Source organism: Bacillus paranthracis (genome assembly GCF_001883995.1).
Taxonomy (GTDB): Bacteria; Bacillota; Bacilli; order Bacillales; family Bacillaceae_G; genus Bacillus_A; species Bacillus_A paranthracis.
In genome coordinates, this window is sequence record NZ_MACE01000018.1 from 633,464 (window position 1) to 691,134 (window position 57,671).

A 57,671-nucleotide genomic window follows, 5' to 3' on the forward strand; every position below is an offset into this window, starting at 1 on the left:
GCTGTTTCCCACCTAATGTATGGTCTTCAAATGTATAAAAATCCGTTCCATTTTTGTACATTATTTTTTCAACAGCTTTCACTTCCATCTTTTCTCCACCTCTAGCAATCGTCGCCATCATATTTGCAATCGCTAGAGGTGACATACGTACATCTTTCTGTCCAATTGCTGTTTGCGCTACCGCTTTTTTACTATTCTTATTTCCTTCACTCTCCCAAATCGTAACACTTTTCTCCTCTGGCATTTGCTCAAAATGAGTTGTATGAAATACAGAACCTCTCCATCCAACCTTCTCAGCGCCTCCTAAAGCCTCTACATAAGTTTCTAACACCATCTTATCCTTTTGTATTAGCTCATTTCCTAACTCTGAAAATGTCCTGTTACAGCTTCTAGCAAAGCTCTCTTTAAAACTAAGTGTCCCCATCCTAACTTGTGGGTGATCTTCACCATATAAATCTTTATTACAATTAAATACGCGATTAAAAACATTTTCATTTTGATCAATCGCTGCGGCCGCAATTATTGTTTTAAAAACAGAACCGGGAAAGTGTGGTGTTAACATTTGATTTTCAAGTGTAGTTTTATATAAACTCTCATCTTTCACCTGTACAGATGGTTTGCTAACCATTGCTAAAATTTCATTTTTCTTTACATCAAGTAGCACTACTCCTCCCTTCTTAATTTCACTTGCTTCAACTACTTCTTCTGCTTTTTTCTGTAACTCGTTATGTAAAGTAGTTTGAATCGTCACTGGATAAAACGGATTTCCAGGCGATGTATATTTCGCTTGTTTTCCAAAAATCGGTTCTCCTTGCCGGTCCACTTGATACAATACTTTTGCCTCTCCATCGGTCAAAAGAAATTCATCAAATGATTGCTGCAATCCTGAAATGCCAATCGGTGTTTGTTTTGAAATTTTTCTAACTTCTCCGTATCGTTTTTGAAATTCTCGTTCATTCTCACCCACATCACCAATTAAATGATTCACCACGCTAGTTTGCCGCAAACGAACTTCAGCTGCTACAATGCCTAATACATTTAATTGATTCACCTTCTCCATCTGCTCTCGTTCCAAGCGAAGTGGTTCATTTCCTCTTTGCAGGATAAATGCACTTTTCTTATGTTTCATTTGACTTTCAATCTCTTGTCTCGACATACCAATGATATGCGCAATTTTCTCCAACATGTTATTTTTTAATTGTAGAAATGGAAAAACAATTAAAACAGGATACTTTTTCTCACCTATCTCCTTACCATTACGATCTATAAAATGGCCGCGTCCATCATCTACCGTAATGGATTGCGTCCGTTGTGTAACACTTTTTTCAATTAAATTAATCTTACGATCCGTAAATGATTCCGTATCGATAATTTGTATTTGAATTAAACGACAAAGTAACATAAACATGACACATATAAAACAAATTAAAACAATTGTAATTCTCCGTTTTATTTCCATAAAAAAACACCTCGTCTAGTATAGTTTGGACGGAGTGTTTCATCTTTTATACAAATAAAAAAATCACTCGCTTTTACACGAGTGATTTTTAATTATTTTACAGAGATAATCTCTACTTGCATTTCTCCACCTGGAGTTTGGATTGCTACCTTCTCGCCAATTTGCTTACCTAATAAGCTTTTTGCGATTGGAGAATCGTTAGAAATTCTTCCTTCAAATGGATCTGCTTCTGCGCTACCTACGATTGTGTAAGCTTCTTCATCTCCATCTGGTAGTTCTTTAAATGTTACTGTTTTACCTAATGTAACAACTGTAGATTCTTCACCGTTATCTGTGATGATAACTGCGTTACGAATCATGTTTTCTAATTGTGTAATACGTCCTTCTACGAACGCTTGCTCATCTTTCGCTGCATCATACTCAGAGTTCTCAGAAAGATCTCCGAAGCTACGTGCAATCTTAATGCGCTCTACAACTTCTTTACGTTTTACCGTTTTTAAATCCTCAAGTTCGTTCTCTAGCTTTTGCTTACCCTCTTGCGTCATAGGGTATGTTTTTTCTGTTGCCATATTTTCCACTCCTTTTATATACCAATCCCCCGAAAAAAAGAGGAGTTCCATATGAAAACTCCCCCGCTTATATGTAAAGCGGAGGTTTCTAGCACGCCTGTACTAGCGGAGTTGTCACATACAACCCCGTATTCCCAATTCTTCTTTATATAAAGAAGATATGTATGGAAAGTTGATATAAATATGCCCTCACCTATATATAGATGAGGTTGCATGTTTCATTGTATTCGATAGGAAGGGAAAAAATCCCTTCCTACCGTATATCTTTTACTATGCTATTACAAATTTACTTTTTGTTCAAGAATTGTTGCAATTTTTGTAACCATAATATCAATTGCAACGTGGTTTTGTCCACCTTCAGGGATAATAATATCCGCAAATTTCTTAGAAGGCTCAATAAATTGATTGTGCATTGGACGTACAACATTTACATATTGATCAATAACTGAATCCATCGTACGACCACGTTCTTTAATATCACGTTGCATGCGGCGCAGGATACGAAGGTCAGCATCTGTATCAACGAATAACTTAATGTCCATTAACTCACAAAGACGTGGGTCTTCTAAAATAAGAATTCCTTCTAAAATGATTACATCTTTCGGCTCAACTGGAATAATTTCATCTGAACGCGTATGCAATGTATAGTCATATACAGGTTTCTCTACTTGTTTATATGCAAGCAACTGCTGCAAATGTTCAATTAACAAATCATTATCAAACGCTAATGGATGATCATAATTTGTTTTTAAACGCTCTTCCATTGGTAAATGGCTTTGATCTTTGTAATAATAATCTTGCTCTAAGATTAAAATGGAATGACCTTTAAAATGGTCAAAAATCGCTTTCGTTACACTTGTCTTACCTGACCCTGAACCACCAGCAATTCCAATTACAACAGGCTTATTCGTCCCCATTCGACTATCACTCTTTCTTATTGAAGTATGCTTTTGCGCATCATATTATTCACATACACTGGTTGATCCACTTTGAATTTCACGATCTGCAACGGATGTCTCGCTGCATCTAATTCGTTTCCATCCTCATCCCAAATTTTCTCCACCGTCTGCGTAAAGTTTTCTATTTCTGGTCCAAAGAACTCCACTTCATGTCCTGGTTTGAAATGATTACGTTGCTCAATCGTTACGATGCCCGTTTCTTCATTATAATCTAACACTAAACCAGCGAAATCATACGTTGTTTTCTTACTATGATTTCCAAACATTTGCTCTTGATGTCCTGGAACCCCTTCAAAGAATGCAGGAGCTGTATCACGATTTGCACATTTATCAAGCTCATCTAACCATTCTTGTTTAAACTCAAAGTTATCAGGATCCGCACAATATGCATCAATTACTTTACGATATACTGTCGCTACAGTAGCTACGTAATGGATTGATTTCATACGTCCTTCAACTTTTAAGCTATCAATTCCAATTTCAATCATTTTCGGAATTGATAAAATTAAATTTAAGTCTTTTGGACTCATTGCAAAGTGAGCATCTTCTTCTTGGAATAGAGGAAGCTCTTTTGCATCTTTATGTTGTGATACTGTTTGAACTAAATCATAGTCCCAGCGACAAGATTGACAACAACCACCACGGTTAGAGTCACGCGCTGTCATATGGTTACTTAGCGTACATCTTCCTGAATATGCGATACACATTGCACCATGGACGAATGCTTCAATTTCAATATCCACTTTTTCTTTAATCTCTTTCATTTCTTCATAGCTTGCTTCACGAGCTAATACAAGACGATGTAAACCTTCTTCTTTCCAATACTGTGCTGCTTTCCAGTTGGATAGTGATTGCTGTGTGCTTAAATGCACCTCAACAGAAGGCGCTACACGTTTACAAGTCTCAATGATAAGCGGATCAGCAACGATAATTCCCGTTACGCCAGCTTTTTCAATCCCTTTTAAATATTCCTCTAGCCCGTCCATATTTTCATTATGTGCAAAGATATTTGTTGTTACATATATTTTTGCTCCATATTTCTTTGCAAATTCCACACCTTCTGCCATTTCTTCCAGTGTAAAGTTACCTGCATTCGAACGAAGACCAAATTCTTGTCCACCTAAATATACAGCATCTGCCCCGTAATGGATAGCTACTTTTAATTTTTCTAAGTTACCCGCAGGGATTAACAGTTCAGGTTTCTTCACAATAACGCGTTTGCCATCGATCACTCGTGAAATTTCTTGTACAGTCATTTCCTACACCCTCCTCGTTTAGTAAACCGTCTCTTTAAAGAAGAATCCTGTATCTAACGGACGATTCACCGGTTGCATTTCTTCTATCTCTTTATATAAGTCGTCTTTCACGTCGTAATACGCATCACGATCTTCTACACATAAATCAATTGCTTTACGATATTTCTTCGTTACCTCAATAATGTATGCAGAGCTTTTTAGTACACCATCAACTTTTAAGCTATCAATTTCAGCATCAATTAGCTCTTCTAACTCATCGATGAAACAAATATCATTTGGACTCATAATGTGAGTACCATTTTCATCTTCATAAATTGGATATTTATTGTTACGCTCTGGGTCATATAAGAACATATTCTCTTCATATTTTTTCTTTTCAATGTCAAGATGACGTCCTTGATACTCAAAGTAGTTTCCTACTAACGAACGCTTCGACTGGAACATACAAGTCATACCGTGAATTTGCACTTCAAGTTCCACTTCAGCATTTTCTTTTAATTCAACAATTTCATCTAAGCTAAGCTCGCGAGCTAATACAGCACGTTTTGCTCCTCTTTGTCCCCAGTAGTTACAAGTAAACCAGTTTGTTGCTGTTGTTTCTGTATTCCAGTGCAATTGCATATTTGGCGCTACTTCGCGAACCGCCATTAATACTGCTGGATCTCCGAAAACAATTGCATCTACATGTACTTCGTTTAAAAATGCAACATAGTCTGTTAATTCTTCTACTTTATCGTTGTGGAACATAGCGTTCATTGCTACGTATACTTTTACACCATTTTCATGTGCAATCTTCACAGCTTGTTTCACATCTTCACGTGAAAATTCCCCTGCTAAACGTAAACCAAACTTTTGCTCACCGATCATTACCGCATCTGCTCCTGCTTTCGCAAGAGGTTCGATATCCGCCACTGCTTTTGGTGTTACTAACAATTCTGGTTTCTTCATACCTTGGTCACCCTTTCTTTTTACTAACAGCTACTCCATCACCAATTGGGAAAATCGTTGTATCATATCCTTCATGGTTCATAAGCCATTCATTGTACGTCTTAATACGACGGATTAAACCACGTGTACGTCTGTTTTCAATTTTCTCTTTCGTCGTTACAAGGCCATGGTACATAACATTATCTGAAATAATTACGCCACCAGGATTTAATAACGGTTCATATAAGTCAAAAAAGCGACGATATTGTCCTTTTGCTGCGTCAATAAAAATAACGTCAAATGTTCCATGTTCTTCTACTTGCTCGCCTGTTTCTAACGCATCACCGTAAATAACGGAAATACGTTCTTTAACTGGTGAACGTTCTATATATTCAAGTGCTTTTTCATATCGATCGCGATTGCGCTCAACTGTCACAATGCGAGAATTTGGAATAGCTTGCATCATACGAATACTAGAATAGCCAATTGCTGTACCTAGCTCTAAAATGCTCTTCGGTCCAATTAAACGTAAAAATTGCAACATAAATTCCATTCCAAGTCGATCCATAATTGGCACATGATTTTCTTTCGCATAGTCTTCCATTTCAAGAATTAATTTATCTTTCGGATCAATAAATGATAATAGGTACTCGTTAACTGCATCCTCCATAATGGTCCTCCTTATTTACATGGAGAAGTGCCTCTATGACGTCTTTTCACACATAGAATGCAATAAAAATACAAGCCAGCTTTATCCTTAGCTTGTACGTCCCGTTTTGATATTAAAAACGATTCTTCTGCCAGTTTTTAACCCGATATATTTTACCACAAAAAAGAGGGATGTGCGACCTTTTTCGCTATCCCTCCCCATTTCACTGCTTTTTCGTAATATATTTTTGCTTTAGTGCATTATGCTCTTCCAATGTTTTCGCATAGTACACTTCACCAGTTGGTGCAGCTAAGAAATAATAATAATCTGTTTGCGCAGGCTCTAGCGCTGCTTCCACTGAATGTTTACCAGAGTTTGCAATCGGGCCCACCGGCAATCCTTTCACAACGTACGTATTGTACGGTGAGTTTATCTTTAAATCTTCGTATAATACACGTTGTTTATGCTTTCCAAGTGCATATAATACCGTTGGATCCGTTTGAAGCGGCATACCTTTTGCTAAACGATTATAAAAGACACTAGAGATCTTTTGACGATCTGTAAAGCCTGTTGCCTCTTCTTCAATAAGTGAAGACAATGTTAAAAGCTGATGCACATCCCAGTTTTTCGCTTTCATTTTTGCTTCGTTTTGAACAATGATTGCATTCGTTTTCTCAAGCATTTGGATAACAATTTCTTCCAAAGTTGTATCTTTTTTATAGAAAGAGTACGTCGCAGGATATAAATAACCTTCTAATGGATATTTAATATTGCTATCAAAGATTTTATCCGTTAACAGCTTGGGATACTTTTGCTGCATTTTTTGAATAAATGCTTTATCGTTTAATTGACGTACAACATCATCTTTATTCCACTTTAATTCGTTTGCAACCGTTTCTGCAATTTCAGTTACTTGTGCCCCTTCTTTTACCGTCACTTTATAAAGAGCTGGACGATGTACATTACCAGATGACATTTGCTCAATAACATCTTTTGCACTCATTGAAGGATTTAATAAATATGTACCCGCTTGTAAATTTTTAGATTTAGCCTTTGTATAAAAACTAAAAACTGTACCGTTTTTCACAGCACCTTTTTCTTCTAAAATCTCACCAATTTTACTAGTAGATGATCCCTTTGGAATTTCTACTTCAATCTCTTTTTTATTCCCGCTATCAACCGGTCCTAATGCGGATGAAATATACGCATAGACTGAACCACAAACTAAAAGCAGTGCAATTATCGAGAATAAAAAAATGCGTCTACGCTTCTTTTTCACTTGATTCTCTACCAAAACTCTTCCTCCTTATTCAATTGTAGGCCATATGTACATCTTTCTATACAAAACGATGAAAAATCACAATAAACTTACCTATCATTTTTGACAGATACTTTATTTTTCTACAATCCGTCTCATTATACTACAAAGGATTACGCAGTTTCGACAAAAAATCTTTCATTTTACATATAAAAAAGGTGGACTATATATCGTCCACCTTTTCAGTACTTATTATTCAGCTTCTTGCTCATCAGCTAGAGTGTTGAACATTTCTTGTACCATTTCCCACTCTTCTTCAGATTCGATTGGAAGTAAAGTTCCGCCCTCTTCTTCATTTTGCTCATAAGCCATTGCATCGTAAATTTGGTCTCCATCTTCGTCTACTTCACCGATTGGAGAGAAGACTACGTATGATTTTTTACCAAATTTTTCAGCGTCAAAAGTGAAAATAATTTCACATAAATGTTCGTTACCTTTTTCGTCTACAATTGTAATTTGATTTTCTTCCATTTTGGTCACCTCTTATTTACTATCTAAAAATCCTTGTAAGATTACGACTGCAGCCATCTTATCAATTACTTGCTTTCGCTTCTTACGGCTTACATCGGCTGAAATGAGTAGACGTTCCGCTGCCATCGTTGACAAACGCTCGTCCCACATTACAACGTCTAATTGTAACAGCTCTCGTAGGTTTTCTGCAAATTGTTGGCACGCTTCACCACGCGGGCCAATTGTACCATTCATATTTTTAGGTAAACCTACTACTATCTTGTCCACATCATACTGCTTTACTAACTCAGAAATACGATCAAAACCAAAGTGACCTCGTTCTTCGTTAATCTTAATTGTTTCTAACCCTTGTGCTGTCCAGCCCATTTCGTCGCTAATTGCAACTCCGACTGTTTTTGTACCTACATCTAAACCTAATATCCGCATAAACTACTCCTCACGATGATGTTTCAAGTAAGACTTCACAAGCTCTTCAATTAATTCATCACGTTCAAGCTTGCGAATGATGCTACGTGCATCTTTATGGCGAGGTATGTATGCTGGGTCTCCACTTAATAAATAACCGACGATTTGGTTAATCGGATTATAGCCTTTTTCTTGAAGTGCATCATACACAGTTAAAAGTACATCATTTACATGGACACTCTGTTTTTCATCTTGAATGCTAAACTTCATTGTTTTATCAAAACCGTCCATTTTAAGCACCTCACTTATATAGTAAGTATAGGGAGAAGAACTTCTCCTCTCCCTACCATTGTACACTACTATCTCTTTATTTTGAAACAGATTTAACGTACTCTTGTACAAATGCTAAAGCTTCCTCAACTTGCGCTGGGTTTTTACCGCCTGCTTGTGCCATATCAGGACGGCCACCACCGCCACCGCCACAACGAGAAGCTACTTCTTTCACAAGTTTACCAGCATGGTAACCTTGGCTAATTAAATCTTTCGTTACGCCAGCTAAGATGTTTACTTTGTCATCATTTACAGACGCTAATACGACAACCGCAGATTCTAATTTATTCTTCAGATCATCCATCATCGTACGTAAGTTATTCATATCTGCAACATTTACTTTCGCTGCTAATACGTTCACGCCATCAACTGTCATTACAGAATCAGTTAAGTTTCCAGCTTCGATATTGCTTAATTTCGCAGCAAGAGATTCATTTTCTTTTTGCAATTGTTTCACTTCAGCAAATAGACCATCAACTCTTGTTAAAATGTCTTTTGGATTTGTTTTCATTTTTCCAGCTGCTTCTTTTAATAAACCTACTTGATCGTTCATTAATTCATAAGCAGACTTACCAGTTACTGCTTCAATACGACGAGTTCCTGCACCGATACCAGACTCAGCAACGATTTTGAAAATACCGATAGAAGCTGTATTATCAACGTGACAACCACCACAAAGCTCTAAGCTGTAATCGCCAACTTGTACAACGCGTACAACATCTCCGTATTTTTCACCGAATAATGCCATTGCGCCCATTTCTTTCGCTTCTTCGATTGCTTTTTGAGAAATCTCAACATCAATACTTTCCCAAATTTTCTCGTTTACGATACGCTCAATTTTTTCTAATTCGTCAGTTTGTACTTGACCGAAGTGAGAGAAGTCAAAGCGTAGACGTTCAGAAGTTACAAGAGAACCTGCTTGGTTAACATGTGTTCCAAGTACGTCTTTTAATGCTTGGTGTAGTAAGTGAGTTGCTGTATGGTTCTTCACAACGCTACTACGGTTTTTCGTATCGATAATAGCTTTTACAGCCGCATCTTTCGTTAATGTACCTTCTTCAACTACAACTTTGTGCAAGTTTTGGCCGTTTGGTGCTTTTTGTACGTCTTTTACAAGAACTTTCACGCCATCAGCAAGAAGATAACCACGGTCTGCAATTTGTCCACCGCTCTCAGCATAGAATGGTGTTACATCAAGCATTAATTGTCCTTCTTCACCAACTTGTAAGCTGTCTGTGTATTCACCGTTTTTCACAAGTGCAACAACGTTACTTTCTGTTGCAACTGTACCGTAACCAACGAACTCGCTCGCTACTTTCACTTCTCCAAGGACACCGCCTTGAACTTGCATAGAATCAACATCTTGACGAGCAGCACGTGCGCGCTCACGTTGTTTTTCCATTTCATTTTCAAAACCTTCATGATCAACAGTCATACCAGCTTCTTCTGCATATTCTTCTGTTAATTCAATTGGGAAACCGTATGTGTCATATAGACGGAACGCATCTACTCCAGAAATAACCGTTGTTTTTTCTTCTTTAGCTTTTGCGATAACTTCAGCTAAAATTGCTTCACCATCATGAAGTGTTTCGTGGAAACGCTCTTCTTCATTTTTCACAACTTTTGCAATGAAATCTTTCTTTTCAAGTACTTCTGGATAGAAGTCTTTCATTACTTCTCCAACAACCGGTACTAATTCAAACATGAATGGACGGTTGATGTTTAATTTCTTCGAATAACGAACCGCACGGCGTAATAAACGACGTAATACATAACCACGGCCTTCGTTAGATGGAAGAGCACCGTCACCAACAGCGAATGTTACTGTACGGATATGGTCAGCAATTACTTTAAACGCCATATCTTTTTCTAAGTCACCATTACGATATTTCTCACCAGAGATTGTTTCTGTTGCACCAATCATTGGCATGAATAAGTCTGTGTCAAAGTTTGTAGGCACATCTTGAACGATAGATGTCATACGCTCTAGACCCATCCCTGTATCGATGTTTTTCTTAGGAAGTGGTGTATATGAACCGTCTGGATTATGGTTAAATTGAGAGAATACAAGGTTCCATACTTCTAAGTAACGCTCGTTTTCTCCGCCTGGATATAATTCCGGGTCACTAAAGTCATTACCGTAAGCTTCTCCGCGGTCATAGAAAATCTCTGTATTCGGTCCACTTGGTCCTTCACCGATATCCCAGAAGTTTTCTTCTAAGCGGATGATGCGCTCTTTTGGAACGCCCATTTTCTCATTCCAAATTGTGAATGCTTCTTCATCTTCTGGATGAATTGTAACGGATAGTAATTCTTTATCGAATCCGATCCATTTGTCGCTCGTTAAAAATTCCCAAGCCCAAGTAATTGCTTCTTCTTTGAAGTAATCACCGATTGAGAAGTTTCCTAACATTTCAAAGAATGTATGGTGACGAGCTGTTTTCCCTACGTTTTCAATATCGTTTGTACGAATTGATTTTTGAGCATTTGTAATACGTGGATTTTGCGGGATTACACGTCCATCAAAATATTTTTTTAATGTTGCTACACCACTGTTAATCCATAGAAGAGATGGATCTTCATGTGGAACTAGTGATGCACTAGGTTCTACTGCATGTCCTTTTTCTTGGAAAAAGTCTAAAAACATTTGACGAATTTGTGCGCCTGTTAGTTGTTTCATTGTATTTTCCTCCTTAAATATAAAAAACTCCCGCCCCTATAAAAGGGACGAGAGTTAACTCGCGATACCACCCTAATTATGAATTGATTACTATAACAATCAATTCATCACCTCATGGTGCCGTAACGTGGCAAGACGGCAGTGATTAGCTGCTCTCAGGATTAGCTTTCTGTTACCCTTCATTTAAAGCTTCTTTCAGCCATATGGAAGCTTCTCTCTATAAATGGACTGTAACGTACTTGTTCCGTCATTGATTTTATGTATTATATGACTAAATATAATAGAATTCTCTTAAGTTTGTCAATGTAGATAATCATTTATATTATATCAATTACTTATTAATCATAGCTATTCTACTATTCATTCTTAACAGCCTTTTCATATATTATGCATGTATTAACAAATTGTACTACTCCCACGAACTTTTCTGAATATTTTATTTTTGTTATAATTAAATTATTAATAATAAAGGAGCGATTATAATGACAACCTTATTGAACGAAGCTAAAAATATGTTAACGACTGATGAAACAATATTGTTTTACGTAGCCTGTTCACTAGACATATTTATTTATCGTTCCGTCGCAAGGCCAGGATTGCTAATTTTAACAGACAAACGGCTCTTCTTTTATGGACCAGATGTAAGTAAGAACCCTTTATTTGAAGAGTACGCTTTCGCAAAAATTTCAAATTTAAAAGAACAAAAGCGGCTTTTCAGCAATCAAATTGTATTTATGTACGATAATGAATGGAAAAAAATAAAACATATTCAAACAAATGATGTAAGCTCTCTCGTTCAAAAAATAAACGAGCAACTCTCTAAATAATGATAGCCCTCTACTTTTATAAGTAGAGGGCCTTCCTATTACACATCTTCTTTTTTCCAAAGAGGCCTTACATGAACGATCACTGTGCGAATGACCGCTAAAACAGGAACTGATAGTAATAACCCTACAATTCCTGCCACTTCTCCCCCAACTAGTAGTGCAAGCATAATAATGACAGGATGCATGCGAAGCGACTTACCAACGATGTAAGGGGATAAAATGTTACTTTCTACGAATTGCAAAATAGCAATCGTAATCCCCGCTTTAATGAGTAAACTTGTTGATACCGTTGCTGCAATCATCAACGCTGGAATCGCTCCTAAAATAGGACCAAAGTATGGGATTATATCTGTTATCCCGATGATGATGCCAAGTAATAATGGATATTTCATACCGATAAACCAAAAAGAAAGAACCGATACTCCCCCTAATACTAAACAAACAAATAACTGTCCTCGAATATAACTTCCAAGTGACTTATCAATTTCTTTCGCCAGCATTTGCCCCGTACTACGCCACTTACTCGGAACTAGTTTCCAAAAGATATGATAAAACTCGCCGTAATCTTTTAATATGTAAAATACAATGAACGGAATTAAGAAAATAATGAGTAACGAATCTAGTACACCACGAGCTGTGCTCATCACTTTATTTAAAAGTGCTTGTATCTTCGTCTCTACTCCGACAAAAATTTGTTTCACCTTTTCATGAATAAATGACGGGAAATTCGCTGTTTGTTCTGTAACACCATCCATCCAAGAATCATACATTTTTGTAAACTGCGGGAATTGTTCATTGATTTCTTGTAATTGCTTAATCACAACCGGCGTTCCTTTATAAATTCCATAACCAATCCCGCCAAAGAAAAGGATGTAAATAAGCAAAATAGCGAGTGTACGCGGCATCCCTTCCTTATGAATTTTTTCAATTAAAGGATGCAATAAATACGCAATGAAACATGCAATAAGAAACGGTGTAATGGCCACTTTACATACAAAAATAATCGGTGCCCATAGCGGCTTAATTTTTAAAAAGACGAGCAAACAAAGAAAGACAAGTAACAATAATCCTAAACGGTATATCCAAATGATTTTAAGATTCTTCACACGAAAAACCTCCTCCACCTTTATTGTGAAAATAAATAGGGTAGGTTATGTGCAAAAGTTTTAAAATCTTTTTGTGCAGACCATACTGTTTTGTAAAGACGCACATATATATACATAACAAGGACAACCACCCCTGAGAACGCGGCATGAAACAATATAATCAGGAGGGCTCATAATGGTTTTATTTATGCTCATATTATCTGCACTTTTTATGATTCTTGAATGGATTTGTATTGGGTTTGGTATTTGGAAAGGCTTCTTTGTTCGTTCCTCACGAAAAGAAAGGGCGAAGCAATTATTTCATTACGGCATGCTTGGCGTTGGATGTTACGGCCTATCTTATCTCTTCTCTGAAATTGGACTTTTATATTTGCATACAAATGCATAAAAAAACTCCCTTGTTGATGAAGGGAGTTTTTTACGCTTATAAATAAGATTTAATCATCTTACGTGCTTTTTTCATATTGCGTTTTGAAAAGACATCTTGTTTGCGAGCATATTGATATGCTGCCGCTCCAACACCTAATGCGATTAATGAATTGCGTAGATTCAAAGTAAATCCCCCTTTTCGTTATCCGATCGTTCTTTCATTCTCATCAAATAAATCATCAAGAGAACTTAACGAACCATCTTCTTCTACTTGATGCGTATGGATTTTCCCCTTTGAAACCGATAATTCGATATAACAATTCCAGCAATAAAATTGGTTGACACCTATTTTCCCAATGTCTTTTCCTTTGCAATTTGGACAAATAAACATATGGCGTTCATCTCCTTACAGTCTCCCGGATTCTATTCGCCATTATTTCCAAACTGCATTCATTTATACATTGCTGGAGCCTTTCAACGTTATACGTTTGAAAGTTTCACTATATAATTTTACCTTGTTACATGAAATCATACGGTGAAATGTTTTCCACGTCCATTTCTTCGCCATTAACCGTTACCATCTGTACTTCTCCTTGTGATTCTTGCAATCGGCTAGCTAAAGTCGTTTGACGCATTGCATCATCAAGGCGATTTACACCAGACTGAAAAGCAGCTTCCTCCCCGCAAATAATAAGGAACTTCTTACTTCTTGTAATACCAGTATAAATTAAATTACGACGTAACATACGATTATAACTTTTTACTATCGGCATAATTACAATCGGAAACTCACTACCTTGCGATTTATGAATGGAACAACAATACGCATGTGTAATTTGATTTAAATCTGGTTTTGTATATGTTACCTCAATTCCATCAAATGAAACGATAATCATATCTTGTTGCTCAACGTTTTCTTTCGCATAAAACACCGAAACAATTTCTCCGATATCACCATTAAAAACTTGACTCTCCGGCTGATTAACGAGTTGCAAGACTTTATCGCCTCTTCGATATACAACATCACCGTAAGCAATTTCTTTACTTTTTTCCCTTTTCGGATTAAACACTTCTTGCAACGCTTCGTTTAGTACATTAATACCGGCCGGTCCACGATACATCGGGGCCAATACTTGTACATCTCTTGCGCTAAAACCTTTTGTCTTCGCATTTTCACAAACCTTCTTAACAACCTCAACAATTTGAGCTCCTGTGCACCCGATAAATGAACGATCTTTTTGATTTTGCGCTAAATCTGGTGGGAGTGTTCCATTTTTTATCGCATGAGCAAGTTGAATTACTGATGAACCTTCCGCTTGACGATAAATTTCAGTAAGCTTTACTGTCGGAACTGCACCTGCATTCAATAAATCTTTCAGCACTTGTCCGGGTCCTACAGATGGTAATTGATCTTCATCGCCTACAACGATAACTTGAATGTTAGTTGGCAATGACTTAAACAGCTGATTTGCAAGCCAAATATCAACCATTGAAAATTCATCAATAATGAGTAATTTCCCTTGTACCGGATCTGTTTCATTACGCTGGAAAGACCCTTCTGGCGTCCATCCAAGTAAACGGTGAATTGTACAAGCTGGAAGCCCTGTTGATTCACTCATTCGCTTCGCTGCCCTTCCTGTTGGAGCCGTTAATAATATCGGAAATGGATTATCATCACTGTATTCATTCGGATTTAACGATAGCCCGTGAAGTGACGCATACATTTCAACAATTCCTTTAATAACTGTTGTTTTCCCTGTTCCTGGTCCACCTGTCAATAACATCATCGGTTTATGAAGTGCCGTTTGAATTGCTTCTTGCTGAAACGGTGCATATTGTACGTTCAGTTGTTCTTCAATTTCACCTAATGTTTTTAACACTTCTGCCTCTGGAAATGAAGGTGTTTCTTCTTGATTCATAAGCCTGCGAATGGACTTTACAACACCTTTTTCAGAGTAGAATAACGTTGCTAAATACACTCGCTCTTCTTCTATGATGACTTTCCCTTCACTTTGCATCGTTTCAATACAGCCTACAATATCTTCCTCAGTCACTCTTCCTTCTTGATTGTTTAAAAGTGACATCGTTTCTCTTACAAGTTGGTCTTTCCTCATATAAACGTGACCAAGTTGTAATGAGACATTCTCTAACGTGTAAAAACATCCTGCGCGCACACGGTCGTCGTGATTACCTGATATCCCTAACGCACGCCCTATATCATCCGCTCTTCCAAAACCAATCCCGTCCACTTCTTCGATAAGTTGATACGGGTTATTACGAATCACTTCTAATGTCATCTCTTTATATTGCTGGTAAATCTTAATAGAAAGTTTCGTTCCAAAACCGTAGCCATTTAAAAAGCTCATTACTTTCTCTAATCCTTGATGTTCAACAATTGTCTCATATATCTCCTGAGCCTTTTGTTTATTAACAACACCATTTAATGCCTCAGGGTCATCCATAATTTTAGAAATAGCATGTTCTCCGAGATGATCTACAATTTTTTCAGCTGTACGCTTTCCTATCCCTTTAAATAAATCACTCGCTAAATATTGCACCATACCGGCTTTTGTTTGCGGCAATTCTTTCTTAAACGTTTCGACCATATATTGTTTTCCATACTTCGGATGGTCTTTAAAATGACCTGTCAACGTAAACACTTCATCTTCATGCATGCGAGGAAAATGACCGTTTATCATTACTTTCTTTTCGTCGTACGTTTCATTCGTTTCAATGACTTTCATACTGACAACGGAATAGAGGTTTTCTTCGTTGTGGAAAATGGTATGAAGAACTTGCGCTTTTATAAACTTTTTCTCTTCCTCAAACAAATCCATTGCATGTTGATTTCCCATCTTTCCTCTCCTTTCCGGTTTCGTTTCACTTTAATGAGCAGTACATCCCCCACCTATTTAGATGAGGGATAACTACTCATTAACTATATTTTCATCTTATTCAGCTTCTTGCTCTAATAAACGAACACCATTACCCGCTAAAAAGTGATCTGGCTGAATTTCAGTTGCTTTCTTAAATAAAGCGAGAGCCTTCTCATTTTTTTCCTCAAATACGTAGGCAACACCTAAATTATAATACGCATCTGCATGCTCTTCATCCATTTCTAATACCTTTTCAAAATAAGGTTTCGCCTCTTGAATATGTTCTAGTCGTGCAAAGCAAAGTCCGCACTGGAACAAAGCTTCTACATCGTTTTCATCTAATTCTGTTGCTCTTTGTAAAAACGGCAGTGCAAGACGATCATTTCCAAGTTGCACATGTGTAATACCTAACATAAACGTTACATCAGCTGATTGTAATCCAGCTTGCATCGCTTGTTCAAATACAGCTTTCGCCTCTGCAAATTGCTCTTGACCGTAATATACGTTTCCTAATCCATAATAAGCAGCCGCAGATTTATCATCTAACTCCAATGCACGTTTATAAAATAAAATTGCTCTCTCACTGTCACCTAGTACATCTAATAAGTTTGCAAAATTAATATATCCAAGCGCATCTTTCGGATTTTCTTCGATTGCTTCTGTGAAATTTTTAGCAGCTTCTTCCCAGTTTCCTTCTTGCATATATTGAATACCTGTTTCAAGTTTGTTTGACATGTCCTTCACCTCTACAACAAATTATAACAAAGAATGTATTTTCCAAGCGAACGAAAATTCGCCTTATGTAAAAGAAACCTCTAACCGCGAATCGGTAGAGGCTTCTCTTTTATCCTAAATAATCCAATTTCTTACCGCTACGGTACACTTCATCAATTGTAGCACCGCCTAAACACTCATCTCCATCATAGAAAACAACTGCTTGTCCTGGTGTAATTGCACGAATTGGCTCGTCACAAAGAATACGAACTGTATTTTCATCAACGATTTGAACCGTTACTTTATTGTCTTCTTGACGATAACGGAATTTCGCTGTGCACTTAAATTCTTTCTCTTTCGCTTTATTACTTACCCAGCCAACATTTGTAGCAATAACTTCGTCGCCATATAGAAGTTCGTTATGGAATCCTTGATCAACATATAAAATGTTTTCTTTCAAGTTTTTCCCAACAGCAAACCACGGATCACCGTTACCACCAATACCAAGGCCATGACGTTGTCCAATTGTGTAGTACATTAAACCGTCATGCTTTCCTTTCACTTCGCCAGATAACGTTTGCATCACACCTGGTTGTGCTGGTAAATAGTTACTTAAGAAATCTTTAAAGTTACGCTCACCAATGAAGCAAATACCAGTACTATCTTTCTTCGCCGCTGTCGCTAAACCAGCTTCTTTCGCCATTTCACGAATTTGTGGTTTCTTCAGTTCACCAAGCGGGAACATTGTTTTTGATAATTGCTCTTGGCTTAATTGATTTAAGAAATACGTTTGGTCTTTATTGTCATCAACGCCGCGAAGCATTTTATATTCGCCGTCCATATAAGCAACGCGTGCATAATGACCTGTCGCTACATAATCAGCACCAAGCGCTATTGCATGCTCTAAAAATGCTTTAAATTTAATTTCTTTATTACACATTACATCTGGGTTTGGTGTACGACCAGCTCGGTATTCATCTAAGAAGTACGTAAATACTTTATCCCAGTATTGTTTTTCAAAGTTTACTGCATAATACGGAATACCAATTTGGTTACACACTTCGATTACATCATTGTAATCTTCTGTTGCTGTGCAGACACCATTCTCATCTGTATCATCCCAGTTTTTCATAAAAATTCCGATTACATCATAACCTTGCTCTTTTAATAAAAGAGCCGCTACAGATGAATCGACGCCACCGGACATCCCGATGACAACGCGTGTTTCGTGAGGTAGTTTGTTCATCATGTCACCTCCCATGCTAATTTTGTGTTAATCGCTTCACGATTTTCACTGTTTCGTACGCCGCTTTCTCAACTTGCTCTTTCGTATTTCCAAGTCCGAAACTAAAACGTACGGATGAACGTATTTGATCGGAGTCTTTTCCGAACATCGCCACTAATACATGTGATGGATCAATCGAACCAGCTGTACAAGCCGAACCACTTGATACTGCAATGCCAGCTAAGTCTAAGTTCACAAGAAACGGTTCAATGTTCATTCCTGTAAAACTAATATTAAGCACATGTGGTAATCGATATTCTAAGTTTCCGTTTACCTCGAAAGTAATGTCTTCATTTTTGAAGACAGATACCATTATATCTTTAAACTCTTCATATTGGGCATTTTTTTGCTCACGAGTTTTTTCAGCTAGCAAAATTGCATGTTGCAACCCAACGATGCTCGGCACATTTTCCGTACCAGCACGGCGTTTTCTTTCTTGCTCCCCGCCTATTAATAACGGTTCAAATTTCACGTCTGCACCAGCGTATAGGAACCCGACACCTTTTGGCCCGTTAATTTTATGAGCCGAAATTGATAATAAATCAATACAAAACTCTTTCACATCAATTTCTACTAAACCGTAAGCTTGTACCGCATCTGTATGGAAATAAGCTTGATGCTCTTTTAGCAGCTTACCTATTTCCGCAATTGGTTGCATCGTCCCAACTTCATTATTCCCAAACATAATAGATACAAGAATTGTCTCTTCTGTCAATGCCTTTTGTATGTCAGAAACTTGAACGCGTCCTGTTTCATCAACAGGTAAATATGTCACTTCAAATCCTTCACGCTCTAACAATTCACACGTATGCAAAATTGCATGATGTTCAATTTGCGTCGTTATAATATGGTTACCTTTATGACGGTTCGCACGCGCTACACCGATAAGCGCTAAATTATCAGCTTCCGTACCACCGCTCGTAAATATGATTTCATTCGGATTCGCATGAATGCTACGTGCACATGCGCGTCTCGCCTCATCTACTGCATGGCGCGTTTGACGTCCATAAAAGTGAATACTAGACGGGTTTCCGAATGTTTCTGTCATATATGGAATCATCTTTTCGACCACTTCCGGGTGAGTCGGAGATGTCGCAGCATGATCTAAGTAAATGCGTTCCATTAAATCTCCTTCTTTCCAAATCGTTTCACAAGGAATTAAATGTAAAACATATAGCCCCCGTGATTTTCTTCCTCATAACGTACTAAATCTTCTAATGTTGTACTATCTAACACTTCTTGCACCGCATCACGAACACGCATCCATAATTGGCGTTGTGCTGGTTCTTCTTCTTCTATCATTTCTACAACACTAATCGGACCCTCTAATACACGGATTACATCCCCAGCTGTAATATTAGCCGGCTGATCTGATAATACATATCCGCCATATGCCCCGCGTGTACTCTTTACTAGACGCGCGTTACGAAGTGGTGAAATTAATTGCTCTAAGTAATGCTCAGATAAGTCATGTGCCTGCGCAATTGATTTTAATGAAATCGGACCTTCACCAAACTTTTTTGCAAGATCGATCATAATTGTTAAGCCGTAGCGGCCTTTCGTTGAAATCTTCATCTATTTTGCACCTCTTTTCAAATTTTCACTTCTATTGGTTATATCTTATTTGTAAAAGAACACAATTTAAAATCCTATGAAATTATAGCATAATATAGTATTATAAGAAATTTCAACTTGTGTATCAAAATGATAACATAAAATCACATTGAAAAACTCGGAAATTATTACAATTGAAAGAAAAATGAAAATATTCATATTCATTTTTCCCACAAAACAGCATCCTATTTCAAATTCCACTAAAAAAAATGATACGATAGAAAGAGATTATACATTAAGGGAGACGGTAAAAATGAAACAACCACTCGCACATCGAATGCGCCCTACAAATATTCAAGAAATTATCGGACAACAACATTTAGTTGGTGAAGGAAAAATTTTATGGCGAATGGTCCAAGCAAATCATTTTCAATCTATGATTTTATATGGCCCTCCAGGCACTGGAAAAACATCCATCGCGAGCGCAATTGCAGGAAGTACCGGAACCCCTTTTCGCCTATTAAACGCTGTTACTCATAATAAAAAAGATATGGAAGTTGTCGTACAAGAGGCAAAGATGCATCGACACCTCGTTTTAATTTTAGATGAAGTACACCGTCTAGATAAAGCAAAACAGGATTTTCTATTACCTCATTTAGAAAGTGGACTCCTTACCTTAATTGGTGCGACGACGAGTAATCCGTTCCATGCTATTAATTCTGCTATTCGAAGTCGGTGTCAAATCTTCGAATTACACGCATTAACAGAAGATGATCTTTTAATTGGCTTAAAACGAGCACTTGAAGATAAAGAAAAAGGTCTTGGGGAATATGATGTAACTGTTACGCCTGAAGCATTACATCACTTCGCAAATGCATCAGGCGGAGATATGCGTTCCGCTTATAATGCACTGGAACTAGCTGTTTTATCTAGCTTTACAACTGATGACAAAGCTGCGGAAATTACGCTAGAAATCGCCGAAGAATGCTTACAAAAAAAGAGCTTCGTTCATGACAAAGGCGGAGATGCTCATTATGACGTATTATCGGCATTTCAAAAATCGGTGCGCGGAAGTGATGTAAATGCAGCACTTCACTATTTAGCACGTCTTATTGAAGCTGGTGACCTACAAAGCATCGGTAGACGTCTTCTTATTATGGCATATGAAGATATTGGACTTGCTAGCCCGCAAGCTGGACCGCGTACGCTAGCAGCTATAGAATCAGCGGAACGAGTTGGATTCCCAGAAGCACGCATACCACTTGCAAATGCCGTTATTGAGCTTTGCCTATCACCAAAATCAAACTCAGCTTATAAAGCACTTGACGCTGCCTTACACGATTTACGGAACGGTCAAACAGGCGATATTCCAAGTCATTTAAAAGATAGTCATTACAAAGGCGCAGAGGCACTTGGAAGAGGCATTGGATACTTATATCCACACGACCATCCAAATGGTTGGGTACAGCAACAATACTTACCTGATAAAATAAAAAACAAACAATATTATAAACCGAAAACGACAGGGAAATTTGAGCAAGCACTTTCTACTGTATATGAAAGATTACAAAGTTCGAATAAAACGAAAAATAAAGGGTAACATAAGCGAAAACGTCACCATTATGGAGGCTTCGCTTATGAAAACACGTCAAGATGCATGGACAAAAGAAGACGATCTCCTTTTAGCAGAAACTGTTTTACGACATATTCGCAGCGGCAGTACACAAATAAAAGCATTCGATGAAGTCGGCGATGCTTTAAACCGCACTTCCGCAGCTTGCGGCTTTAGATGGAATGCTGAAGTAAGGCCAAATTATGAAGATGCGGTGCAGCTTGCGAAAAAACAACGTAAAGAATTAAAGCGTTCTGAAGCTAAAATAGAAAAAGATCAGTTCACAAAAACGAAACAACTCGTAATCGATGCTGAGTTTTCAGAAGATATTGTACCAAGTAAACAAGAACTTACAATGCAAAATGTCATCTCGTTTTTGCAAAACTTAGAGCACAATAATCCTTCACTCGCAAAGTTACAAACTGAAAATGAAGTATTACAAACTCAGCTCACTTCCTTGCAAAAAACGAATGATGAGCTTGAAACTAAATTAGCCGCACTCACAAAAAAACAACAAGCAATCGAAGAAGATTATGCAATGCTCGTTAGAATTATGGATCGTGCTCGAAAACTCGTTTCAGTTGAAGAACAAGAAGAGCAGATCGCTCCCATTTTCAAGACAGATCAAAATGGAAATTTAGATATTATTTATTCTGCAGAGAATTAAAAAAGGATGTCACCTAGCCCAATTTTCCGGCTAAGTGACATCCTTTTTTTGTCTCTTCGGTGGATAGCATATTGGTAAATGAAATTATATCGACGATTTTTCGAATATATCTATCGTAACTTACAATATATCAACGATTTTTTAATTATATCGACTATTCGACAAGGAATATCGATTTACCGACAAATATTTACAAAATAAGCAAACCCGCTATACAAAGAACTCCCTGAATCAACTGGATATTTTTTACTTAAATGTTACTATAAACATATACGATTGAAAGGAGCTGATTGCCATTTCATTAGTAGCCTTCAAAATAACACTCGGTATTCTCGTTCTAACGTTAGGCCTTTTTACCATTCACAGTTTAAAAAAGACCTCAGGTTATAAATCAGACAAATATGATTATTACTTACTGACCTTGCTTGCATTTGAACTAGTAGCAATGCAAATACCCCTATTTCTTTAGCACATCTAAAAAAGCATATATCCAAAAATGGATATATGCTTTCACTTTATTCTTGCCCTACACGCTTCACTTCTACGTTTTTAATACGTTCACGTACAACGTGACTTGCCATAATTAAGCCTGCCACAGATGGTACGAATGCATTTGATGAAGGTGGTAATTTCGCTTTACGAATTTTTGCATTTTCGTCTGGTACAATTTCTTTACGTACTTCTTCACGAATTACGATTGGATTTTCGTCAGAGAAGACAACTTTTACACCTTTTTTAATGCCCTCTTTACGAAGCTTCGTACGAATGACTTTCGCAATTGGATCTGTATGTGTTTTAGAGATGTCCGCAATACGGAAACGAGTTGGGTCCATTTTATTTGCTGCACCCATACTTGAGATAATTTTAATTTTACGACGTAAGCATTGTTTAATTAAATGAATTTTGAACGTAATCGTATCAGATGCATCCACTACAAAGTCTAAACCGTACTTAAAGAACTCTTCATATGTTTCATCTGTGTAAAACATTTCTAGTCCAATTACTTCACACTCTGGGTTAATGTCTGCAATACGCTCTTTCATTAATTCTACTTTTGAACGTCCTACAGTAGATACTAAAGCGTGAATTTGACGGTTTACGTTTGTAATATCTACAACATCTTTATCTACTAATACGAGACGCCCAACTCCAGAACGTGCTAACGCTTCAGCTGCAAAAGAACCTACGCCGCCAATTCCTAAAATACCGACTGTACTATTTTTTAATATTTCAAGTCCTTCTTTACCGAAGGCTAATTCATTACGTGAAAATTGATGTAACATTCAGCTCTACACTCCTATTACAAAAATGGTCTACCATGTATTCTAGCGTTTTTCCGACTATTTGTATAGAAAAAGTTATAGAATTCCTAAAAATACATATTTCGAAAATAAAAACATAGTGTAAACCGGGATTTTGTTTCTTCCTAAATACACGTTTAAAAAGGAGGATTTAGAGAACCGAGCAGATCGAGGCGCTGAAGCCAGGAGGAGCGCAGTGTAGCTTTACTACTCGAGCACCGGACTAGCATACGTAACGACGAGATGCGACAGTTATCTGAACCGGACTTTTTAAACAACCTCTCAAAAAAAGCCTAGATGGTATTAGTATAACCATCTAGACCCTATTCTTACTTCTCTTCTTTTAAGCTTAATTTTAAGTTTAACTCTTCAAGCTGTGCTTCTGCAACTGGGCTTGGAGCTTCTGTTAATAAGCAGCTTGCGCTTGCTGTTTTCGGGAATGCAATTGTATCACGAAGGTTCGTACGACCTGCAAGTAACATAACAAGACGGTCTAAACCTAATGCAATACCACCGTGTGGTGGAGTACCGTATTCGAATGCTTCTAATAAGAATCCGAATTGCTCTTGCGCTTCTTCTTGTGAGAATCCAAGTGCTTTGAACATTTTTTCTTGTACGTCACGCTCGTAAATACGAAGTGATCCACCACCAAGCTCATAACCGTTTAATACAAGGTCATATGCTTGCGCACGTGCTTTTTCTGGTGCTGTTTCTAATAGCTCAACATCTTCACGGAATGGCATTGTGAATGGGTGGTGAGCTGCGAAGTAACGATCTGCATCTTCATCGTACTCAAGAAGCGGCCAATCCGTTACCCATAGGAAGTTAAATTTACTTTCGTCAATTAACTCAAGCTCTTTACCTAGACGTAAACGAAGTGCACCTAAGCTATCTGCAACAACGCTCTTCTTATCTGCTACGAATAGTAATAAGTCACCAGCAGTAGCTTCTAATGTATTCATTAACACGTTTGCATCTTCTTCACCGAAGAATTTCGCGATCGGTCCTTTTAAGCCGTCTTCTTCCACTTTAAGCCAAGCTAAACCTTTTGCACCGTATACTTTTACGAATTCAGTTAATGCATCGATGTCTTTACGAGAGTATTTGCTCGCAGCACCTTTTGCATTAATTGCTTTTACTTGTCCGCCGCTTTCTACAGCACTTGTAAATACTTTAAATCCACAACCTGCTGCAAACTCAGATAAGTCTGTTAGTTCCATTTCAAAGCGTGTATCTGGCTTATCAGAACCGTAACGAGCCATTGCATCAGCGTAAGTCATACGAGGGAATGGTGCACTAATCTCTACACCTTTCGCATCCTTCATAACTTTCGTCATCATGCGCTCCATCATATCTAAAATTTCTTCTTGTGTTAAGAATGAAGCTTCAATATCGATTTGCGTAAATTCTGGCTGACGGTCCGCACGTAAATCTTCATCACGGAAACAGCGTGCTACTTGATAGTAACGCTCAAATCCGCCGACCATAAGAAGCTGTTTAAATAGCTGTGGAGATTGTGGTAATGCATAAAACTCACCATCATGTACACGACTTGGTACTAAATAATCACGAGCTCCTTCTGGCGTGCTCTTCGTTAAAATTGGTGTTTCCACTTCTAGGAACTCTTCTGTGTCTAAGAAGTTACGAATTGTTTTTGTTACGTCATGACGCATTTTGAATGTATTGAACATTACAGGACGACGTAAGTCTAAGTAACGATATTTTAAACGCACATCTTCTGATGCATCTGTATCATCAGCAATAATGATTGGCGTTGTTTTCGCTGCATTTAATACGTTTACTTTCGTTGCTTGTACTTCAATACGACCCGTTGCCATATTGTCATTAATTGCGCCTTCACCACGCTCAACAACTGTACCTTCTACGTGTAATACGTATTCGCTACGAATTGTTTCTGCTACTTCTAGCGCCTCTTTTGATGTTTCTGGGTTAAATACAACTTGTACGATACCTGTACGGTCACGTAAGTCGATAAAGATTAATCCACCTAAATCACGGCGTTTTTGTACCCAACCTTTTAATTGAACTGTTTGTCCAACTGCTTCTACTGTTACTTTTCCACATGCATGCGTTCTTTCAGCCACTGTAAGTTCCCCCTATATTAATTTCTCTGCTACGTATGAAGCAAATACATCTAATGCTACTTCTTCTTGTTCGCCTGTTGCCATATCTTTTAAGTTAATGATGCCTTTATCTAGCTCATCTTCCCCTAATACAGCTACAAATTTCGCTTTTAGACGATCTGCTGATTTAAATTGTGCCTTCATTTTGCGATCTAAATAATCTTTTTCAACTGATAATCCAGCTTTACGAAGATCAAATGCAACTTTTGCAGCATGGTCTTTTGCTTTTTCACCAAGCGCTACAACGTAACAATCAATGCTATGTTCGATTGGCAATTCAATGTTTTCAGCTTTTAGTGCCATAATTAAACGTTCAATACTCATCGCAAAACCGATACCTGGCATTTCTGGTCCACCGATTTCTTGTACAAGTCCGTTGTAACGTCCACCACCGCTTAATGTAGTAATAGCACCGAAACCTTCTGCCTCACTCATAATTTCAAATACAGTGTGTTGGTAGTAGTCTAAACCACGTACTAAGTTCGGATCTTTTTCAAATGGAACATCCATCATCGTTAATAGTTCTTGAACTTTTTCGTAGTATACTGCTGAATCTTCGTTTAAGTATTCTGTAATAGATGGTGCTGTTCCCATTAATTCATGGTTACGGTCCTTCTTACAATCTAAAATACGAAGAGGGTTCTTTTCTAAACGAGATTGACAGTCAGAACAGAATTCGCCGATACGTGGCTCGAAGTGTGCGATTAATGCATCACGGTGTGCTTGACGGCTTGCTGCATCACCTAAGCTGTTTAATACAACTTTAATATTTTTTAAGCCCATGCCGCGGTAAAACTCTACAGCAAGTGCAATTACTTCTGCATCAATTGCAGGATCGTTACTGCCGATTGCTTCAATACCAAATTGTACGAATTGACGATAGCGACCTGCTTGTGGTCTTTCGTAACGGAACATTTGGCCGATATAGTATAATTTCGTCGGTTGTGTTGCGTCACCGAACATTTTATTTTCAACGTAAGAACGTACAACAGGTGCAGTACCTTCTGGACGTAATGTTAAACTACGCTCTCCACGATCTTGGAATGAGTACATTTCTTTTTGCACGATATCTGTCGTATCACCAACACCACGTAAAAATAGCTCAGTGTGTTCAAAAATTGGTGTACGAATTTCTTTGTAATTGTAACGACGGCAAATTTCGCGTGCTTGCCCTTCGATATACTGCCATAACTCAACAGTACCTGGAAGAATATCTTGCGTTCCGCGTGGGATTTGAATAGACATATTCAGTTCCTCCTCAAATTGTTTTAATCTTAATAAAAATAAAAAAACTCCCGCCTCTACTGTTTGAACAGTAGGGACGAGAGTATTATACCCGTGGTGCCACCCTAATTGAAGCACGTATGCTTCCACTTTTTTAATAACGCTTAAATGTGCGTTCATCCCTACTAAGCGTATACGCCGTTCAAGTTGAAACCTCTAGAGTGTCATTCAATCAGTCATCATGTAGAAATGTTTTCAGCCTAAGACATTTCTTCTCTTTCCATGTGTGTCTCATTTACTCTTCTCTATCAAAGGTTATATTCATATGTAAATATAAAATTACTATACGTTTGTTCAGTAGGATTGTCAAGTGCTCTAAGAGCGTTCAATCTGCTTCTTTAGACGCTTTACATCTTGAAGAGAAATGCCAAACTCAGAAGCAAGCTCCATTGAAGTATTGTTTTGCTCTTTTGAAATAAAATCATGAAAATTCACGTTAAACAGTTGATTTGCACCATTTGTAACAGAATGCCCTTTTTCATTCATACGCATACGTATATCCCTCACATTCAATATGGATGTTTTACTTTTTATTGTTCCATATTGATTAGAGAGTTATACATAAACGAAAAAGCTATTGACTCAAAATAAACATTAGTATTGGATTTATAACAATGAGCTAGTCCACTTGCTAGCATATGATGCTTCAAATAATATAACGATACGATACAATACCTACCCCAATTACGAGAATTTCTAACATTACATGTAATACAACTTGCGCGGCCATTTCTTCTATAGGAAGTAAAGCATACATTAAATTACTTCTACACTCTGATTCAATATACGGACCAATGCCTCTGGATTAGTTTCCATTACCCAATGCCCACCAACTTCAATAGAAAAAACCTCCCATTTTCTATCTCTTGCTTTTTTTGCTGATTCTAAAAAGATAGACGTCATTGGCCAATGTTCTGGATTATCCTTTACTTCTACGTATATATGCGGTATACATTGTGCTTTAAAGTTTTTTATTTCAACCGATTGTGTAAAAGCCAACAATGGCATCGCTGATTTTCTCTCATCTATTGTATTTCTAGGAAGAACACGCCATCCCTCCCCGTATACTTTTACTTCTTCTATAAAATGCGCGGCCATTTCCGGTCCAGAAATATCCATAACAGAATCACCATCTTCCGGAAGCATTGCATCCACGTATACTAGCTCCTTAATGAACTCGGGAATTACTTCTGCCACCCCTGTAATTACCATACCAGAATAACTATGTCCTACCAAAATTACATCTTTTAGACCCTGATATTTAATAGTATTAACAATGTCTTGAATAAATGTCTTCAACCCTATATTAGGTTGCATAAGATGTGTTCGTTCCCCAAGTCCAGTTAATGTAGGAGTATATACACTATGACCCTCTTCCCTTAAAAGTTCAGCTAGTTTTTTCCAAACATAACCGCCATCCCATGCTCCATGAACGAGTACAAATGTTTCCATAAGTTTTACCTCCCATAATCCCCCGATTATATCGTTTATTTTCTTAACTATCATAACAATAATTAACAAAATATACCATTAAAAACCATAAAAGAAGAGAGGGGCTCATCCCCTCTCTTCTTGCAACACTATTTACTTTCCACAATTAAGGTAACCGGACCATCATTGATTAAAGAAACATCCATCATTGCTCCGAACTTCCCTGTTTCTACATGCAATCCTTGCTTACGTACTTCTTCATTAAAGAAATCATATAAACGCTCTGCATAGTCAGGTTTAGCTGCATCCATAAAGTTTGGACGTCTTCCCTTGCGGCAATCTCCGTATAATGTGAATTGCGAAATGGATAGAACTTGTCCTTCTACATCAAGTACAGAATGGTTCATCTTTCCGCTCTCATCTTCAAAAATACGTAAGTTCGCAATTTTTTCTGCAATGTAAGTTGCATCTTTTTCTGTATCTTCATGCGTAATGCCAACTAGTAATGTTAAACCGAACGGAATTTGTCCTACGATCTCACCGTCTACTGTGACAGACGCTTCTTTTGATCGTTGTAAAACAACTCTCATCTTTTCTACACTCCCTATTAATGCATCATGCGTCGTACTGCATAAATTTCTGGAACACGTTTAATGCGTTCTACTACTTTTTTCAAGTGCTGTAAGTTACGAATAGAGATTGACATATTAATTGTTGCCATCTTATTACGGTCACTTCTACCAGAAACTGCTGAAATGTACGTTTTCGTCTCTGTAACAGCTTGTAATACTTCGTTTAATAAACCACGGCGATCGTAACCTGAAATTTCAATATCAACGTTATACTCAATTTCTTTTTCAGGGCTACCTTCCCACTCTACTTCTAATAAACGTTCTATAGCTTCTTCTGTATGAACATTTACACAGTCACGGCGGTGAATCGATACGCCTCGGCCTTTCGTAATATACCCAACGATATCATCACCAGGTACTGGGTTACAGCATTTTGATAAACGAATTAATAAATTATCTGCACCACTTACTTTAACGCCAGAATCCCATTTTCGAATTTTCATCGGTTTACGAACTTCTTTAACTTCAACAATCTCTTCTTCTTCACGTTGCTTACGGAACTTGTCCGTTAGTCGCGTAACAATTTGCGATGCAGTGATACCATTATATCCAACTGCCGCAAACATATCTTCTTCATTTGCAAAGTTGAATTTTTCAGCAACTCGTTTTAAATTGTCAGGCGCTAACACTTCTTTCATCTCATACTCTAGGCTACGCACTTCTTTCTCAACAAGTTCACGGCCTTTTTCAATATTTTCATCTCTACGTTGTTTCTTAAAGAACTGACGTATTTTGTTTTTTGCATGAGATGTTTGAGCAAGTTTCACCCAATCTTGACTTGGTCCATACGAATGTTTCGATGTTAAAATCTCAATGATGTCACCTGTTTTTAATTTATAGTCAAGTGTCACCATTTTCCCGTTTACTTTTGCACCAATTGTTTTATTCCCAATCTCTGAATGCACACGATATGCAAAGTCAATTGGAACAGATCCAAGTGGTAATTCCATTACATCGCCTTTCGGTGTAAAGACGAATACCATGTCAGAGAATAAATCAATTTTTAACGACTCCATAAACTCTTCTGCATTAGAAGCTTCATTTTGCCATTCTAATATTTGACGGAACCATGTAAGTTTCTTCTCTAATGTACCTGTTGTTTCTGCTGTTTTTCCTTCTTTATACGCCCAGTGTGCCGCGATCCCGAATTCTGCAATCTCATGCATTTCTTTCGTACGAATTTGCACTTCAAGCGGATCACCTTTCGGTCCAATTACAGTCGTATGAAGAGATTGATATAGATTTGCTTTCGGCATTGCAATATAATCTTTAAAACGACCTGGCATCGGCTTCCAGCACGTATGAATAATTCCAAGTACTGCATAACAATCTTTAATACTATTTACAACGACACGTACAGCTAATAAATCGTAAATTTCATTGAATTGTTTATTTTGCAGTGCCATTTTACGATAAATACTGTAAATATGTTTTGGTCTTCCAGAAATTTCAGGTTGAATTGCAACTTCGTCTAATTTCTCACGAATACCAGTCATTACTTCGTCTAAATACTCTTCACGTTCTGCACGTTTACGCTTCATTAAATTTACAATACGATAATATTGCTGTGGATTTAAGTAGCGAAGTGACGTATCCTCTAGCTCCCATTTAATAGTACTAATTCCGAGTCTATGTGCTAAAGGCGCAAAGATTTCTAACGTTTCATTCGCAATGCGACGCTGCTTCTCTTGAGGCAAATGTTTCAATGTACGCATGTTATGAAGACGATCAGCTAGTTTAATTAAAATAACTCGAATATCTTGAGCCATTGCAATAAACATTTTGCGATGGTTTTCTGCTTGTTGTTGCTCATGAGATTTATATTTAATCTTTCCAAGCTTTGTCACACCATCAACAAGCATAGCAATTTCTTTATTAAATTCCCGTTCAATATCTTCTAATGTAATCTCTGTATCTTCTACTACATCATGTAAGAAACCTGCTGATACTGTAGCTGGATCCATGTGTAAATCAACTAAAATACCTGCAACTTGAATTGGATGAATAATGTATGGTTCACCCGATTTTCTGTATTGTTCGCTATGCGCATCGCGTGCATATTCATAGGCACGTGCTACTAGCTCAATATCTTCATCCACTAAATATTGACTTGCTTTCTCGAGTACCTGTTCAGCTGTTAGTACCTGCTCATTTGCCATCGAATCACCTTTTATTGAAAATTGACTTTATCTTTATTAAATAGAATAAATTATATTCTATCATTATAACCCAATGATTGTGAATTGTGAAAAGGAAAAGATTTTACTGACATTTCACCATAATTTTTTGTTCAATTATACAAAAGTACCCGCTCCTCTCCAAGAGATTCACGGGTACTTCTTATCACCGTAGTTTTACCTATATAGCGATTAGTATTTTTCTAATACTAATACATCGTAACCATCTAACATTTTACGACCATCTAAGTAAGTAAGTTCTACTAAGAATGCAATTCCTGCTACAACTCCGCCTAGCTCTTCAACTAGCTTAATTGTCGCTTCGATTGTTCCACCTGTAGCTAATAGATCATCTGTAATTAATACGCGTTGGCCTGGCTTAATTGCATCTTTATGGATTGTTAAAACATCTTTACCATATTCTTTACCGTAGTCAACTGTAATTACTTCACGTGGTAATTTTCCTAATTTACGAACTGGCGCAAATCCTACTTCTAATGCGTAAGAAACTGGGCAACCAATAATAAAGCCACGAGCTTCTGGACCTACTACAAGGTCGATGTCTCTCTCTTTTGCATACTCAACGATTGCATCTGTTGCTGCTTTGTATGCTTTACCGTCGTTCATTAACGGTGTAATGTCTTTAAACACAATACCTTCTTTTGGATAGTCCGGTACAATTGCGATATGTTGCTTGAAATCCATATTTCTGAATCCTCCTCAGATCTAAAAGGTTTGTAAATACAAATCCTTTACCCTAACTGTTCTACTTCTTTATGATTACGAATCGTTTCAAACCATGTATATAGTTGCTGATATGTGCTATAAACCAATTCTTTTTCTAATTGTAAGTGGTTCATTTTCTCACGATATGTGTTCGATTCAATTAAATCACGCTTTTGTTTTTTGTCTGCCATAAAAATGACGCCATCTTTTATTGTAACAAATTCTAACTCAAAAAACACCTGTGTCATGAAATTTACTGTATCTTTTGACCAACCTTTATGTTGACATAGTTGTTCTCCATATTGCCTTAAAGAAAATGGTGATTTTTGGCTCAAGAATGAATAGTACCATTTAAAGTGATCCCTCGTTGGAACAGTGCTAAATAAATGATTATTCTCTTGATAAAATAGCGTATAAATTCGCGACGGGAACCCAACTTTAAATAGATCTCGTAATTCATCTGTTCCTTTTGGTAAATCAAGTAACACGATGTATTGCTCATCTAACTCGGTTACTTCTGATGCATGCATCATATGCTCTTTATAGTCTTCTAAAGAAAATTTATTCAATACCTCTTTAGAAAAATACAACATCGTAATTTTTTCTTTCGGAAGTTCTGCTAAATTTGCTTCTACGTTACGCATACTACGCCAATCAAATAATTGCCATGCCTCTACAGCAATATCTTGCACCATTAATTGCGGCTTCTTAAAATTATTCCATTCATTGATAGACGCTTCTCCTATTACAGATACTTTTGCAACTGGAGAAATTTCTTTCGCATACGCACCAAAACCGAATCCAATTGTATCCAATGTTGCTTGTCCATCACGAAGAGACATCTTTAAATGAGAACCGTCTGATCCGATTGCACGAATACTTTCTAACTCCGCATCTTTCACTGCAATACGTGGCTTTGGATTTCCAACACCAAATGGCGCTAACTTTTGCATATCTTCAATTGCTGCAAGTGTTACGTCCTCCACTTTGCAAAAAGCATCGACAGCTGTAATTGGAATAAAATCTTCTTCCGTTAAAATTGTATCTGCCTGTTCATTTAAACGGCGGCGTAATTCATCTACATCATTCATATGTAGCGTCATTCCCGCTGCCATCGGATGTCCCCCGAAGTGTGGCAATAACTCTCTACAATCTGACAAGTTTGCAAACAAATCGAATCCTGCAATACTACGCGCTGAACCTTTTGCAGTTTCTTTTACAGGATCAATGCATAATACAATCGTTGGACGATAAAAACGTTCAACTAATTTAGAAGCAACAATTCCAATTACACCTGGATTCCATCCTTCTTTTGCAAGCACTAATACTTTATTGTCTTCAGGCGGGAAATTATTTTCCACCTCAGCGATAGCTTCTTCTGTAATTTGCTTTACAATATCTTTTCGCAGTTTGTTCAGTTCATCAATTTCTTCAGCCAGCTCTTTCGCTTCTTCCGGATCCTCTGATAATAAAAGATGTACAGCCGGCGTAGCATCTTCTAAACGTCCAACTGCATTAATACGAGGTGCGATTGAGAAGCCAATACTCTCTTCTGTAATTTCACTTTGCGAAACATTAGCTACTTTAAATAGCGCCTTTAGTCCAATATTTTTCGTCATGCGCATATGTTTTAAACCGCGCTTCACTAGCAATCTATTTTCACCGTGAAGTGATACTAAATCGGCTACTGTACCAATTACTGCAATTTCTAATAAATGTTCTGGTACACGGCCCAGTAGTGCATGCGCAACTTTAAACGCAACACCAACGCCCGCTAAATAGTGAAACGGATACACACCGCCATCTAATTTCGGATGAATAATCGCAAGTGCTTCTGGCAATTCTGGTGGCGGCTCATGGTGATCTGTAATAATAAGATCTATCCCAAGTTCCTTCGCTACTTTCGCTTCATGTACAGCTGCGATACCAGTATCAACAGTAATAATAAGTGAGAATCCCGCGCTATGCGCCCAACGGAATGCTTCTTCGTTTGGTCCATAACCTTCTGTAAAACGGTTTGGGATATAAAATTCTACGTCTGCACCTAATTCTTGTAAGGCAAGATATAATACAGTCGTACTACTTACTCCGTCCGCATCGTAGTCACCAAATATTAATATTTGCTCTCCATTTTGAATCGCCTTATTTACACGTTCTACCGTTCTATCCATTCCTTCTAATAAAAATGGATCATGAAATTCTTGATTTTCTGTATTTAAAAAATCTAAAATCTTATCTTCTGTATCTAATCCTCTACCGAGGAATAACGAAACGACAAGTGGTGATAATTGTAATTTACTTGCTAATTCACTCACTCGCTCGCCATTATATTCTTTTTCTTTCCAACGCGTCTTCGGTTGTAACACGAAATCACCCCTTAACCTGTTCATTATACAAGACAGATTAAGGGGTGACAATATCATGCAAACTACGATGCAATATCTATATACTAAAATGTTAATAATGTTTAATTTGGAGAATACGGATTTATATGTACAAACACATTTTGTACGTTATCTTGTTTCATAAGCGTTTCTTTCACATGCTTTCCAATGCGATGCCCTTCTTCTACAGTAATGTATGGATCTACAGAAACTTTAATATCAACAATAACATAATGACCATGTTCCCTTGCGTATAAAGAACCAATTTTTTTTACACCATCTATTTGAAGTACTGCTTCTCTAAGCGGAATAACATCTTCCTCATGAAGAACATGATCAAGCGTTGCATGAATTGCTTCTGCCCCAATACTCCATGCCATTTTTGCAACGAGAAGTGAAACAAATAATCCTGCAATTGGATCGGCATACACAAGCCAATCTAACCCGAACTTACCACCAATAATCGCTGCACAAATACCGATTAAAGCTGCAATTGAAGAAAACACATCTGAACGGTGCTCATATGCATTTGCAATAATTGCATCACTATTTACCCTTTTCCCTAATCGGAATTTATATTGAAACATTCCTTCTTTCACGATAATTGAAAGAACGACAGCAAAAATTGTAATCCCTTTCGGCGGTTCTAGTTCCTGTGAAAAAGCTTTTATGGACGAAATCGCTATCTCGATTCCCACAATAAATAATAATACTGCAACAATAATCGCTGAAATCGATTCCGCTTTACCATGACCATACGGATGATCTTCATCGGGCGGCTGCTTTGCTGCTCGTAACCCAAACAGTACAGCTAGCGAACCAATTACATCTGATGCAGAATGCACCGCATCTGCTAATAGCGCTTTACTGTTCCCAATATAACCAATTACCGCCTTTATAATCGCTAATATAATATTACCAACGATCCCGACAATAGCACCAAACTCGGCCTGTTTAAAACGTTCATCTTTTTCCATCATTAAAATCCCTTCTTTTCTTAACCTATCTTTTTATCCCACTTTAATGGGCAGTAAGACCCCTACCTCAAAATTCAGTGAAAGCAAAAAATTTAGGGGGGATCAACTGCCCATAAAAGTCCGATTGGTTCAACTAATAATCAGTGGGGGATGAAGAAAACCCCCACTGATTAAAGTTTCACTTTATTGTAACAAAAACAGCGATAACATCACCACTTTCTTCCATTTCATCATTTCAAAGTAACTATCTTATTGTATCCACAAACGAAAAAAGAGATGCCTCATAAAGAGACATCATCTTTTTTATACTTGCGGTTCAGATTCTACTTTCTCAACCTTTTTCTTGTTTTTGCCCTTTTTCAAACGACGGTTTTCAAGCATTAACCAAATTTGAGAAGCAACGAAAACAGAAGAATACGTACCTACAACTAGTCCAACAAGTAACGCAAACGAGAAGTTACGTAGTGACTCACTACCGAAGATAAGCAGTGCAATTACTGGGAATAACACTGTTAATACGGTGTTAATCGAACGACCAAGCGTTTGGCGAATACTTGCATTTACGATTTCTTCTAAGTCTTTTATATCGCGAACTCGTTTTTTCTGTTTGTATAATTCACGGTTTCTATCAAACGTAACAATTGAGTCATTAATAGAATAACCGATGATTGTTAACACGGCAGCGATAAACGTTAAGTCTACCTCCAATTGGAAAATACTAAATATAACAATCATAACGAATGCATCATGTAATAATGCAAGCACTGCAGATAATGCGTACGTAAATCGGAATCGAATACTTACGTATAAAATGATAACTGCAGAAGCAATTAATACTGCGATAAATGCATTTCTTGCAATTTCTTTACCAATTGTCGGCGAAACTGTACTTACGTTTGGATCTGTACCATATTTATCGTGGAAGAATGTTTTTGTTTTCGCAATTTCATCTTTTGATAGAACACCTAATGTACGAACTGCGAATCCCTTATTGTCATCTCCAGTCGGTACAATGTTTTCTTCCTTCACGTCAATGTTCAATTCTTTAAAATCTTTATGAACATCAGACACAGTAACTGATTGTTTTGATTGCAGGTCGATACGTGTACCACTCGCAAAGTCAATACCAAGATTCATTTTGAAAATTGGTAAAATAATTGCACCTGCAATTACAACTACAATCGAGAAGATAAGGAATTTATGACCGACATTTACAAAGTTAATACGATCAAATTTCGTTGGTGGATGTACTACACCTTTTGTTAACGGAATAATATCCTTTTGTTTCACACCAAAGTATCCTGGTTTTTTATCGAAGTAACGGCTCTTTACAAGTAAACTTAGTAAGAAACGAGTACCGAATACGTTCGTAATAAAACCGACTAAAATACTTACAATTAAACTTGTTGCGAATCCTTTTACAGAGCTATTACCGTAAACGAATAATACACCAGCTGCTGCAAGTGTTGTAATGTTCGCATCTAAAATTGTTGCTAATGAACGATGGTTACCAGCACGGAATGCTGACATCATTGACTTACCAATTTTCAGTTCTTCTTTTAGTCTCTCGTACGTAATAATATTCGCATCAACTGCGATACCTACCCCGAGCACTAACGCTGCAATACCTGGCAACGTCAGAACTGCATGCATCCAGTTAAAGACAAGTAATGTAACGAAAATGTATAAACCTAACATAATAACCGCTACAAGTCCTGGTAAACGGTAGAATACAAGCATAAATAAGAAAATAAGAGCGATACCAATCGCACTAGCGAAAATCGTTTGCTCTAACGCTTGTTGACCAAATTTCGCTCCAACAGATGTTGAATACATTTCTTTTAAATCAACCGGCAGTGCACCTGCGTTTAATAAAGATGAAAGTTGTTTTGCACTTTCAACAGTGAAGTTTCCACCTACGATAGATACTTCAGCTTGGTTAAATACTTGACTTACTGTTGCTGCTGATAAGAATTTCGGATTCGGTTTTGCAGATTCTGCTTTATACGAATCTTTTCCTTCTTCAAAATCAAGCCAAATTACCATTAAATTCGTTGGTGGTGGCATTTTTGAAATTTTCTCAGTTACTTCACGGAATTTTTCAGCGCTTTTTAGTGTAAGACCTACACTCGCACGGCCTTGCTCATCAAATGTTTGCTTCGCTCCGCCGCCTTTTAAATCCGTTCCATCCATAAGAAGATTGTCATCTACATCACGAAATGTTAATTTCGCTTGTGTTGATAACATTTCACGTGCTTTTTGCTGATCTTGTACACCAGCAAGCTGTACACGAATTCGATCTTGCCCTTCGATTTGAATGTTCGGCTCACTTACACCGAGAACATTGACACGATTTTCAAGAGCACCTACTGTACTTACAAGTACATCTCGATCGATTTTATCACCTTTTTTGGCTGGTTTTACTTCATACAGAATTTCAAAACCACCGCGAAGGTCTAGTCCTAGACTAATTCCTTTTGCTATGTCTTTTCCTGCCGCACCAATTACTCCACCGATTAATAAAACGATGAGGAAAAAGGCGGCAATTCTTGTACCACGCTTTGCCATATGTACCCTCTTTCCGCTACTAACACTTCAAATAAATCTTTTACGATTCACTTTTACACGTGTGCATACGCCTAGTTAGTAGACTTCCTTTCTATAATTTTGCTAGTTCCTCACCAGCTGTGTCGGTAAGTTTTTCACATTACCTACACTTTCATTATTTGTTTTCTCTCTTCACTACCTCCTTTATATATGATCTTAGACATAATTATTTCCTCATTATCAATACCTATCATTATACTGCAAAAGGAAGAACAAACCAATTGCAGTCGGTTATTTATTTTCATATTCATCAAATGACCAAAGCGGGGCTTGATATGCTTCAACAGTTAAATACGTCATATATTCATTAGCTGTTACTGTTAATACGTCATTAACTAATTCATACAATCTAACGTCACTGTCTATCTTCTTCCACTTTTTCACTTTAAGAAACTTCCAAATGTCATCATCTGTTACTCGGTCGTAGCCGAACATTTGGAACTCTTCTACTTTACTTTCTAAAACGACTTGTAACTGTCCGCGGTATGATTCTACCAAAGCCTCTCTATCTAACATATATAACATCTCCTTCTTATTTCAGCACGAAAAGTCGCTTTTAATCCCGCTCTAATGGACAGCAATAACTACTTTCAAGAGTACTCTCTTAAATGCTTGTCATTCTTGTCTCGTACGTGCATATAAATTATTGTAAATCATTCCACTGATTTTGAGAAGGTAGGAGAAGACCATGACGAGACAAAGCTTTTTAAAAGGCGCATTTATTTTAATGATAGCCGGCTTTATTACCAAAATTCTAGGATTTATTAATCGTATTGTAATGGCACGTATTTTAGGAGAAGAAGGCGTTGGCCTTTATATGATGGCCGTCCCTACATTTATTCTAGCAATTACATTAACACAAATCGGTCTTCCTGTCGCAATCGCAAAATTTGTAGCAGAAGCAGAAGCTGTGAATGATAAACAAAAGGTTAAAAAAATATTAACAGTATCATTAGCTGTTACATCTGTTATTAGTATCATTTTAACAATTGGAATTATGCTCCTCACACCTATTTTAGCAAAAACATTATTAACTGATGAACGAACGTACTATCCATTAATGGCCATTTTGCCTGTCGTTCCTGTTATTGCTGTTTCTTCTGTTTTACGTGGCTATTTCCAAGGGAAACAAAATATGAAACCTAGCGCTTACGCCCAAGTGATAGAACAAATTGTCCGCATTACCATTATCGCTATATGTATTCAATTATTTTTACCTTACGGCGTAGAATATGCTGCAGCTGGTGCTATGTTATCAGCCGTTCTCGGTGAAGTGGCATCGTTATTATTTTTACTCACTTTATTCCAGCGTGAAAAACATTTATCTATACGCTCTGGATTTTTCACTACTGTAAAGGAAAGCAAGGGGACATTTTATTCTCTTATGGATATTGCACTTCCAACTACAGGAAGTCGTTTAATCGGTTCCGTTTCCTATTTTTTTGAACCTATCGTCGTTATGCAAAGCTTAGCGATTGCCGGCGTTGCTGCCTCCGTCGCAACTCAGCAATACGGTATATTAAACGGGTATGCATTCCCGCTTCTTTCACTACCAGCCTTTATTACATACGCTCTTTCGACAGCACTCGTTCCATCTATTAGCGAGGCAATGGCAAAAAGACAACATAAATTAGTAGAACACCGCTTACAACAAGCTCTTCGAATCTCACTCATTACTGGCGGGTGGTCAGTCGTTATATTATACGTATTTGCTTCTCCTGTTTTAACTCTTATGTATGGGTCGGATAGTGCAACAGCGTTCATCCAGCTTCTTGCACCTTGCTTTTTATTTCATTATTTTCAAAGTCCACTTACCTCTGTCTTACAAGCTTTAAACTTAGCACGTGCGGCCATGATGAATACATTTATTGGTGCAATCGTGAAATTAATCGTTATTTTTGTACTAGCTTCAAGGCCAGAGTTTCAAATGATGGGGGTTGCCCTTGCAATTGCAGCAAATATCGTAACAGTAACATTTCTTCATTATGCTACTGTTTTAAAGAAAATTACATTTACCATTTACGCAAAAGACTATATTTTTGGCGGACTTGCCATCGGTATCGCAGGCTCCTTCGGTTTTTACCTTCATAAGTATATAGTTTTCTCTCATTCACTTGGCGTACAAACATTATGGGAAATCACTTTAACAACACTCGTTTATATTGTGCTCCTCTTCATTTTCAAGCTCATTCGAAAAGAAGAGTTAAGTCGTCTCCCTATCATTCGAAAACTTTCATTTTTGAAGTAAATAGGCTTACTATTCCATATAGTAAGCCTCTAGTTTTCTTTCAAATCAACAAAAAATTTTCCATTTTGAAAACTACAGTATAAAATTTGTGTTACATCGTTATAGCCTAAGTTTTTTAATTTTTCAACAAGCCACTCGTCTGTATGTTCAATCATTTGTAAATGATTCGATTGAATTTCTCCATCGATAATAAGGGGAAGAGTAAACTGCAATGCATCCTGCCCGCCTTTTTGTTTTTGAAAGACAGATAACTTCCCAGATGGTTCTAAAATAGCGTATTCTACATCCCTAATATCTCCGACTCCCTGCTCTCTTAATTGCATCATTAAATCATCTATATTATATCGCTGGTTTCTCATCTTTTTTCCATCAATTTTTCCAGCATTAATAATGATTGCTGGTTCTCCTTCTATTAAATGCCGAAATCGTTGAAACTTTAAAGAAATGACAGACAAAATGATCTGTATACACATAAGAAAGACCATCGGAACTAATTGATGCCAAAGTGATTTATCCGTATTTTCAATTGCGACTACAGCCATTTCACCAAGCATAATGAATACGACTAAATCTAATACACTTAATTCTCCTATCTCACGTTTACCCATAAGACGAAAAATAATTAAGATGATAATATACAACAGCATCGTCCGGCCAATTACTGATACCCATTCCATTTTTACATCTCCTTTTTACGTATAGACTCCCCTATAAAAAAGAAAATAGTCTAACTTAGGCAAAAGGAAAATATGCTTGTATTAAAAAGGGGGAATGTATAAATGGATGGAACGAAAAAATTATCAACTGCAATCGGCTTCGGTATCGTTATCCTATTAATTCTCGCAACAGTTACTAGCATGATTATGGCTCTTTTATTAAAATTTACAGATATGAATGAAGGAACATTAGCTGTTACTATTTTTATACTAGCACTTTTATCTATGCTTATATCTGGGTTTACTGCCGGCAAAAAAGCACAAGGGAAAGGTTGGCTAGTAGGCTTCTCAACAGGACTTACATTCACTATACTTGTTTTTCTAGTTAACTATTTAGGCTTCTCTCAAACTTTATCGAACTCGCAGTTACTTTACCAATTAGCATTAATGGGCGCGAGTACACTTGGTGGCATTTTCGGTGTAAATATGTCCAAACAAAATAACTAAAAAAAGGCCCTGCACATTTCATGCAGGGCCTTCCTCATTAGTTTTTCACAACTTCACGAATCGCATTACGATCGAAAGTTAAGTGTGAACCGCCAGATTTAATAACGATTTTCGTCTCATCTACTGATTCAATTGTACCGTGTAAACCACCGATTGTTACGATAGCATCACCTTTTTTTAACTCACTTTGCATTTGAGCAACTGCTTTTTGACGTTTTTGTTGCGGGCGAATTAATAAGAAATAGAAAATCGCAAACATCGCAACGATCATAACGATATTCATCATACCTGGATTCATCTTTTGTTCCTCCTTTTAAATTATGTATTAGAAGTTTTTAGCATTCGGTTTATTAAAGCCATACTGTTCAAAGAATTCTTCGCGGAAATCGCCAAGACGGTCTTCACGAATAGCTTGTCTCACCTGCTCCATTAAGTTTAACAGAAAATGAAGGTTGTGATAAGACGTTAAACGAATTCCGAACGTTTCATCACATTTCATTAAGTGACGAATGTACGCACGAGAGTAATTTTTACATGTATAGCAATCACAGTTTGGATCAAGCGGACCGAAATCTCTTGCGAATTTCGCATTTTTGACAACAAGGCGGCCTTCACTTGTCATACATGTACCATTTCGAGCGATACGAGTTGGAAGTACGCAGTCAAACATATCAATACCACGAATTGCACCATCGATTAACGAGTCAGGGGAACCTACTCCCATTAAGTAACGTGGCTTATTATCTGGAAGAAGCGGCGTTGTAAACTCAAGTACACGGTTCATAATATCTTTCGGCTCACCTACAGATAAACCACCTACCGCGTAACCAGGGAAGTCCATTGAAACAAGGTCTTTTGCACTTTGGCGACGAAGCTCTTCGAACTCCCCTCCCTGTACAATACCGAATAAACCTTGATCTTGTGGACGTTCATGTGCTTTTAAGCAACGCTCTGCCCAGCGGCTTGTACGCTCTACAGATTTCTTCATATATTCAAAAGTAGCTGGGAATGGTGGACACTCATCAAATGCCATCATAATATCTGAACCTAATGCATTTTGAATTTCCATCGCTTTTTCTGGTGATAAGAATAATTTATCTCCATTTAAGTGGTTACGGAAATGAACGCCTTCCTCTTCAATACGACGGAAGTCACTTAAACTGAATACTTGGAAACCACCAGAGTCCGTTAAGATTGCACGATCCCAGTTCATAAATTTATGCAAACCGCCTGCTTCACGAATGATTTCGTGACCTGGACGTAGCCATAAATGATACGTATTACTTAAAATAATGCCAGAATCCATTGCTTTTAATTCTTCTGGTGACATTGTCTTAACTGTTGCAAGCGTACCAACTGGCATAAATGTTGGTGTATCAAATGAACCGTGTGGCGTATGTACACGTCCTAAACGGGCACCTGTTTGTTTACAAGTTTTAATAAATTCATAACGAATTGCTGTCATAATTTACTCCTTTTATTTGTTTCCCATTTTAGCGTGAGAGGCAACGAACATTGCATCACCAAAGCTAAAGAAACGATATTTTTCTTTTACTGCTTCATTATAAGCATGAAGTACATTATCTCTGTTTGCAAATGCACTTACAAGCATAATTAATGTTGACTTCGGTAAATGGAAGTTTGTAATTAAACCATCAATTGCTTTAAATTCGTAACCTGGGTACATAAAAATGTCTGTCCAGCCAGAAGCAGCACAAAGCTTGCCGTCATGATCTGTCGCAATTGTTTCTAACGTACGAGTTGAAGTCGTACCTACCGTAATGATACGTCCACCATTCTCTTTTACACGGTTTAATAATGCCGCCGTCTCTTCAGACATATAGTAATATTCTGCGTGCATATGGTGTTCTTCAATCGTATCAGCAGAAACGGGTCTAAATGTTCCAAGCCCTACGTGAAGTGTAATAAATGCTAACTCAACGCCTTTTTGTTTTAACTTCTCCAGTAACTCTTCTGTAAAATGAAGTCCTGCAGTCGGCGCTGCTGCTGAACCGATTTCTTTCGCATATACTGTTTGATAGCGATCGCGATCTTCTAGCGTCTCTTTAATATATGGAGGAAGTGGCATTTCTCCAAGTTCATCTAAAATTTCATAGAAGATGCCGTCATATGAAAATTCAAGCTGACGTCCACCTTGATCTGCAGTTCCTGTGCAAGTTGCTTTTAATTTTCCTTCGCCAAAAGAGATAACAGTTCCTTCTTTTACACGTTTCGCTGGCTTAACAAGCGTCTCCCACTTATCGCCTTCTTCTTGTTTTAAAAGAAGTACTTCAATGTGTGCGCCTGTATCTTCTTTCACACCATGCAGACGAGCAGGCATTACTTTCGTTTCATTTAAAACTAAGCAATCCCCCTCATGTAAGTAAGAAAGAATGTCTGTAAAATGTTTATGCTCAATATCGCCTGTTTCACGGTCTAACACCATTAATCTTGATGTTTCACGCTCTTCTAATGGGACTTGTGCAATAAGTTCTTCTGGTAAATGAAAATCAAACAGATTAATATCCATAACTATATCCACCTATTTCTTATTTGAATCGATTTATTATATACATAATAAAAGATAATACAATACTTAACACAATACATGTAATGATAGGAAAATAAAAGGTAACGTTTCCTTTTTTCACAAAAATATCGCCTGGAAGTCTTCCAATGAACTTCCAAGCTAAGCCAACAACGATAAGTAAGATCCCTGCTGTAATAAGCAATTTTGGCATCTCCGTCATACTTTTGGCATCTCCATTCCGAAATGCTCATATGCAAGTGGCGTTACAATTCGCCCCCTTGGCGTTCGTTGTAAAAAGCCAATTTGTAATAAATACGGCTCATACACATCTTCAATCGTATGAGATTCTTCTCCAATCGTTGCCGAAACCGTTTCTAATCCAACTGGACCACCACGGAACTTCTCAATAATACCAAGCAATAATTTATGGTCAATATGATCTAGACCTAATTTATCTACTTGCAGTAGTTCTAACGCCATTTGTGTAATTTCCATCGTAACCGTTCCGTTACCCCGAACTTGTGCGAAATCTCGTACACGTCGTAATAAACGATTCGCAATACGAGGTGTACCACGAGCACGTCTTGCAATTTCTAGTGCAGCTAATGAATCAATTTCAACTTCAAATACTTCTCCTGTACGTTCCACAATCGCAGAAAGCTGATCTACTGTGTAATACTCTAATCTTGAAAGTACACCGAAACGGTCACGTAATGGCGCTGATAATGCTCCCGCACGCGTCGTTGCTCCAACTAATGTAAATGGCGGTAAATCTAAACGTACAGACCTTGCTGACGGTCCTTTTCCAATTACAATATCAAGGCAAAAATCTTCCATTGCAGGATATAGTACTTCTTCAATTGATCTATGCAAACGATGAATTTCATCAATAAATAATACATCCCCTGGCTGAAGTGCTGTTAAAACAGCCGCTAAATCACCTGGCCTTTCAATTGCCGGTCCTGAAGTTGTTCTAACATTTACGCCCATTTCATTGGCAATAATATTCGCAAGCGTCGTTTTACCAAGACCTGGTGGTCCATATAAAAGCACGTGATCTAGCGTCTCTTCACGCATTTTCGCCGCTTCAATAAACACCTCTAAATTATGTTTCGCTTTATCTTGGCCAATATACTGACGGAGCGTCTGTGGCCGTAATGAATATTCTAAATCCGCATCTTCATATGCTGATTCCCCTGAAAGGAGACGTTCGTCCATTATACTCACCTCTTACCATTTAGTAAAAGACTAAGTGCCTTTTTAATATACTGATCCGTCGTTAATGATTCTTTTAATAACTCTGGTACAACGCGAGAAACTTCTCGTTCCGCGTATCCAAGTGCGCGCAGAGCTTCCAACGCCTCATCAAGCTCAGCTGAAGAACCTTTCTTCTCATCAAAACGTTCTGTATCTGAGAATAAATCAACAAATGCATCTGGTACAACATCTGCTAGTTTTCCTTTTAAATCTAAAATCATTTGGCGCGCTGTTTTCTTCCCTACGCCCGGGAACTTCACTAAAAACTTCTCGTCCTCATGTTCAATCGCTTGAACGACCTGTCCTGTTTGACCAGAAGCTAAAATTGCAAGAGCGCCTTTTGGTCCAATACCAGACACGCCTAACAACTTTGTAAATAATAAACGCTCTTCACGTGTTTTAAACCCGTAAAGCGCCATAATATCTTCTCTCACATAATGATATGTATAGACACGGATTTCTTGCTTACTTCTTTGAAATACATACGGATTCGGTGTGAAAATTTGATAACCAATTCCATTATGATCAATTACGACATATTCCGGTCCTACATACTCCACGTAACCTGTAACATATTCAAACAAAATACGATCTCTCCCTCTTAAATCATGTATTCCATTTTAACATATTTAATGATAGAAAAGCGAGACTACCCCAACAAATGTTCTCTATTTGAAACTTCTGTTATTTTCCATTGACAGAAAGCATGAAGCACATTAATATACAGAAGTCGATAATGATTATCAATACTAATTAAAGGGGTTACATCAGGATGAAACGTAAGCTATTTATTTTATTTACTATTATGCTAGTTGTTCTTTCTATCGTTGGCTGTTCTTCTCAAAAAGAAGAATCAAAAGCAAAAGAACAACCGAAAACAAAAGTTGTAAAACACGCTAAAGGGGAAGCTACAATTCCAGTAAATCCAAAGAGAATTGTTGATTTATCGGGTTCAACAGAAGAATTATTACTTCTTGGACACAAACCTGTTGGTACAGCAAATACATATAAAGATAAAATCCAAAAGCATTTGACAGAAAAGCTAGACGGAGTAAAAGCAGTAGGTTGGTATTGGGCACCTAAAGTTGATTTAGAAGCTGTTACTGCTTTAAAACCAGACTTAATTATTTTGAACAATCGTCAATTAAAAATTTATGATCAACTAGAAAAAGTAGCACCGACAGTTGTTCTAGAAACAAACTTAGAAGACTGGCGCGGTAAGTTTAAAGAAGTAGGTAAACTATTTGACGAAGAAAAGAAAGCCGACAAATGGATTGCAGACTACGATAAAAAAGCCGACTCTTTATCTAAAAAGATTAAAGAGAAAACAAAAGATGAGAGCTTTATGTTCATCGCAGTTACACCACAAAACTTCCGTGTATACGGTAGCTTCGGGTACGGTGACATCATCTTTAACGACTTAAAACTTCCAGCAACAAAAGGTACAGATTTAAAACAAACGATGGCGCAAGTATCGCTAGAAGGTCTTGTTGCATTCCAACCTGACCAAATGTTTATTGTAAACTTTGGCGGTGAAGCTGATAAAGTTTACGAAGACTACAAAAACAGTGCCGTTTGGAAAGACAATAAAGCAGTAAAAAACAATCACGTATATGAAGTATCAAACGAAATCTTCAATACGAAAGCTTTCAATCCAATCGGAAAAGATATGCTAATCGATGAAATCGCAAAACAAATTTTAGATAAAAATAAATAAGAAAAAAAGCAGCTCACCATGAGCTGCTTTTTTTCTTATTTTGCACTGCATATTGTTTCATTTTTTCAATCGTCTTCACAAAACCTTCTTTTGATTTAATACGAATACCACGTTTCAATTTCGCACGCTCATAACTCTCAAGCTTTTTCATATCAATTTGAAAGAAGGAATGAATCGCATTATCGCTTTTCGGTACACCTTTGAAAATTTGTAATATTCCTTCCTCTGACACTCCAAAATAACCGCTCGTTTTTAATAACGGAGAAATATCGTCAACTTTCTTTTGTAATACGATTTGTACATCATCACGATCAACGAGCTGCCATTCTTTATATTGCTGTAAAAACTTTTCTAAGTCTGCTACTTTTTCTGTAAAGATTTCCTCACTTACTTCTCCATCAACATACATTCGCTCTAATAAAATTGTAACTTGAGGGTCTTTCTCTGTTACTTCTGGTACTGGCCCTTCCGCCTTCGCATTCGTTCCATAAACGAAACAAAACATCATAACGAAAGCTTGCATCGCAATCAGTATCCATTTCATTTCCGTTCACCTCTTTTAGGCAAGATCATACTTTCATTAGTAGTTTTTCCGGAAATGGGGGTTTTATCCCTAATTCATAGATTACTCACATCAAGAATTATAGAGTTCAATTATTCCTATTTATATTCTGACTTTTATTCAAATAAAAAAGGGAAGATTGGATTCCTCCACTCTTCCCATTACATTCATATAAAATGAAAGACGCCTGCAAAGCAGGCGTCTTGATGCGTTTACGGCGAGAGACCAGGCGACCACATTCGCGTGTTTAGCACTTAAGCATATCTCTCGTCTTACGTAAATTAGCTCATCGCTTTGCTAATATAACATTAATAAAGTATAAGTGCAACATGTTTATAAAAATATTTTATTTCCTCTTTCATCCAAACAAATTATATGTAAATTATAAATTGATAAATGCAATATATATGTTACAATTAATATAACAGCGAAATCATCATAAACAGGAGATGGATATTGTGAAAAAAATAAAAGATGAACGTCTCATTCTGCAAACATTAAAAAATATACGTATTGCCTTTCTTTTTCAATCACTTGGTATAATTGGAATTTTAGGCTATATCGGATTCACTGAAGGACTAGATCAAATTACGAAATCTCCATTATGGCTATTATTTATTCTTACGAGTATTGTGCTTAGTTATTTACAGTTAAGCGTTTCAATTGATGTAGAAGAAAGCAAAAAGGACATCCAATTAACTCCTTACTATAAACTTGTCTTTCGCTCCCTTATCGTTGGAATTATTATGGCTATTATTTATATTATTTTCAGTCCAGAAAGACCTCTCTTTGAAGCTATTTTAACAGGTGGCATTCTCTTCATTTGCTTTTTAGGTTCTTATTCCATTAGTTATTTTATTAAAAAGCGTCGTTTACAAGATGACGATGAATAAAGAGGAAGGGGTAGCCCTTCCTCTTTTGTTATCGCACTGTACCAGTTAAACCGTAACGAATGTCTCGGAACATATTCACTATGTCACGATTAAAATCGTTTGTAACTGTACCGTTACGCAAGCGTGTACTCATTGCATCGACACGAGTAAACATGTCATTTCTTACAGATACATATACGTTTCTGTTTCCAACTTCATTTGAAACCGCTTGACGAATTTCGTTCGCCATTGCCGTTTCATTTGTCACTGTGTTACGTGGTTTTACCGCAATCGCCACATCGTTTCCATATACAACTGTAGACACACGGTCTACGTTATTCATACGTTTCACACGATTTGTAATTCTTTCTGCAGTTTTACCATCATTGTTAATGTATGAATTGTTCATTGTAATATTACGTGTTGGATGCGGATTAGCAATTTGACCGTTGTAATTTACATCACGGTAATAGTTATATCCTGTATCGTTACGACCATTTCTATATGTTACATAGTCTGTATAACGATCGTTACGCGTCACATTATCACGATACTGGTGTGTATCATTATAAGATGTACGCTCGTAATTGTAGTTACGTCCATCCATTGCATTGTTTTTTGGTGTACCACATGCAGCTAATGCACTAGTAACTAACAAAGAAGCAGCAATCACTTTTACTTTCGTATTCAATACAAAAACCCCCTCTGTTAGAATGAACTTCTCTTCTGAAAAGCTCCCTCTTATGATGAGTAACAGAGAAGGTTTTTACACTGTTAATATTTCACTGGGGATTTTCTAACATTTGGTGTAAATCTTCCGTTTCCAGAACGAATCTACATACAAAAAAGGTGGGAATCATCCCACCTTTTTTAAACTTCTTCTTCATCCTCTTCTTCTGAAACTGGCTCCCCAAATACATTTGGTGGATCTGGTTGATAATACATCGTTCCTGGCTGTGGTGCATATGCGGATTGAGTTGGTTGATAATATAAAGGATTCGCGTATTGTGGCCCTCCAGGTTGCGGACTATATAGCCTACTCTCTCCTCCGCATCCACAATCTTCCTCTCCTTGCACGAGCGGCGGCATATTATTATCTATCGGCATCATATTTGGATTTGGCATAGACGTATATTGCGGTCCAAACGGTGCTCCTTGCTGATATGGCATTTGATATGGATTTTGTTGTTGATAATACGGATTCGGCGGCATCATAGGCTGTTGGTACGGCATTTGATATGGCATCATATTCGGTGGTTGATTGTTATCCATGATTGGCATCATATTTGGCATTTGATTGTTATCCATAATTGGCATCATATTCGGCATTTGGTTGTTATCCATTATCGGCATCATATTTGGCATTTGATTATTATCCATAATTGGCATTATATTTGGCGGTTGATTGTTATCCATGATTGGCATCATGTTTGGTGGTTGATTGTTATCCATGATTGGCATCATGTTTGGTGGTTGATTGTTATCCATGATCGGCATCATGTTTGGTGGCTGATTATTATCCATGATTGGCATGATGTTTGGTGGCTGATTGTTATCCATAATTGGCATTATATTTGGCACTTGAATATTTGGTGGTATTACTTGTGGAATCACTACATTTTCTTTCGATACATTTGGCGACACTATGTTTCCTACATTTTCTTTCTTTACTTGCGGTGATACTATGTTTCCTACGTTTTCTTTTTTTACTTGCGGTGATACTATATTTCCTACGTTTTCTTTCTTCACTTGCGGTGATACTATATTTCCTACGTTTTCTTTCTTCACTTGTGGTGATACGATATTCCCTACATTTTCTTTCTTTACTTGCGGTGATATTATATTATCTTTTTTCGTTTGCGGAGAAATAATGTTATTAGGTTTCATTTTAGTAATTTGAGGAGCAATTAACTCGCTTCCTTTTTTAATTACATCTGAAATTTTATATTCTTTTTTCGTTTTTATTGGTGGTTGCGGCGGCTGCGGTAACACATTTACCGAAAACTTCGTATTTTCTTTTTCCGCTGGTTTTTGTTTTTCTATAATAGGTGGTTTTTGAATCACTGACGGTTTTTCAACTGGTTTTTCTTTTTGAATTGGCTGTTCTTTTTGCACCTCTTTTTGCGGTTTCACCTGTATTTCCTTCTGTGGTTTTACCTGTACTTCTTTTTGTGGTTTCACTTGCATTTCCTTCTGTGGTTTTACTTGCACTTCTTTTTGTGATTTCACTTGCATTTCCTTCTGTGGTTTTACTTGCACTTCTTTTTGTGTTTGTTGCATGGCAGGCTCTTGTGTAATTGGTGCTGATTGATACGTAACTTCTTCCTCGTCTTCTATTCCAAGCGGCGTTGGCGTTGCTGCAAATTCTTTTTGTTGCACTTCTTTTACATATTGTTTTGGAGGTGCTGAACCTGCTCCAGCATGCTGTTTTACGTGTACACTGTTTGATGGTACTTTAATTTTCATACCTGGCATAATTAAATCTGGATTGCTAAGTTGTGTATTTGTTTTTTTCAACGTATCAAAATCCACTCCGTACTTTTTCGCAATTTTCCAAAGGGTATCCCCTTTTTGCACGATATGAATTTTCAAATTTTCCCCCTCCTGTATAACTTATCTATAAGTAACAAATCTCATGAAGTAACCCTTTCTAAATAACGTTAACCTCTTTTCACTTGTATCACTTCTTCGATTTTCGATATCATTAGAAGCGGAATAAGTATAAGATAATCGCAATGATTTCTTCAAAACAATGTATGCCCATTTTGTTCTCGTTATGATTATATGTACGAAAAAAAGCAACGGGAATCCGCTGCTTTACACACGCTCTAACATACGATTTAATGCAAGAACCGCTTCTTCAGTTACTTGTTTATCTACGCTAATGACGTTAATTTCTTCTCCTTTTTCTATCGTTTCAAGTGCCCATAATAAGTGCGGCAAATCAATTCGGTTCATCGTTAAACACGGACACATAAAGGGGTTAAGTGAAACAATTTCTTTATCTGGATGTTGTTGAATAATTCGGTTCACTAAATTCATTTCTGTACCAATCGCCCATTTACTTCCGGATGGAGCCGCTTCAATCATATCAATAATGTATTTCGTTGAACCTGCATAATCCGAAGCAGCTACAACTTCGTAGCAACATTCCGGATGTACAATAATATTCATGTCCGGATGATTTTTCCGTACGTTCTCAATGTTTTTCACTGTAAAGTTTTGATGAACTGAACAATGCCCTTTCCATAAAATCACTTGAATTTCTTCTATATCTCCATCGTACTCTAATGAATCAGTATGTGGATCCCATACTGCCATTTTATCTAACGGGATACCTAAATCGTACGCTGTATTTCTTCCTAAATGTTGATCCGGTAAAAAAACGAGACGCTCTTTTTGCGTAAACGCCCATGATACCATTTGTTTTGCATTAGAAGAAGTTACTGTTGCTCCGCCATTACGACCACAAAACGCTTTAATTGCAGCCGTAGAGTTCACATACGTTAACGGAATCATCGTATCTCCAAATAATTTTGTGAGCTCTTTCCACGCTCTTTCTGTTTGTTCTATATCTGCCATATCTGCCATCGAACACCCTGCACGCATATCTGGCAAAATAACAATTTGATCATCTGTCGTTAACATATCTGCTGTTTCTGCCATAAAGTGTACACCGCAAAATACAATATATTTCGCCTCTTTATTGCTCGCTGCAACTTGCGCAAGCTGAAGTGAATCTCCTGCTGCATCAGAAAATTGTACCACTTCATCTTTTTGGTAATGATGTCCTGGAATAAATAGCGTTTCCCCCATTTTTTCTTTAATTTCACGAACCCGCTTTTCCATATTTTCTGTTGACATCGTGTAATAACGCTCTGGTAACATCGTTTCAATCGGTTGTACTTTTTCTAAAATACTCATATTTCTTTCTCCCCCTCTAAGCCACTTTCCTTACGCCTCAATATTGAAACTAATATCAAGTGCTTTCACTGAATGTGTTAACGCTCCAAGTGAAATATAATCTACCCCTGTTTTTCCGTATTTCGATAAATCTTCAATGGTAATACCTCCTGAAGCTTCTGTAACAATGGCACTTGGTACAATCTTTGAAAACTCTCGAATCTCATCTGGCGTACGGTTATCAAACATAATAATATCCGCACCAGCAGCTACAGCCTCTCTCACTTGTTCCTCAGTTTCTGTTTCTACTTCTACTTTCACCATATGTCCTAATTTTTCTTTCACCGATGTAACAGCTTTCGTAATAGAACCAGCAAAAGCAATATGATTGTCTTTGATCATGACACCGTCATATAAGCCGAAACGGTGATTAAATCCGCCTCCGCATACAACTGCATACTTATCAAACATACGTAGCCCTGGCATCGTTTTTCGCGTATCACAAATGCGTGTATGGCTGCTATCTAAGGCACGAACAGCCTCGTATGTCATTGTCGCTATCCCACTCATACGCTGGATAACGTTTAATATAACGCGCTCTGCCGTTAATAACGATGCGATTGGTCCTTGGACAGTTGCAATTATTTCGCCTTTTTCTACAAGATCTCCATCTTTTTTATGAAGCTCCACTTTAATTCTCTCATCAATTAATTTAAACCCTTCTTCAATGACTAAACGTCCCGCAAAGACTCCTGTATCCTTTGCAAGAAACGTTCCTTTTGAAAGTAAATTATCTGGAAAAATAAGCTGAGATGTTACATCTCTTTCTCCTATATCTTCTAGAAAAAATCGATTTAATGCTTCTTTAACCTTTATCGTATTCATAAAGCCCCTCTTCCCCTCATTACACAAGTTGTAGTTTTCTTTTCACTCGAACGATTTCTTTGTTTACGCTATTTCTATGTGGGTAATCACTTCGATAATGGCCACCAATGCTTTCTTCTCTTTGCAAAGCTGATACGACGATAAGCTCACAAACTGTTAACATATTCATAAGCGTTATCTCTTCATTTGTAAGAACATCATGTTGTAATATCATATTTCGAACACCGTACTTACTAAGCCATCTCTTTGCATAAGATAAACTTTGCTCTGTTCGCACAATCCCAACATATTTCATCATGCATTCTTGTATTTCTTCTTTCGTCGGCAAATGATTCAGAACGATAAACTTCTTTTCCTTCTCAGCAAAGTTGTTCAATCTGTCTTTTGTCGCTTTCGTTAAAAGATGCTGTCCTATTCTTTTTCCAAACACAAGACCTTCTAATAATGAATTACTCGCTAATCTATTTGCTCCATGAACCCCATTACAAGCTACTTCACCGACTGCATATAAATTTGGAATAGACGTCTCCCCATCAATGTTTGTTTTCACGCCACCCATATGAAAATGAGCACCGGGTACGACTGGAATGCGTTTTTTAGTAATATCAACACCATTCTTTTTACACAATGCTGATACAGTTGGAAAACGTTCTTCGAAATTTTGAATAGACTCGATATTCAAATATACTTTTTCACCCGACAAAAGCTGTTCATGAATCGCTCTTGCCACTACATCACGCGGTGCGAGATCATGATCTGGATGTATATCCATCATAAAACGCTGCCCTTTTCCGTTTATAAGGACAGCTCCTTCACCGCGGACTGCTTCAGAGACGAGACCGCAGCATCGCCCGCCCGCATATAACATCGTTGGATGGAATTGTACAAATTCTAAATCTACAAGCTCCCCACCCGCGCGGTACACCATCGCAAGTCCATCACCCGTAATTGTTTTGTCATTAGAAGTAAAAGCATACAAACCACCAATCCCGCCTGAGGCTAACACCGTATAATCTGCATCATAACGCTTCAACTTCCCTTCACTATCTCGCGTTAAAACTCCAGCACATTTTTCGTTTTCTATAATAAAATCAAGCACCATTTCCTGTTCCACTACCGTAACATGCGGAACTACTTCTTGAATGAAATGCTCTAATAAATTCTTTCCTGTTGCATCGCCACCTGCATGTAAAATACGCCGCTTCCGATGTGCACCTTCTTTTCCAAGGTGAGGGCCCGTTTCATCTCCATCAAATTTCATTCCATTTTCAATGAGATAATTCATTTCTTTCGGCCCTTCTTCAACTAAATAACGAACCGCATCTTCATTGTTATAATGACATCCTGCTACTAACGTATCTTCAAAATGATCATTTGGATTGTCATATGTAGCTACGGCTGCGGCAATTCCACCTTGCGCTAAATATGTATTATTATTACGATTCGTTTTCTTTGTGATAATAATCACATTCTTTTCGTGACAAATCTCTTTTGCAACACGAAGTGCCGCAACGCCACTTCCAATAATTAAGACATCTGCACTTGGCATAATTGTTGCCTCCTACTTTACACTTTTCAACTGTCTTGACACCTATATTTACATAGTTTTAAAATAATGACAAGAGTTTTTTTATAATTCTTATTTTCACTACCATTTAAAAAAATAAAAGAAATGTAACTCTTACTAGAGAGAGGAACTTACATGATGATATATCTTGATTATGCAGCTACTACACCTATGAGCGCGGAAGCATTACAAACATATACGAAAGCAGCATCGCAATACTTCGGAAATGAACAAAGTTTACACGATATTGGAGGAACGGCCTCTTCTTTATTACAAGTTTGTAGAAAAACATTTGCCGAAATGATTGGCGGAAAGGAACAAGGGATATTCTTCACGAGCGGTGGGTCAGAATCGAACTACCTTGCGATTCAGTCCCTTCTCAATGCCCAAAATAAGAAGCATATTATTACGACACCTATGGAACATGCATCCATTCGAAGTTATTTTCAATCCTTACAATCAAAAGGGTATACAATTACTGAAATTCCTGTTGATAAAAATGGACTCATTCGTTTAATAGATTTAGAAGCATCTATTACAGAAGATACTGTTCTAGCAAGTATACAGCACGGAAACTCTGAAATCGGAACCGTTCAAAATATCGCAGAGATTGGGGCACTTTTAAAAAAATATAACGTTTTATTTCATTCAGATTGTGTACAAACCTTTGGTAAACTTCCTATCCATGTTTTTGAGATGGGGATTGATAGTCTTTCTGTTTCAGCACATAAGATATACGGACCGAAGGGTGTTGGCGCTTGCTATATCAATCCGCAAGTTCGCTGGGCACAAATATTTCCGGGAATCTCTCACGAAAGAGGTTTTCGTCCAGGTACAGTGAACGTTCCTGGCATCGCAGCTTTTTTAACAGCTGCTGAGAATATATTAAAAAATCAACAAGAAGAAAGTTTACGTTTTAAAGGGTTACGATCTTACTTTTTAGAGCAAATACGAACACTTCCGCTAAAAATTGAAGTAGAAGGTCATTCTACTTCTTGTTTACCACATATTATTGGGGTTACAATAAAAGGAATAGAAGGCCAATATACAATGCTAGAATGTAATCGCCGCGGTATTGCCATTTCTACCGGAAGTGCTTGCCAAGTTGGTAAACAAGAACCTTCGAAAACAATGCTTGCAATTGGAAAAACGTATGAAGAGGCAAAACAATATGTCCGCTTCTCTTTCGGACAACAAACAACGAAAGATCAAATTGATACTACTATTCATGCACTACACACAATTGGAAATCAATTTTATAGAGGTGTTAAATCATAATGAAACAAAATGAACAAAAAAAGATTTTAGGTGAAGAAAGACGACAGCTTATCCTTCAGTGGCTTCTCGCTGCAAATGAACCGTTATCCGGAAATGAGCTATCGAAAAAGACAAACGTAAGTAGACAAGTTATCGTGCAAGATATTTCCTTGCTTAAAGCACGAAACGAACCGATCATTGCGACTGCTCAAGGCTATTTATATTTAAAACCACAAGAAAAACAACAAGCTTTCGAACGCGTAATTGTATGCCAACATAAGCCAGCAGAAGTACGTCAAGAACTTACAATGCTTGTTGACCACGGCGTTACAATTAAAGATGTAAAAGTTGAGCATCCTGTATACGGTGACTTAACAGCATCTATCATGGTAAGCAATCGCTTTGATGTAGAGCAATATTTACAAAAAATCGAAAACACAAATGCTTCCTATCTATCGCAATTAACAGACGGTATTCACTTACATACTATTGAGGCAGATTCAAAAGAAAAATTAGATGCTGCTTGCGAGGCTTTAGATAAAGCAGGATTTCTCGTTTATTAATGTAAAGCACAGAGTTTTTATAATTCTCTGTGCTTTTTTAATGCTATAATATTGTAATCAATTGTAAAGGAGATCAAATATGAGAATTGAACTCGTTCACTTTAGCATTGGCAAACCGAAACAAATGAAATATGGCGAAGATAAAGAAATGATAACAGGTATATGTAAAGATTCTACGGAAGAAGCTTTTCTCTCAAAAGATGGCTTCCTTGGTGATGATGTAGCTGATTTAAAACACCATGGTGGACCTGATCGCGCTGTTTGCGTGTATCCACACGAGCATTACGCACTATGGGAAGAAGAATTCCAAACAACACTCCCCGCTTCTGCATTTGGCGAAAACATTACCGTAACAAATATGTTAGAGCGTGATGTTTGCATCGGAGATACATACAAATTAGGTGAAGCAATCATTCAGGTGACACAAGCAAGAGTACCTTGTAGCACAATTTCAAAACGTCTTGGCATCCCTGGCATACTGCCGCGCATTGTAGCAACTGGATTTACTGGCTATCTATGCCGCGTTCTTCAAGAAGGTACTGTACGTAAAGATTCAAAAATCACATTACTAAAACGTCAACCGATCAATGTTTCTGTCTTGTTCTCTAACGAAATTTATTTTCATAATAGAAAAGATAGAGATGGCATCGAAAAGATTCTTGCTGTTCCAGAACTAGCTGACGTTTGGCGTGGTCAATTAGAAGAGCGTCTTGCGAAGTTAAAATAAAGAATCCCACCATTTATAGGTGGGATTTTATTGATCTATCACACGGTATAACCTAACTCCCCCTTATAACCAATAAGAAGAATAACTCCCCAGCACCGTAACAGAAAAACCGAGTGCTTCAAGTTCCATCGTTACGCCTGGCAATAATACATCATCATATGCTTTATCGACATCAATCAAGAAAAAGTAATTTCCAAGACCCGTTTTCATCGGGCGCGATTCAATTTTTGATAAGTTTAATTTTCTCCATGCGAAAGCTGATAACACTTGATATAGTGCCCCTGCATAATCAGCAGGTAACGTTATCATAAGCGTCGTTTTCTCTCCGCGGTTTTCTCCATTATTTGAGAGTATAGCTTTCTTTTTCTTATGGAGCACTAGGAAACGTGTATGATTATTTTTATGTGTATGAATACTTCGTCTTACGATCGTTAATCCGTATTTCTCTGCAGCTGCTTCATTTGCAATGACAGCAATTTTTTCTTCAGGATGTTCTTTCACATATTGCGCAGCAGCACTTGTTGATGTCATATCTCGAGCAGTTATCCCTTTTAATTCTTCATTTAAAAACTTATGACATTGGGCAATAGCGTGTGGATGAGAATGCACTGCATATACTTCTTCCCACACTTCTGCATACTGCGGATGTACAAGTAAATGTTGCTGAATGGGCACTGTAATTTCTCCTACAATAGAAAGTGGTTGCTCATGTACAAGATAATCA

The 57,671-nt window shown here is 37.4% G+C and carries 55 protein-coding genes, 1 pseudogene and 2 other annotated features (2 of these 58 running past the window's edge); of the genes and pseudogenes, 11 read left to right on the plus strand and 45 right to left on the minus strand.

What is annotated here, in order from left to right; translation table 11 throughout:
- The 11 genes from BAQ46_RS09590 to alaS all read right to left on the minus strand — a co-directional run.
- Positions 1-1,459: the 5' portion of a peptidoglycan D,D-transpeptidase FtsI family protein gene (locus BAQ46_RS09590; protein ID WP_000403943.1), read on the minus strand. It extends 296 nt beyond the left edge of the window; 1,459 of the gene's 1,755 nt are visible here — the first part of the coding sequence; it begins with the start codon at positions 1,457-1,459; the stop codon falls past the left edge of the window.
- Positions 1,460-1,551: 92 nt separating this feature from the next.
- Positions 1,552-2,028 (minus strand): transcription elongation factor GreA, encoded by a 477-nt coding sequence (greA, locus tag BAQ46_RS09595; RefSeq protein ID WP_000179963.1) that lies wholly within the window; start codon positions 2,026-2,028, stop codon positions 1,552-1,554.
- A 278-nt stretch (positions 2,029-2,306) separates the two neighbouring features.
- On the minus strand, positions 2,307-2,945 hold the full coding sequence (udk, locus tag BAQ46_RS09600) for a uridine kinase (protein ID WP_000537087.1): 639 nt from the start codon (positions 2,943-2,945) through the stop codon (positions 2,307-2,309).
- Between the two features lie 17 nt (positions 2,946-2,962).
- Entirely contained in the window at positions 2,963-4,243 is a 1,281-nt protein-coding gene (locus BAQ46_RS09605; protein WP_000217969.1) for a peptidase U32 family protein, read from the minus strand.
- An 18-nt stretch (positions 4,244-4,261) separates the two neighbouring features.
- The gene (locus BAQ46_RS09610; protein ID WP_000742781.1) at positions 4,262-5,191 is read right to left on the minus strand and encodes a peptidase U32 family protein; all 930 of its coding nucleotides are present in this window, start codon (positions 5,189-5,191) and stop codon (positions 4,262-4,264) included.
- A gap of 7 nt (positions 5,192-5,198) precedes the next feature.
- Entirely contained in the window at positions 5,199-5,840 is a 642-nt protein-coding gene (locus BAQ46_RS09615; protein ID WP_000389089.1) for an O-methyltransferase, read from the minus strand.
- Positions 5,841-6,042: 202 nt separating this feature from the next.
- The gene (gene mltG, locus BAQ46_RS09620; protein WP_000230081.1) at positions 6,043-7,113 is read right to left on the minus strand and encodes an endolytic transglycosylase MltG; all 1,071 of its coding nucleotides are present in this window, start codon (positions 7,111-7,113) and stop codon (positions 6,043-6,045) included.
- Positions 7,114-7,329: 216 nt separating this feature from the next.
- Positions 7,330-7,608 carry a DUF1292 domain-containing protein gene (locus BAQ46_RS09625; protein WP_000392247.1) on the minus strand — a complete coding sequence of 93 codons (279 nt, stop codon included), beginning with the start codon at positions 7,606-7,608 and terminating at the stop codon, positions 7,330-7,332.
- Positions 7,609-7,620: 12 nt separating this feature from the next.
- The gene (gene ruvX, locus BAQ46_RS09630) at positions 7,621-8,034 is read right to left on the minus strand and encodes a Holliday junction resolvase RuvX (protein WP_001221191.1); all 414 of its coding nucleotides are present in this window, start codon (positions 8,032-8,034) and stop codon (positions 7,621-7,623) included.
- A 3-nt stretch (positions 8,035-8,037) separates the two neighbouring features.
- A complete protein-coding gene (locus BAQ46_RS09635; protein ID WP_000348590.1) occupies positions 8,038-8,304 on the minus strand; it encodes an IreB family regulatory phosphoprotein in 267 nt (88 codons plus the stop codon).
- A 76-nt stretch (positions 8,305-8,380) separates the two neighbouring features.
- Positions 8,381-11,023, minus strand: coding sequence for an alanine--tRNA ligase (gene alaS / locus BAQ46_RS09640; RefSeq protein ID WP_000811837.1), 2,643 nt, complete (start codon positions 11,021-11,023; stop codon positions 8,381-8,383).
- Positions 11,024-11,063: 40 nt separating this feature from the next.
- Positions 11,064-11,283: a binding site (T-box leader), on the minus strand.
- A gap of 222 nt (positions 11,284-11,505) precedes the next feature.
- On the opposite strand from alaS, the gene BAQ46_RS09645 reads away from it, so the two are divergent.
- Positions 11,506-11,850, plus strand: coding sequence for a PH domain-containing protein (locus tag BAQ46_RS09645; protein ID WP_061132122.1), 345 nt, complete (start codon positions 11,506-11,508; stop codon positions 11,848-11,850).
- Between the two features lie 38 nt (positions 11,851-11,888).
- Here the strand turns inward: BAQ46_RS09645 and BAQ46_RS09650 are convergent, their stop codons facing one another.
- A complete protein-coding gene (locus tag BAQ46_RS09650; RefSeq protein WP_071741863.1) occupies positions 11,889-12,956 on the minus strand; it encodes an AI-2E family transporter in 1,068 nt (355 codons plus the stop codon).
- Between the two features lie 175 nt (positions 12,957-13,131).
- Here BAQ46_RS09650 and BAQ46_RS09655 point away from each other — a divergent pair, with 175 nt between their 5' ends.
- Positions 13,132-13,344, plus strand: coding sequence for a hypothetical protein (locus BAQ46_RS09655; RefSeq protein WP_000242547.1), 213 nt, complete (start codon positions 13,132-13,134; stop codon positions 13,342-13,344).
- 36 nt (positions 13,345-13,380) lie between these two features.
- Here the strand turns inward: BAQ46_RS09655 and BAQ46_RS09660 are convergent, their stop codons facing one another.
- The 7 genes from BAQ46_RS09660 to cymR form a co-directional block, all read right to left on the minus strand.
- Positions 13,381-13,509 (minus strand): YrzQ family protein, encoded by a 129-nt coding sequence (locus BAQ46_RS09660; protein WP_001053553.1) that lies wholly within the window; start codon positions 13,507-13,509, stop codon positions 13,381-13,383.
- Positions 13,510-13,527: 18 nt separating this feature from the next.
- Positions 13,528-13,716, minus strand: a complete 189-nt coding sequence (locus BAQ46_RS09665) for a hypothetical protein (RefSeq protein WP_000469281.1) — start codon at positions 13,714-13,716, stop codon at positions 13,528-13,530.
- 127 nt (positions 13,717-13,843) lie between these two features.
- Positions 13,844-16,180, minus strand: coding sequence for an SF1B family DNA helicase RecD2 (gene recD2 / locus BAQ46_RS09670; protein ID WP_001973606.1), 2,337 nt, complete (start codon positions 16,178-16,180; stop codon positions 13,844-13,846).
- A gap of 96 nt (positions 16,181-16,276) precedes the next feature.
- Positions 16,277-16,936, minus strand: coding sequence for a tetratricopeptide repeat protein (locus BAQ46_RS09675; RefSeq protein WP_000066391.1), 660 nt, complete (start codon positions 16,934-16,936; stop codon positions 16,277-16,279).
- Positions 16,937-17,045: 109 nt separating this feature from the next.
- The gene (mnmA, locus tag BAQ46_RS09680; RefSeq protein WP_001038008.1) at positions 17,046-18,161 is read right to left on the minus strand and encodes a tRNA 2-thiouridine(34) synthase MnmA; all 1,116 of its coding nucleotides are present in this window, start codon (positions 18,159-18,161) and stop codon (positions 17,046-17,048) included.
- A 16-nt stretch (positions 18,162-18,177) separates the two neighbouring features.
- Positions 18,178-19,323, minus strand: a complete 1,146-nt coding sequence (locus BAQ46_RS09685) for a cysteine desulfurase family protein (protein ID WP_048557574.1) — start codon at positions 19,321-19,323, stop codon at positions 18,178-18,180.
- A gap of 35 nt (positions 19,324-19,358) precedes the next feature.
- Entirely contained in the window at positions 19,359-19,775 is a 417-nt protein-coding gene (gene cymR, locus BAQ46_RS09690; RefSeq protein ID WP_000704116.1) for a cysteine metabolism transcriptional regulator CymR, read from the minus strand.
- A 292-nt stretch (positions 19,776-20,067) separates the two neighbouring features.
- Here cymR and BAQ46_RS09695 point away from each other — a divergent pair, with 292 nt between their 5' ends.
- Positions 20,068-21,354, plus strand: coding sequence for a replication-associated recombination protein A (locus tag BAQ46_RS09695; RefSeq protein WP_000812933.1), 1,287 nt, complete (start codon positions 20,068-20,070; stop codon positions 21,352-21,354).
- A 37-nt stretch (positions 21,355-21,391) separates the two neighbouring features.
- Positions 21,392-22,033 carry an RsfA family transcriptional regulator gene (locus BAQ46_RS09700; protein ID WP_000857699.1) on the plus strand — a complete coding sequence of 214 codons (642 nt, stop codon included), beginning with the start codon at positions 21,392-21,394 and terminating at the stop codon, positions 22,031-22,033.
- Positions 22,034-22,548: 515 nt separating this feature from the next.
- On the opposite strand, the gene BAQ46_RS09710 is transcribed toward BAQ46_RS09700, so the two are convergent.
- From BAQ46_RS09710 to BAQ46_RS09765, 12 genes are all read right to left on the minus strand, one after another.
- On the minus strand, positions 22,549-23,316 hold the full coding sequence (locus tag BAQ46_RS09710; protein WP_000903179.1) for a tRNA threonylcarbamoyladenosine dehydratase: 768 nt from the start codon (positions 23,314-23,316) through the stop codon (positions 22,549-22,551).
- A gap of 347 nt (positions 23,317-23,663) precedes the next feature.
- Complete coding sequence (gene aspS / locus BAQ46_RS09715; protein ID WP_000840908.1) at positions 23,664-25,439, minus strand: aspartate--tRNA ligase; 1,776 nt, start codon at positions 25,437-25,439, stop codon at positions 23,664-23,666.
- A gap of 12 nt (positions 25,440-25,451) precedes the next feature.
- On the minus strand, positions 25,452-26,723 hold the full coding sequence (gene hisS / locus BAQ46_RS09720; RefSeq protein ID WP_000027087.1) for a histidine--tRNA ligase: 1,272 nt from the start codon (positions 26,721-26,723) through the stop codon (positions 25,452-25,454).
- Positions 26,724-26,792: 69 nt separating this feature from the next.
- Positions 26,793-27,023: a binding site (T-box leader), on the minus strand.
- A gap of 54 nt (positions 27,024-27,077) precedes the next feature.
- On the minus strand, positions 27,078-27,254 hold the full coding sequence (locus tag BAQ46_RS30630; RefSeq protein ID WP_001242605.1) for a hypothetical protein: 177 nt from the start codon (positions 27,252-27,254) through the stop codon (positions 27,078-27,080).
- Positions 27,255-27,518: 264 nt separating this feature from the next.
- Positions 27,519-28,214 carry an alpha/beta fold hydrolase gene (locus tag BAQ46_RS09730; protein WP_000447389.1) on the minus strand — a complete coding sequence of 232 codons (696 nt, stop codon included), beginning with the start codon at positions 28,212-28,214 and terminating at the stop codon, positions 27,519-27,521.
- Between the two features lie 128 nt (positions 28,215-28,342).
- The gene (locus BAQ46_RS09735) at positions 28,343-28,783 is read right to left on the minus strand and encodes a D-tyrosyl-tRNA(Tyr) deacylase (protein WP_001266956.1); all 441 of its coding nucleotides are present in this window, start codon (positions 28,781-28,783) and stop codon (positions 28,343-28,345) included.
- A gap of 17 nt (positions 28,784-28,800) precedes the next feature.
- Positions 28,801-30,984 (minus strand): GTP diphosphokinase, encoded by a 2,184-nt coding sequence (gene relA / locus BAQ46_RS09740; protein ID WP_001262809.1) that lies wholly within the window; start codon positions 30,982-30,984, stop codon positions 28,801-28,803.
- 210 nt (positions 30,985-31,194) lie between these two features.
- Positions 31,195-31,707: an adenine phosphoribosyltransferase gene (locus BAQ46_RS09745; protein WP_000346214.1), complete on the minus strand. Its 513-nt coding sequence runs from the start codon at positions 31,705-31,707 to the stop codon at positions 31,195-31,197.
- Positions 31,708-31,754: 47 nt separating this feature from the next.
- Entirely contained in the window at positions 31,755-34,094 is a 2,340-nt protein-coding gene (gene recJ / locus BAQ46_RS09750) for a single-stranded-DNA-specific exonuclease RecJ (RefSeq protein WP_061132116.1), read from the minus strand.
- A 101-nt stretch (positions 34,095-34,195) separates the two neighbouring features.
- The gene (locus BAQ46_RS09755; RefSeq protein WP_033674155.1) at positions 34,196-35,089 is read right to left on the minus strand and encodes a cation diffusion facilitator family transporter; all 894 of its coding nucleotides are present in this window, start codon (positions 35,087-35,089) and stop codon (positions 34,196-34,198) included.
- A 303-nt stretch (positions 35,090-35,392) separates the two neighbouring features.
- Entirely contained in the window at positions 35,393-37,657 is a 2,265-nt protein-coding gene (gene secDF, locus BAQ46_RS09760) for a protein translocase subunit SecDF (protein WP_001119080.1), read from the minus strand.
- A gap of 270 nt (positions 37,658-37,927) precedes the next feature.
- Positions 37,928-38,212 carry a post-transcriptional regulator gene (locus BAQ46_RS09765; protein ID WP_000886980.1) on the minus strand — a complete coding sequence of 95 codons (285 nt, stop codon included), beginning with the start codon at positions 38,210-38,212 and terminating at the stop codon, positions 37,928-37,930.
- Positions 38,213-38,384: 172 nt separating this feature from the next.
- On the opposite strand from BAQ46_RS09765, the gene spoVB reads away from it, so the two are divergent.
- Positions 38,385-39,944, plus strand: coding sequence for a stage V sporulation protein B (spoVB, locus tag BAQ46_RS09770; protein WP_000198282.1), 1,560 nt, complete (start codon positions 38,385-38,387; stop codon positions 39,942-39,944).
- Between the two features lie 29 nt (positions 39,945-39,973).
- On the opposite strand, the gene BAQ46_RS09775 is transcribed toward spoVB, so the two are convergent.
- Positions 39,974-40,621, minus strand: coding sequence for a DUF421 domain-containing protein (locus BAQ46_RS09775; protein ID WP_000455393.1), 648 nt, complete (start codon positions 40,619-40,621; stop codon positions 39,974-39,976).
- Positions 40,622-40,723: 102 nt separating this feature from the next.
- On the opposite strand from BAQ46_RS09775, the gene BAQ46_RS09780 reads away from it, so the two are divergent.
- Positions 40,724-41,107 carry a TIGR04086 family membrane protein gene (locus tag BAQ46_RS09780; RefSeq protein ID WP_000349147.1) on the plus strand — a complete coding sequence of 128 codons (384 nt, stop codon included), beginning with the start codon at positions 40,724-40,726 and terminating at the stop codon, positions 41,105-41,107.
- A 37-nt stretch (positions 41,108-41,144) separates the two neighbouring features.
- On the opposite strand, the gene yajC is transcribed toward BAQ46_RS09780, so the two are convergent.
- The 6 genes from yajC to ruvA are packed head-to-tail and all read right to left on the minus strand — an operon-like array spanning position 41,145 to position 45,478.
- Positions 41,145-41,405 carry a preprotein translocase subunit YajC gene (gene yajC / locus BAQ46_RS09785; protein WP_001068066.1) on the minus strand — a complete coding sequence of 87 codons (261 nt, stop codon included), beginning with the start codon at positions 41,403-41,405 and terminating at the stop codon, positions 41,145-41,147.
- A gap of 27 nt (positions 41,406-41,432) precedes the next feature.
- Positions 41,433-42,572 (minus strand): tRNA guanosine(34) transglycosylase Tgt, encoded by a 1,140-nt coding sequence (gene tgt / locus BAQ46_RS09790; RefSeq protein WP_000125362.1) that lies wholly within the window; start codon positions 42,570-42,572, stop codon positions 41,433-41,435.
- Between the two features lie 12 nt (positions 42,573-42,584).
- Positions 42,585-43,637, minus strand: coding sequence for a tRNA preQ1(34) S-adenosylmethionine ribosyltransferase-isomerase QueA (gene queA, locus BAQ46_RS09795; RefSeq protein ID WP_000354032.1), 1,053 nt, complete (start codon positions 43,635-43,637; stop codon positions 42,585-42,587).
- Positions 43,638-43,656: 19 nt separating this feature from the next.
- On the minus strand, positions 43,657-43,857 hold the full coding sequence (locus BAQ46_RS09800; protein ID WP_000138162.1) for a DUF2905 domain-containing protein: 201 nt from the start codon (positions 43,855-43,857) through the stop codon (positions 43,657-43,659).
- Positions 43,854-44,855 carry a Holliday junction branch migration DNA helicase RuvB gene (gene ruvB / locus BAQ46_RS09805; protein WP_000344452.1) on the minus strand — a complete coding sequence of 334 codons (1,002 nt, stop codon included), beginning with the start codon at positions 44,853-44,855 and terminating at the stop codon, positions 43,854-43,856. The genes BAQ46_RS09800 and ruvB overlap by 4 nt, the downstream gene beginning before the upstream one ends.
- 5 nt (positions 44,856-44,860) lie before the next feature.
- Positions 44,861-45,478, minus strand: coding sequence for a Holliday junction DNA helicase RuvA (gene ruvA / locus BAQ46_RS09810; protein WP_000464511.1), 618 nt, complete (start codon positions 45,476-45,478; stop codon positions 44,861-44,863).
- Between the two features lie 188 nt (positions 45,479-45,666).
- Between ruvA and BAQ46_RS09815 the strand changes: the two genes are divergently transcribed.
- Positions 45,667-46,611 (plus strand): iron-hydroxamate ABC transporter substrate-binding protein, encoded by a 945-nt coding sequence (locus tag BAQ46_RS09815; protein WP_000823600.1) that lies wholly within the window; start codon positions 45,667-45,669, stop codon positions 46,609-46,611.
- Positions 46,612-46,624: 13 nt separating this feature from the next.
- On the opposite strand, the gene BAQ46_RS09820 is transcribed toward BAQ46_RS09815, so the two are convergent.
- Positions 46,625-47,155, minus strand: a complete 531-nt coding sequence (locus tag BAQ46_RS09820) for a BofC C-terminal domain-containing protein (protein WP_000871180.1) — start codon at positions 47,153-47,155, stop codon at positions 46,625-46,627.
- Between the two features lie 476 nt (positions 47,156-47,631).
- Here BAQ46_RS09820 and BAQ46_RS09825 point away from each other — a divergent pair, with 476 nt between their 5' ends.
- Positions 47,632-48,066, plus strand: a complete 435-nt coding sequence (locus tag BAQ46_RS09825; RefSeq protein WP_071741864.1) for a branched-chain amino acid ABC transporter substrate-binding protein — start codon at positions 47,632-47,634, stop codon at positions 48,064-48,066.
- A gap of 28 nt (positions 48,067-48,094) precedes the next feature.
- Here BAQ46_RS09825 and BAQ46_RS09830 read toward each other — a convergent pair whose 3' ends face one another.
- From BAQ46_RS09830 to nadB, 5 genes and pseudogenes are all read right to left on the minus strand, one after another.
- On the minus strand, positions 48,095-48,736 hold the full coding sequence (locus BAQ46_RS09830) for a YhcN/YlaJ family sporulation lipoprotein (RefSeq protein ID WP_001093544.1): 642 nt from the start codon (positions 48,734-48,736) through the stop codon (positions 48,095-48,097).
- Between the two features lie 1,744 nt (positions 48,737-50,480).
- Positions 50,481-50,637: pseudogene (safA, locus tag BAQ46_RS31660) on the minus strand (SafA/ExsA family spore coat assembly protein); the annotation flags it as partial.
- A gap of 225 nt (positions 50,638-50,862) precedes the next feature.
- Positions 50,863-51,969, minus strand: a complete 1,107-nt coding sequence (gene nadA / locus BAQ46_RS09840; RefSeq protein ID WP_000025314.1) for a quinolinate synthase NadA — start codon at positions 51,967-51,969, stop codon at positions 50,863-50,865.
- 30 nt (positions 51,970-51,999) lie between these two features.
- On the minus strand, positions 52,000-52,833 hold the full coding sequence (gene nadC / locus BAQ46_RS09845; protein ID WP_001092219.1) for a carboxylating nicotinate-nucleotide diphosphorylase: 834 nt from the start codon (positions 52,831-52,833) through the stop codon (positions 52,000-52,002).
- Between the two features lie 19 nt (positions 52,834-52,852).
- The gene (gene nadB / locus BAQ46_RS09850) at positions 52,853-54,382 is read right to left on the minus strand and encodes an L-aspartate oxidase (protein ID WP_001138560.1); all 1,530 of its coding nucleotides are present in this window, start codon (positions 54,380-54,382) and stop codon (positions 52,853-52,855) included.
- 153 nt (positions 54,383-54,535) lie between these two features.
- Between nadB and BAQ46_RS09855 the strand changes: the two genes are divergently transcribed.
- From BAQ46_RS09855 to BAQ46_RS09865, 3 genes are all read left to right on the plus strand, one after another.
- On the plus strand, positions 54,536-55,678 hold the full coding sequence (locus tag BAQ46_RS09855) for an IscS subfamily cysteine desulfurase (RefSeq protein ID WP_000973745.1): 1,143 nt from the start codon (positions 54,536-54,538) through the stop codon (positions 55,676-55,678).
- Complete coding sequence (locus BAQ46_RS09860) at positions 55,678-56,220, plus strand: transcription repressor NadR (protein ID WP_000812272.1); 543 nt, start codon at positions 55,678-55,680, stop codon at positions 56,218-56,220. The genes BAQ46_RS09855 and BAQ46_RS09860 overlap by 1 nt, the downstream gene beginning before the upstream one ends.
- A gap of 79 nt (positions 56,221-56,299) precedes the next feature.
- On the plus strand, positions 56,300-56,947 hold the full coding sequence (locus tag BAQ46_RS09865) for an MOSC domain-containing protein (protein WP_061132110.1): 648 nt from the start codon (positions 56,300-56,302) through the stop codon (positions 56,945-56,947).
- 63 nt (positions 56,948-57,010) lie between these two features.
- On the opposite strand, the gene pheA is transcribed toward BAQ46_RS09865, so the two are convergent.
- Positions 57,011-57,671, minus strand: the 3' portion of a protein-coding gene (gene pheA, locus BAQ46_RS09870) for a prephenate dehydratase (RefSeq protein ID WP_000621727.1). The gene runs 191 nt beyond the window's last position; only the last 661 of its 852 coding nucleotides appear in the window; the start codon falls outside the window, past its right edge; it ends in the stop codon at positions 57,011-57,013.

What these genes read in the sequence shown, in the direction of transcription:
- greA (WP_000179963.1), bottom strand. Translation starts at nt 2,028, where the DNA reads ATGGCAACAGAAAAAACATACCCTATGACGCAAGAGGGTAAGCAAAAG.
- udk (WP_000537087.1), bottom strand. Translation starts at nt 2,945, where the DNA reads ATGGGGACGAATAAGCCTGTTGTAATTGGAATTGCTGGTGGTTCAGGG.
- BAQ46_RS09605 (WP_000217969.1), bottom strand. Translation starts at nt 4,243, where the DNA reads ATGACTGTACAAGAAATTTCACGAGTGATCGATGGCAAACGCGTTATT.
- BAQ46_RS09610 (WP_000742781.1), bottom strand. Translation starts at nt 5,191, where the DNA reads ATGAAGAAACCAGAATTGTTAGTAACACCAAAAGCAGTGGCGGATATC.
- BAQ46_RS09615 (WP_000389089.1), bottom strand. Translation starts at nt 5,840, where the DNA reads ATGGAGGATGCAGTTAACGAGTACCTATTATCATTTATTGATCCGAAA.
- BAQ46_RS09625 (WP_000392247.1), bottom strand. Translation starts at nt 7,608, where the DNA reads ATGGAAGAAAATCAAATTACAATTGTAGACGAAAAAGGTAACGAACAT.
- ruvX (WP_001221191.1), bottom strand. Translation starts at nt 8,034, where the DNA reads ATGCGGATATTAGGTTTAGATGTAGGTACAAAAACAGTCGGAGTTGCA.
- BAQ46_RS09635 (WP_000348590.1), bottom strand. Translation starts at nt 8,304, where the DNA reads ATGGACGGTTTTGATAAAACAATGAAGTTTAGCATTCAAGATGAAAAA.
- alaS (WP_000811837.1), bottom strand. Translation starts at nt 11,023, where the DNA reads ATGAAACAACTAACAGGCGCACAAATTCGTCAAATGTTTTTAGACTTT.
- BAQ46_RS09645 (WP_061132122.1), top strand. Translation starts at nt 11,506, where the DNA reads ATGACAACCTTATTGAACGAAGCTAAAAATATGTTAACGACTGATGAA.
- BAQ46_RS09655 (WP_000242547.1), top strand. Translation starts at nt 13,132, where the DNA reads ATGGTTTTATTTATGCTCATATTATCTGCACTTTTTATGATTCTTGAA.
- BAQ46_RS09665 (WP_000469281.1), bottom strand. Translation starts at nt 13,716, where the DNA reads ATGTTTATTTGTCCAAATTGCAAAGGAAAAGACATTGGGAAAATAGGT.
- recD2 (WP_001973606.1), bottom strand. Translation starts at nt 16,180, where the DNA reads ATGGGAAATCAACATGCAATGGATTTGTTTGAGGAAGAGAAAAAGTTT.
- BAQ46_RS09675 (WP_000066391.1), bottom strand. Translation starts at nt 16,936, where the DNA reads ATGTCAAACAAACTTGAAACAGGTATTCAATATATGCAAGAAGGAAAC.
- mnmA (WP_001038008.1), bottom strand. Translation starts at nt 18,161, where the DNA reads ATGAACAAACTACCTCACGAAACACGCGTTGTCATCGGGATGTCCGGT.
- BAQ46_RS09685 (WP_048557574.1), bottom strand. Translation starts at nt 19,323, where the DNA reads ATGGAACGCATTTACTTAGATCATGCTGCGACATCTCCGACTCACCCG.
- cymR (WP_000704116.1), bottom strand. Translation starts at nt 19,775, where the DNA reads ATGAAGATTTCAACGAAAGGCCGCTACGGCTTAACAATTATGATCGAT.
- BAQ46_RS09695 (WP_000812933.1), top strand. Translation starts at nt 20,068, where the DNA reads ATGAAACAACCACTCGCACATCGAATGCGCCCTACAAATATTCAAGAA.
- BAQ46_RS09700 (WP_000857699.1), top strand. Translation starts at nt 21,392, where the DNA reads ATGAAAACACGTCAAGATGCATGGACAAAAGAAGACGATCTCCTTTTA.
- BAQ46_RS09710 (WP_000903179.1), bottom strand. Translation starts at nt 23,316, where the DNA reads ATGTTACATCAATTTTCACGTAATGAATTAGCCTTCGGTAAAGAAGGA.
- hisS (WP_000027087.1), bottom strand. Translation starts at nt 26,723, where the DNA reads ATGTCTATTCAAATCCCACGCGGAACGCAAGATATTCTTCCAGGTACT.
- BAQ46_RS30630 (WP_001242605.1), bottom strand. Translation starts at nt 27,254, where the DNA reads ATGCGTATGAATGAAAAAGGGCATTCTGTTACAAATGGTGCAAATCAA.
- BAQ46_RS09730 (WP_000447389.1), bottom strand. Translation starts at nt 28,214, where the DNA reads ATGGAAACATTTGTACTCGTTCATGGAGCATGGGATGGCGGTTATGTT.
- BAQ46_RS09735 (WP_001266956.1), bottom strand. Translation starts at nt 28,783, where the DNA reads ATGAGAGTTGTTTTACAACGATCAAAAGAAGCGTCTGTCACAGTAGAC.
- relA (WP_001262809.1), bottom strand. Translation starts at nt 30,984, where the DNA reads ATGGCAAATGAGCAGGTACTAACAGCTGAACAGGTACTCGAGAAAGCA.
- BAQ46_RS09745 (WP_000346214.1), bottom strand. Translation starts at nt 31,707, where the DNA reads ATGGATTTCAAGCAACATATCGCAATTGTACCGGACTATCCAAAAGAA.
- BAQ46_RS09755 (WP_033674155.1), bottom strand. Translation starts at nt 35,089, where the DNA reads ATGGAAAAAGATGAACGTTTTAAACAGGCCGAGTTTGGTGCTATTGTC.
- secDF (WP_001119080.1), bottom strand. Translation starts at nt 37,657, where the DNA reads ATGGCAAAGCGTGGTACAAGAATTGCCGCCTTTTTCCTCATCGTTTTA.
- BAQ46_RS09765 (WP_000886980.1), bottom strand. Translation starts at nt 38,212, where the DNA reads ATGTTAGATAGAGAGGCTTTGGTAGAATCATACCGCGGACAGTTACAA.
- spoVB (WP_000198282.1), top strand. Translation starts at nt 38,385, where the DNA reads ATGACGAGACAAAGCTTTTTAAAAGGCGCATTTATTTTAATGATAGCC.
- BAQ46_RS09775 (WP_000455393.1), bottom strand. Translation starts at nt 40,621, where the DNA reads ATGGAATGGGTATCAGTAATTGGCCGGACGATGCTGTTGTATATTATC.
- BAQ46_RS09780 (WP_000349147.1), top strand. Translation starts at nt 40,724, where the DNA reads ATGGATGGAACGAAAAAATTATCAACTGCAATCGGCTTCGGTATCGTT.
- yajC (WP_001068066.1), bottom strand. Translation starts at nt 41,405, where the DNA reads ATGAATCCAGGTATGATGAATATCGTTATGATCGTTGCGATGTTTGCG.
- tgt (WP_000125362.1), bottom strand. Translation starts at nt 42,572, where the DNA reads ATGACAGCAATTCGTTATGAATTTATTAAAACTTGTAAACAAACAGGT.
- queA (WP_000354032.1), bottom strand. Translation starts at nt 43,637, where the DNA reads ATGGATATTAATCTGTTTGATTTTCATTTACCAGAAGAACTTATTGCA.
- BAQ46_RS09800 (WP_000138162.1), bottom strand. Translation starts at nt 43,857, where the DNA reads ATGACGGAGATGCCAAAATTGCTTATTACAGCAGGGATCTTACTTATC.
- ruvB (WP_000344452.1), bottom strand. Translation starts at nt 44,855, where the DNA reads ATGGACGAACGTCTCCTTTCAGGGGAATCAGCATATGAAGATGCGGAT.
- BAQ46_RS09815 (WP_000823600.1), top strand. Translation starts at nt 45,667, where the DNA reads ATGAAACGTAAGCTATTTATTTTATTTACTATTATGCTAGTTGTTCTT.
- BAQ46_RS09820 (WP_000871180.1), bottom strand. Translation starts at nt 47,155, where the DNA reads ATGAAATGGATACTGATTGCGATGCAAGCTTTCGTTATGATGTTTTGT.
- nadA (WP_000025314.1), bottom strand. Translation starts at nt 51,969, where the DNA reads ATGAGTATTTTAGAAAAAGTACAACCGATTGAAACGATGTTACCAGAG.
- nadC (WP_001092219.1), bottom strand. Translation starts at nt 52,833, where the DNA reads ATGAATACGATAAAGGTTAAAGAAGCATTAAATCGATTTTTTCTAGAA.
- nadB (WP_001138560.1), bottom strand. Translation starts at nt 54,382, where the DNA reads ATGCCAAGTGCAGATGTCTTAATTATTGGAAGTGGCGTTGCGGCACTT.
- BAQ46_RS09855 (WP_000973745.1), top strand. Translation starts at nt 54,536, where the DNA reads ATGATGATATATCTTGATTATGCAGCTACTACACCTATGAGCGCGGAA.
- BAQ46_RS09860 (WP_000812272.1), top strand. Translation starts at nt 55,678, where the DNA reads ATGAAACAAAATGAACAAAAAAAGATTTTAGGTGAAGAAAGACGACAG.
- BAQ46_RS09865 (WP_061132110.1), top strand. Translation starts at nt 56,300, where the DNA reads ATGAGAATTGAACTCGTTCACTTTAGCATTGGCAAACCGAAACAAATG.